The sequence below is a fragment of the Nonomuraea solani genome (genome assembly GCF_900108335.1).
Classification (GTDB): Bacteria; Actinomycetota; Actinomycetes; order Streptosporangiales; family Streptosporangiaceae; genus Nonomuraea; species Nonomuraea solani.
In genome coordinates this window covers 1-56,387 of sequence record NZ_FNVT01000013.1, presented here as the reverse complement: position 1 = coordinate 56,387, position 56,387 = coordinate 1, and the positions used below count along the sequence as shown (strand labels likewise).

Annotated in this window: 54 protein-coding genes (1 of these 54 running past the window's edge); 33 read left to right on the top strand and 21 right to left on the bottom strand. The window is 70.7% G+C overall.

Features of this window, described 5'->3' with window-relative positions:
- Positions 1-656: the 3' portion of a protein kinase domain-containing protein gene (locus C4V41_RS65505; RefSeq protein ID WP_103960667.1), read on the top strand. It extends 1,486 nt beyond the left edge of the window; only the last 656 of its 2,142 coding nucleotides appear in the window; its start codon lies off the left edge, out of view; its stop codon occupies positions 654-656.
- A gap of 39 nt (positions 657-695) precedes the next feature.
- On the opposite strand, the gene C4V41_RS37055 is transcribed toward C4V41_RS65505, so the two are convergent.
- Genes C4V41_RS37055 through eccCa form a run of 3 tightly spaced genes read right to left on the bottom strand, consistent with a single transcriptional unit; the run spans position 696 to position 6,110 of the window.
- The gene (locus tag C4V41_RS37055; protein WP_103960666.1) at positions 696-1,796 is read right to left on the bottom strand and encodes a transglycosylase SLT domain-containing protein; all 1,101 of its coding nucleotides are present in this window, start codon (positions 1,794-1,796) and stop codon (positions 696-698) included.
- Positions 1,793-2,125, bottom strand: coding sequence for a hypothetical protein (locus tag C4V41_RS37050; protein ID WP_103960665.1), 333 nt, complete (start codon positions 2,123-2,125; stop codon positions 1,793-1,795). Before C4V41_RS37050 ends, C4V41_RS37055 begins: the two co-directional genes overlap by 4 nt.
- A complete protein-coding gene (eccCa, locus tag C4V41_RS37045) occupies positions 2,112-6,110 on the bottom strand; it encodes a type VII secretion protein EccCa (protein WP_103960664.1) in 3,999 nt (1,332 codons plus the stop codon). Before eccCa ends, C4V41_RS37050 begins: the two co-directional genes overlap by 14 nt.
- A 101-nt stretch (positions 6,111-6,211) precedes the next feature.
- On the opposite strand from eccCa, the gene eccD reads away from it, so the two are divergent.
- Positions 6,212-7,672, top strand: a complete 1,461-nt coding sequence (eccD, locus tag C4V41_RS37040) for a type VII secretion integral membrane protein EccD (RefSeq protein WP_235030616.1) — start codon at positions 6,212-6,214, stop codon at positions 7,670-7,672.
- Positions 7,673-7,676: 4 nt separating this feature from the next.
- Here eccD and C4V41_RS37035 read toward each other — a convergent pair whose 3' ends face one another.
- The gene (locus tag C4V41_RS37035) at positions 7,677-8,111 is read right to left on the bottom strand and encodes a YbaB/EbfC family nucleoid-associated protein (RefSeq protein ID WP_146103930.1); all 435 of its coding nucleotides are present in this window, start codon (positions 8,109-8,111) and stop codon (positions 7,677-7,679) included.
- A 119-nt stretch (positions 8,112-8,230) separates the two neighbouring features.
- Between C4V41_RS37035 and C4V41_RS37030 the strand changes: the two genes are divergently transcribed.
- Genes C4V41_RS37030 through C4V41_RS37020 form a run of 3 tightly spaced genes read left to right on the top strand, consistent with a single transcriptional unit; the run spans position 8,231 to position 10,003 of the window.
- On the top strand, positions 8,231-8,563 hold the full coding sequence (locus C4V41_RS37030; protein ID WP_103960662.1) for a hypothetical protein: 333 nt from the start codon (positions 8,231-8,233) through the stop codon (positions 8,561-8,563).
- Positions 8,563-9,513 (top strand): hypothetical protein, encoded by a 951-nt coding sequence (locus C4V41_RS37025; protein ID WP_146103929.1) that lies wholly within the window; start codon positions 8,563-8,565, stop codon positions 9,511-9,513. The genes C4V41_RS37030 and C4V41_RS37025 overlap by 1 nt, the downstream gene beginning before the upstream one ends.
- A 49-nt stretch (positions 9,514-9,562) precedes the next feature.
- On the top strand, positions 9,563-10,003 hold the full coding sequence (locus C4V41_RS37020; protein WP_103960660.1) for a YbaB/EbfC family nucleoid-associated protein: 441 nt from the start codon (positions 9,563-9,565) through the stop codon (positions 10,001-10,003).
- A 36-nt stretch (positions 10,004-10,039) separates the two neighbouring features.
- Here C4V41_RS37020 and C4V41_RS37015 read toward each other — a convergent pair whose 3' ends face one another.
- From C4V41_RS37015 to C4V41_RS36990, 6 genes are read right to left on the bottom strand one after another with little or no spacing between them, the layout of a single operon-like run.
- On the bottom strand, positions 10,040-11,410 hold the full coding sequence (locus C4V41_RS37015; RefSeq protein ID WP_103960659.1) for a hypothetical protein: 1,371 nt from the start codon (positions 11,408-11,410) through the stop codon (positions 10,040-10,042).
- A 22-nt stretch (positions 11,411-11,432) separates the two neighbouring features.
- On the bottom strand, positions 11,433-11,849 hold the full coding sequence (locus tag C4V41_RS37010; protein WP_103960658.1) for a hypothetical protein: 417 nt from the start codon (positions 11,847-11,849) through the stop codon (positions 11,433-11,435).
- Positions 11,846-13,315 (bottom strand): DUF6861 domain-containing protein, encoded by a 1,470-nt coding sequence (locus tag C4V41_RS37005; protein WP_103960657.1) that lies wholly within the window; start codon positions 13,313-13,315, stop codon positions 11,846-11,848. The genes C4V41_RS37010 and C4V41_RS37005 overlap by 4 nt, the downstream gene beginning before the upstream one ends.
- Positions 13,315-13,689: a hypothetical protein gene (locus C4V41_RS37000; protein ID WP_103960656.1), complete on the bottom strand. Its 375-nt coding sequence runs from the start codon at positions 13,687-13,689 to the stop codon at positions 13,315-13,317. The genes C4V41_RS37005 and C4V41_RS37000 overlap by 1 nt, the downstream gene beginning before the upstream one ends.
- 43 nt (positions 13,690-13,732) lie before the next feature.
- Positions 13,733-14,044, bottom strand: a complete 312-nt coding sequence (locus C4V41_RS36995; RefSeq protein ID WP_103960655.1) for a WXG100 family type VII secretion target — start codon at positions 14,042-14,044, stop codon at positions 13,733-13,735.
- Between the two features lie 31 nt (positions 14,045-14,075).
- Positions 14,076-14,411, bottom strand: coding sequence for a WXG100 family type VII secretion target (locus tag C4V41_RS36990; protein ID WP_160150517.1), 336 nt, complete (start codon positions 14,409-14,411; stop codon positions 14,076-14,078).
- Between the two features lie 258 nt (positions 14,412-14,669).
- Between C4V41_RS36990 and C4V41_RS36985 the strand changes: the two genes are divergently transcribed.
- Together C4V41_RS36985 and C4V41_RS36980 are read left to right on the top strand one after the other, a co-directional pair.
- Entirely contained in the window at positions 14,670-15,803 is a 1,134-nt protein-coding gene (locus C4V41_RS36985; protein ID WP_103960653.1) for a hypothetical protein, read from the top strand.
- 6 nt (positions 15,804-15,809) lie between these two features.
- Positions 15,810-16,622, top strand: coding sequence for a hypothetical protein (locus C4V41_RS36980; protein ID WP_103960652.1), 813 nt, complete (start codon positions 15,810-15,812; stop codon positions 16,620-16,622).
- An 11-nt stretch (positions 16,623-16,633) separates the two neighbouring features.
- On the opposite strand, the gene eccB is transcribed toward C4V41_RS36980, so the two are convergent.
- On the bottom strand, positions 16,634-18,049 hold the full coding sequence (gene eccB, locus C4V41_RS36975; protein ID WP_235030615.1) for a type VII secretion protein EccB: 1,416 nt from the start codon (positions 18,047-18,049) through the stop codon (positions 16,634-16,636).
- An 82-nt stretch (positions 18,050-18,131) separates the two neighbouring features.
- Entirely contained in the window at positions 18,132-19,538 is a 1,407-nt protein-coding gene (locus C4V41_RS36970) for an alpha/beta hydrolase (protein ID WP_103960650.1), read from the bottom strand.
- Between the two features lie 79 nt (positions 19,539-19,617).
- On the opposite strand from C4V41_RS36970, the gene C4V41_RS36965 reads away from it, so the two are divergent.
- Positions 19,618-20,181: an ArsR/SmtB family transcription factor gene (locus C4V41_RS36965; protein WP_103960649.1), complete on the top strand. Its 564-nt coding sequence runs from the start codon at positions 19,618-19,620 to the stop codon at positions 20,179-20,181.
- Between the two features lie 7 nt (positions 20,182-20,188).
- Here C4V41_RS36965 and C4V41_RS36960 read toward each other — a convergent pair whose 3' ends face one another.
- Complete coding sequence (locus C4V41_RS36960; protein ID WP_103960648.1) at positions 20,189-24,820, bottom strand: FtsK/SpoIIIE domain-containing protein; 4,632 nt, start codon at positions 24,818-24,820, stop codon at positions 20,189-20,191.
- 307 nt (positions 24,821-25,127) lie between these two features.
- Here C4V41_RS36960 and C4V41_RS36955 point away from each other — a divergent pair, with 307 nt between their 5' ends.
- The 12 genes from C4V41_RS36955 to C4V41_RS36900 all read left to right on the top strand — a co-directional run bounded on the left by C4V41_RS36955 (position 25,128) and on the right by C4V41_RS36900 (position 35,355).
- Positions 25,128-25,793 (top strand): hypothetical protein, encoded by a 666-nt coding sequence (locus C4V41_RS36955; protein WP_103960647.1) that lies wholly within the window; start codon positions 25,128-25,130, stop codon positions 25,791-25,793.
- A 1-nt stretch (position 25,794) separates the two neighbouring features.
- On the top strand, positions 25,795-26,511 hold the full coding sequence (locus C4V41_RS36950; RefSeq protein ID WP_103960646.1) for a hypothetical protein: 717 nt from the start codon (positions 25,795-25,797) through the stop codon (positions 26,509-26,511).
- Complete coding sequence (locus C4V41_RS36945; protein WP_103960645.1) at positions 26,508-27,803, top strand: CpaF family protein; 1,296 nt, start codon at positions 26,508-26,510, stop codon at positions 27,801-27,803. The genes C4V41_RS36950 and C4V41_RS36945 overlap by 4 nt, the downstream gene beginning before the upstream one ends.
- Positions 27,804-27,809: 6 nt before the next feature.
- Positions 27,810-28,658 (top strand): type II secretion system F family protein, encoded by an 849-nt coding sequence (locus C4V41_RS36940; protein ID WP_103960644.1) that lies wholly within the window; start codon positions 27,810-27,812, stop codon positions 28,656-28,658.
- Positions 28,642-29,574: a type II secretion system F family protein gene (locus C4V41_RS36935; RefSeq protein ID WP_235030614.1), complete on the top strand. Its 933-nt coding sequence runs from the start codon at positions 28,642-28,644 to the stop codon at positions 29,572-29,574. Before C4V41_RS36940 ends, C4V41_RS36935 begins: the two co-directional genes overlap by 17 nt.
- Positions 29,571-29,813 (top strand): hypothetical protein, encoded by a 243-nt coding sequence (locus C4V41_RS36930; RefSeq protein WP_103960643.1) that lies wholly within the window; start codon positions 29,571-29,573, stop codon positions 29,811-29,813. Before C4V41_RS36935 ends, C4V41_RS36930 begins: the two co-directional genes overlap by 4 nt.
- Entirely contained in the window at positions 29,810-30,241 is a 432-nt protein-coding gene (locus C4V41_RS36925; protein ID WP_235030613.1) for a TadE family protein, read from the top strand. The genes C4V41_RS36930 and C4V41_RS36925 overlap by 4 nt, the downstream gene beginning before the upstream one ends.
- The gene (locus C4V41_RS36920; RefSeq protein WP_103960642.1) at positions 30,238-30,630 is read left to right on the top strand and encodes a TadE/TadG family type IV pilus assembly protein; all 393 of its coding nucleotides are present in this window, start codon (positions 30,238-30,240) and stop codon (positions 30,628-30,630) included. The genes C4V41_RS36925 and C4V41_RS36920 overlap by 4 nt, the downstream gene beginning before the upstream one ends.
- Complete coding sequence (locus tag C4V41_RS36915) at positions 30,627-31,043, top strand: pilus assembly protein TadG-related protein (protein WP_235030612.1); 417 nt, start codon at positions 30,627-30,629, stop codon at positions 31,041-31,043. Before C4V41_RS36920 ends, C4V41_RS36915 begins: the two co-directional genes overlap by 4 nt.
- Before the next feature lie 114 nt (positions 31,044-31,157).
- On the top strand, positions 31,158-33,824 hold the full coding sequence (locus C4V41_RS36910) for a BTAD domain-containing putative transcriptional regulator (protein ID WP_235030611.1): 2,667 nt from the start codon (positions 31,158-31,160) through the stop codon (positions 33,822-33,824).
- Positions 33,821-34,420: a hypothetical protein gene (locus tag C4V41_RS36905; protein WP_146103928.1), complete on the top strand. Its 600-nt coding sequence runs from the start codon at positions 33,821-33,823 to the stop codon at positions 34,418-34,420. The genes C4V41_RS36910 and C4V41_RS36905 overlap by 4 nt, the downstream gene beginning before the upstream one ends.
- Positions 34,417-35,355: a hypothetical protein gene (locus C4V41_RS36900; protein ID WP_103960894.1), complete on the top strand. Its 939-nt coding sequence runs from the start codon at positions 34,417-34,419 to the stop codon at positions 35,353-35,355. The genes C4V41_RS36905 and C4V41_RS36900 overlap by 4 nt, the downstream gene beginning before the upstream one ends.
- A gap of 3 nt (positions 35,356-35,358) precedes the next feature.
- Here the strand turns inward: C4V41_RS36900 and C4V41_RS36895 are convergent, their stop codons facing one another.
- A complete protein-coding gene (locus tag C4V41_RS36895) occupies positions 35,359-35,790 on the bottom strand; it encodes a MarR family winged helix-turn-helix transcriptional regulator (protein WP_103960639.1) in 432 nt (143 codons plus the stop codon).
- 91 nt (positions 35,791-35,881) lie between these two features.
- On the opposite strand from C4V41_RS36895, the gene C4V41_RS36890 reads away from it, so the two are divergent.
- The gene (locus tag C4V41_RS36890) at positions 35,882-37,048 is read left to right on the top strand and encodes an MFS transporter (RefSeq protein WP_103960638.1); all 1,167 of its coding nucleotides are present in this window, start codon (positions 35,882-35,884) and stop codon (positions 37,046-37,048) included.
- On the opposite strand, the gene C4V41_RS36885 is transcribed toward C4V41_RS36890, so the two are convergent.
- The 5 genes from C4V41_RS36885 to C4V41_RS36865 form a co-directional block, all read right to left on the bottom strand.
- Positions 37,035-37,547 carry a methylated-DNA--[protein]-cysteine S-methyltransferase gene (locus C4V41_RS36885; protein WP_103960637.1) on the bottom strand — a complete coding sequence of 171 codons (513 nt, stop codon included), beginning with the start codon at positions 37,545-37,547 and terminating at the stop codon, positions 37,035-37,037. The two genes, C4V41_RS36890 and C4V41_RS36885, sit on opposite strands and share 14 nt — an antisense overlap.
- Positions 37,544-39,001 carry an AlkA N-terminal domain-containing protein gene (locus tag C4V41_RS36880; protein ID WP_103960636.1) on the bottom strand — a complete coding sequence of 486 codons (1,458 nt, stop codon included), beginning with the start codon at positions 38,999-39,001 and terminating at the stop codon, positions 37,544-37,546. The genes C4V41_RS36885 and C4V41_RS36880 overlap by 4 nt, the downstream gene beginning before the upstream one ends.
- Positions 39,002-39,123: 122 nt before the next feature.
- Positions 39,124-40,065 carry an NYN domain-containing protein gene (locus tag C4V41_RS36875; protein ID WP_103960635.1) on the bottom strand — a complete coding sequence of 314 codons (942 nt, stop codon included), beginning with the start codon at positions 40,063-40,065 and terminating at the stop codon, positions 39,124-39,126.
- A 107-nt stretch (positions 40,066-40,172) separates the two neighbouring features.
- Positions 40,173-40,373, bottom strand: coding sequence for an acyl-CoA carboxylase subunit epsilon (locus C4V41_RS36870; RefSeq protein ID WP_103960634.1), 201 nt, complete (start codon positions 40,371-40,373; stop codon positions 40,173-40,175).
- Positions 40,370-41,956, bottom strand: a complete 1,587-nt coding sequence (locus C4V41_RS36865) for an acyl-CoA carboxylase subunit beta (RefSeq protein ID WP_103960633.1) — start codon at positions 41,954-41,956, stop codon at positions 40,370-40,372. Before C4V41_RS36865 ends, C4V41_RS36870 begins: the two co-directional genes overlap by 4 nt.
- Positions 41,957-41,992: 36 nt before the next feature.
- On the opposite strand from C4V41_RS36865, the gene C4V41_RS36860 reads away from it, so the two are divergent.
- The 3 genes from C4V41_RS36860 (at position 41,993) to C4V41_RS36850 (ending at position 47,027) form a co-directional block, all read left to right on the top strand.
- Positions 41,993-42,775 carry an ABC transporter ATP-binding protein gene (locus C4V41_RS36860; protein WP_103960632.1) on the top strand — a complete coding sequence of 261 codons (783 nt, stop codon included), beginning with the start codon at positions 41,993-41,995 and terminating at the stop codon, positions 42,773-42,775.
- Positions 42,772-44,337 (top strand): hypothetical protein, encoded by a 1,566-nt coding sequence (locus C4V41_RS36855; RefSeq protein ID WP_103960631.1) that lies wholly within the window; start codon positions 42,772-42,774, stop codon positions 44,335-44,337. The genes C4V41_RS36860 and C4V41_RS36855 overlap by 4 nt, the downstream gene beginning before the upstream one ends.
- A gap of 68 nt (positions 44,338-44,405) precedes the next feature.
- Positions 44,406-47,027 carry a phosphoenolpyruvate carboxylase gene (locus C4V41_RS36850; protein ID WP_103960630.1) on the top strand — a complete coding sequence of 874 codons (2,622 nt, stop codon included), beginning with the start codon at positions 44,406-44,408 and terminating at the stop codon, positions 47,025-47,027.
- 65 nt (positions 47,028-47,092) lie between these two features.
- On the opposite strand, the gene C4V41_RS36845 is transcribed toward C4V41_RS36850, so the two are convergent.
- Together C4V41_RS36845 and fdhD are read right to left on the bottom strand one after the other, a co-directional pair.
- A complete protein-coding gene (locus C4V41_RS36845; protein WP_103960629.1) occupies positions 47,093-48,172 on the bottom strand; it encodes an epoxide hydrolase family protein in 1,080 nt (359 codons plus the stop codon).
- A gap of 65 nt (positions 48,173-48,237) precedes the next feature.
- Positions 48,238-49,068 (bottom strand): formate dehydrogenase accessory sulfurtransferase FdhD, encoded by an 831-nt coding sequence (fdhD, locus tag C4V41_RS36840; RefSeq protein ID WP_235030610.1) that lies wholly within the window; start codon positions 49,066-49,068, stop codon positions 48,238-48,240.
- Between the two features lie 82 nt (positions 49,069-49,150).
- Here fdhD and C4V41_RS36835 point away from each other — a divergent pair, with 82 nt between their 5' ends.
- From C4V41_RS36835 to pafA, 9 genes are all read left to right on the top strand, one after another.
- Positions 49,151-49,972, top strand: a complete 822-nt coding sequence (locus C4V41_RS36835) for a biotin--[acetyl-CoA-carboxylase] ligase (RefSeq protein WP_103960628.1) — start codon at positions 49,151-49,153, stop codon at positions 49,970-49,972.
- A gap of 25 nt (positions 49,973-49,997) precedes the next feature.
- On the top strand, positions 49,998-50,510 hold the full coding sequence (locus tag C4V41_RS36830) for a PH domain-containing protein (RefSeq protein ID WP_103960627.1): 513 nt from the start codon (positions 49,998-50,000) through the stop codon (positions 50,508-50,510).
- 14 nt (positions 50,511-50,524) lie between these two features.
- A complete protein-coding gene (locus C4V41_RS36825) occupies positions 50,525-51,490 on the top strand; it encodes an adenylate/guanylate cyclase domain-containing protein (RefSeq protein ID WP_103960626.1) in 966 nt (321 codons plus the stop codon).
- A gap of 15 nt (positions 51,491-51,505) precedes the next feature.
- A complete protein-coding gene (locus C4V41_RS36820; RefSeq protein WP_103960625.1) occupies positions 51,506-52,591 on the top strand; it encodes an S-(hydroxymethyl)mycothiol dehydrogenase in 1,086 nt (361 codons plus the stop codon).
- Positions 52,592-52,658: 67 nt separating this feature from the next.
- Positions 52,659-53,279: an MBL fold metallo-hydrolase gene (locus tag C4V41_RS36815; RefSeq protein WP_103960624.1), complete on the top strand. Its 621-nt coding sequence runs from the start codon at positions 52,659-52,661 to the stop codon at positions 53,277-53,279.
- A gap of 80 nt (positions 53,280-53,359) precedes the next feature.
- Positions 53,360-53,566 (top strand): (2Fe-2S)-binding protein, encoded by a 207-nt coding sequence (locus C4V41_RS36810; protein ID WP_235030609.1) that lies wholly within the window; start codon positions 53,360-53,362, stop codon positions 53,564-53,566.
- Positions 53,567-53,591: 25 nt separating this feature from the next.
- A complete protein-coding gene (bfr, locus tag C4V41_RS36805) occupies positions 53,592-54,077 on the top strand; it encodes a bacterioferritin (protein WP_103960623.1) in 486 nt (161 codons plus the stop codon).
- A gap of 245 nt (positions 54,078-54,322) precedes the next feature.
- The gene (locus C4V41_RS36800; RefSeq protein ID WP_103960622.1) at positions 54,323-55,111 is read left to right on the top strand and encodes a hypothetical protein; all 789 of its coding nucleotides are present in this window, start codon (positions 54,323-54,325) and stop codon (positions 55,109-55,111) included.
- 71 nt (positions 55,112-55,182) lie between these two features.
- The coding region (pafA, locus tag C4V41_RS36795; RefSeq protein WP_103960621.1) for a Pup--protein ligase at positions 55,183-56,387 on the top strand (1,205 nt) is incomplete at its 3' end.

The window sequence follows — 56,387 nt, the reverse complement described above, 5'->3', positions numbered from 1 at the left end:
CGCAGCCGGCGGCGCAGACGACCACCGCGCGGCCCACGCCGACCGAGAAGCAGGAGAGCAAGCCCACGGCGACCGTCACCAAGACGGTGGAGCCGACCAAGACGCCGACGAAGGAGCCGGACCCCACCCCGACTCCGACGCCGACCGAGGAGCAGAAGCCGTCGGAGGAGCCGAAGCCGACTCCCACCGAGACGGAGGCCAAGCCCACGCCGACCAAGACGTCGGCGAAGCCCACGCCGAAGCCGACGCCGAAACCCACGCCCACGAAGACGACGGCCAGGCCGACGCCCAAGCCGACTCCGACTCCGACGCCGACCAAGCCGACTCCGACCACGAACCCGCACACGCCCACGGAAGTGTGCGGCCCGGGCTTCGCGGTGCAGCGTCAGAGCGCGTTCTCCGGCGGCGTGACGTACCAGCTCTGGAACAACGGCACCGGCCAGAACTGCGCGGTCACGATGAAGACCACGGACATCGGCAAGCGCACCCCGGTCAGCGTCACGCTGGAAGTGCGCGGCGGCGCCAGCCCGTCGGACAGCGGCAGCTACGAGTACTACGCCGGCCCGGTCAAGGCGCCCGCGAAGGGCAAGTGCGTCCGCGTCTCCGGCAGCGCCGGTGGGCAGAGCACCAGCGTCGACTGGGCGAACTGCGGCTGAACTGAGGTAAAAGCCCAGCAGGGCCTGCGCTAGGTCGGATCAATAACCGACGTAGCCCAGGCCCTGCTTGCTGTTCACCACACCCGGCACGTTGGACACCGAGCCGTAACGCTCGATCGCGTACCGGACACCGGCGATGATGTTGTCCACCGGGTTGTAGATGTCCCCGTGCCCCGCCAGCTTGTGCGCGTTGAACGTCGGGTCGATGGTCTGCATCAACCCCTTCGACGGCGTGCCCTTGGCGGCGTTGGAGTCCCAGTTGTTGATCGCGTTGGGGTTCCCGCCGGACTCGTGCTTGATGATCATCCAGATGTCGCTGGCGTTCATCTTCGAGGCCGGCACCCCGTTCTTGGTCAGGATCGCGATGGCCTGCTCGATCCAGTCCTTGACCTGCCCGGTCGGCGCGGGCCCGCCACCGGCCGGCGGCGGCCCGCTGGGGCCGTAACCGCCGAAGCCACCAGAACCACCGGTGTTGCCCTGCAGGTTGGTGCCGCCGCCCTTACCGCCGCCCTGCTGCTGGTAACCGGGCTCGGGCTTCCAGTCGATCTTCCGGCCGTTCTCCGGGACGAACTCCTGGGTGGTCACGTCGGGGATCGAGCGGAAGGTCACGCCGCGCTCGCTGCCCAGATAGCGGTTGATCTCGCCCTTGGCCTTGGTCACGGCCGCGTCCGCCGAGTTCACCCAGGGCTGGGCGTCCGTCTTGGCCTGGGCGACCAGCTTCTTCAGCCCTTCGTCGGCCCCGTCGTTCGGGGCGTCGGGGTTCTTGTTGAAGAACTGCTTCTTGTACGTGGCGGCGTTGGTGTTCAGGTCCCGGAGGATGGCGCTGATCTCGCTGTGCGACGTACGCAGCGCGCCGGCGGCGTTGTTCAGCGACGCCGCGGACTTCGTCAGGGCCGACTTCAGGTCCCCGGCGGCGGTGCCGTACTTGCGCATGTAGGTGTCGAACTGATCGGCCGAGCGGCCCTGCCAGGCGTTCGCCACGTTCTGGACCGCCCCGGACAGCGCGCCGGCGAAGTCGTCCATGTCGCCGGACAGGCTGACCCATTCCTTCGCGATCGACTCGATCGTGCCCGGTTTGCCGGTCACCTTGCGCAGCATCGCGTCGAGCTCGGCGCCGCCCGGCAGGTGGGAGACGCTCATGAGGTGGCCTTGTGCGCCTTGCGGATGTTCTCCTCCACGTCGCTGAGTCCCCGTTCCGCCCCGGCGAGCTTGTTGCGGGCGTGGTCCATCTCGCTGACGACCGAGCTCCAGACGCCGGTGGCCTCCGCGGCCAGCCCGGCGGAGTCCTTCAGCTCGCCGAACAGCTCACCGCCGATGGGCACCCGGTTGTTGCGCAGGTCGCCGTTGTCGTCGTACAGGAGCTTGCCGGGGTTGCTCTCCTTGAGCGTGTCGTCGTACTGGCCGCCGGCCTTCCTGATGGCCGTGCGGCACTTGTCGAGCGCCGAGAGGTGAATGTCAAGGTCTGCCATGTTCTCCTGTTCCTCTTTCGGCGTCCAGGAACGCGGTCTGCATCAGGCGCGCGCCGTAGCGGCGGTCCACGAGGTGGCCGCGGCCGGGCGGGAGCGGTGACGGACGCACGTTGCCGAACAGGTATCCCTCGTCCTTGCTGCCCGACATGAGCAGCGCGGGCGTCGCCATGTCTTTCATGCGCTGGATGACCGGGTCGAACATGGCCCGCCCCGCGCCGCCCATCTGGCGGGCGATCACCAGGTGCAGCCCGATGTCGCGGGCCTGCGGCAGCAGGTCCACCAGCGCGTGCAGCGGGTTGGACGACGTGGCCACCAGGTCGTAGTCGTCGACGAAGATGTACAGGTCGGAGCCCTGCCACCAGCTTCGGTCGCGCAACTGCTGCGGCGTCAGGTCCGCCGGGGGCAGGCGGCTCAGCAGCGCGCTCTTCGCGTCGTTGATCAGGTCGGCCGCGGCCGCGCTGGAGGCGGCGTAGCCGATCCGGTGCGGGGTCGCCGCCGAGTCGAGCAGCGCCCGCCGGTAGTCGATGACGATCATCATCGCCTCGCTGGGCTGCTTCCTCGCCACCACGCCCTCGCCGATGAGCCGCAGCAGGTTGGACTTGCCGCTCTCGTTCTCGCCGAACACGATGAAGTGCGGGTCGGCGTCGAAGTCGAGCGCGACCGGGGCCAGCGACGCCTCGTCGATGCCGATCGGGATCCGCTGCGGGTCGTCGGGCAGCGCCGACAGGGGCAGGATGGCGGGCAGCAGCCTGACCGGCGGCGCCGGCGGGCCCTGCCAGGACTCCCGTACGGCCTGCACCAGCGCGCGGCCGCCCGTCGCCAGGTCCGAGGAGTTCTGCACCCCGTCGATCCTGGGCAGCGCGGACAGGAAGTGGAACCCGTCCTTGGTCAGCCCGCGGCCCGGCGTCCCCTCGGGCACGGCCAGCGCCTGCTTCCTGCTGACCTCCGACTCGTAGGCGTCGCCGAGCTTGAGCTCGACCTTGGTGCCGAGCAGGTCGCGGATGCTGGGCCGGAACTCCGACCACTTGTTGGTCGCGCCCACGAGGTGGATGCCGTAGCCGAGCCCGCGCGCCGCGATGTCGGTGATGATCGGCTCCAGCGTGTCGAACTCCTGCCGGAGCGTCAGCCAGCCGTCCACCACCAGGAACACGTCGCCCCAGCCGTCACCCTGGATCGCGCCCTCCTCGCACAGCCGGCGGTAGGAGGCCATCGACTCGACGCCGTGCTCGCCGAAGTCCCGCTCGCGCTGCTCCAGGATCCCGCCGACCTCGGCCACCGTACGGCGGACGCGGTCACCGTCGAGACGCGTGGCCACGCCGCCGACGTGCGGCAGGCCCTCCAGCGAGGCGAGCGCGCCACCACCGAAGTCGAGGCAGTAGAACTGCACCTCGCGCGGGGTGTGCATGAGCGCCATGCTGGCCACCAGCGTCCGGATCGTGGTGCTCTTGCCGCTCTGCGTGCCGCCCACCACGCCGACGTGGCCCGCGGCGCCCGACACGTCCAGCCAGAACGGGTCGCGGCGCTGCTCGAAGGGCTTGTCGACGATGCCGATGACCGCGTGCAGCCGGCCCCTGCCCTGCCAGCCGGCCGTGGTCAGGCCGTGCTCGGGCGTGACCGACAGCGGCGGCAGCAGGTGCGCCAGGGTGGGCGGCTCGGACAGCGGCGGCAGCCAGATGCGGTGGGCCGCGGGGCCGTTGTTCGCCAGGCGGCCGACGACGACGTCGAGCAGGCTGCGCTGGCCGCTGGAGGCCGGCTCGTCGTCGGGTTCCAGCGGCAGCTTGACCGGGCTGGTGATCTCGGGCAGCGGCATGTAGGCGGGGCCGTACTCGACGACCTCGCGGATCGGCGCCTGCCCGTCGGCGGCGACGGCCTGGGAGGGGTCGCCCTGGTAGGCGCCCGACACGTACGCGGCCTTGAACCTGGTCATGCCGGTCGTGTCGAACTTCAGGTAGCCGTTGCCCGGCGCCGACGGCAGCTCGTACGCGTCCGCCACGCCCAGCACGACCCGGCTCTCCATGGCGGAGAAGGTCCGCAGGCCGATCCGGTACGACAGGTGCGTGTCCAGGCCGCGCAGCCGCCCCTCCTCCAGCCGCTGGGAGGCCAGCAGCAGGTGCACCCCGAGCGACCGGCCCAGGCGGCCGATCATCACGAACAGGTCGATGAACTCCGGCTTGGCCGCCAGCAGCTCGCTGAACTCGTCCAGGACGATGAACAGCGTCGGCATCGGCCGCAGGTCCACGCCCTGCTCACGAGCCCGCTCGTAGTCGCGCAGCGAGGCGTAGTTGCCGGCCGAGCGCAGCAGCTCCTGGCGGCGTACCATCTCGCCGTGCAGCGCGTCGTGCATACGGTCGACCAGCGGCAGCTCGTCCTCAAGGTTGGTGATGACGGCCGAGACGTGCGTCAGCGTCTCCAGGCCGAGGAAGGTCGCGCCACCCTTGAAGTCGACGAGCACGAAGTTGAGGATCTCGGACGAGTGCGTGATCGCCAGGCCCAGCACGAGCGTGCGCAGCAGCTCCGACTTGCCGGAACCGGTCGCGCCGATCACCAGGCCGTGCGGCCCCATGCCGCCCTGCGCGGACTCCTTGATGTCCAGCTCGACCACGCGGCCGTCGGCGCCCATGCCGATGGGCACCCGCATCCGGTTACGTCCAGCCCTGGGCTGCCAGGTGACCGCGGCCTGGAGCAGCGCGGGGTCGCCGACGCCGAGCAGGTCGGTCAGCGTCATGTTGGTGCTCAGGACGTCCTGCGCGTCGTTCCCTGAGCCCGCGGAGGCCCGCAGCGGCGCCAGTTGCCTGGCCAGCCCCTCGGCCCGCGCGTAGTCGAGCTGGTCGGGGTCGCCCAGCCGGGTCGTGGACTGCTTGCCGGCGTGGTCGATCTTGACCATGTGGAACCCGTCGGCCCGGATCTCCAGCCGCAGCGTGCTGGCCTCCTCGACCGCCCCGGTCGCGTCCGACAGGTCGATCACCGTGACGCCCTGGATGGCGTCGGTGCCGAGCTGCGAGTCGTGCGGCACGTGCCCGCCGTCCACGATCACCACGTGGTACGGCAGCGCGTCCGCCGCCGGCCCGGCCCGGAACCTGGCGCGCTCCTTGAGCTCCTCGCCCACGAGCTGGTCGAGCTGGATCATGCTCTCGCCCATGAGGCGCACCTGCCCGGCCGCGTCCATCTCGTCGGGATGCAGCGCGTGCGGCAGCCACTTGACCCAGTCCCAGTGCGGCATCGACTCCTTGCCCGCGCACACCAGGATCCGCATGTCGTCGGGGGAGTGGAAGGTCGCGAGCTGCGAGACCATCGCCCTGACCAGGCTCCGCACCGCGCGCGGGTCGCCGGTCATCCGGATGCGGGCGAAGGAGTTGAGCGCGACCGCCACGGGCAGCCCGGCCACCGTGGAGTGCGCCCTGACGAACCGGCGCAGCGCGCCCGCGGTCAGCGCGTCGAGGTCCTCGACCGGCTTGGTGTCGGGCGGGATGAGCTGCACGGCCAGCTTCTGCACGCCCGTGCCCAGCCGTACGGTGCCGAAGTCGTCGTCACGCGGCCTGCGCTCCCACAGGCGCGGCCCCATGGCCACCCACCACAGCGTGTCGGGGGCCGGGCCGCTCCACTCCAGGGCCTCGCGCTGCTGCACGGCGGCCTTGCGGACCCGCTTGCGGATCTGCGACAGGTAGCGGAAGTAGTCACGGCGCAGGCCGTTCAGCCGGTTCTTGCGCTCGCCGGCGTTCCGGCCGAACTGGCCGACCGTCATGCCGAGCATCGAGACGGCGAACAGGCCGCTGGCGACGTACATGATGGGATTGGAGTTTCCGCCCGCGGTGAACATCAGCCCCATGGCGGCGGCTCCTGCCAGCATGGGCACGTACATGAGGACGCCCATCATCCCCGCCGGCTGCAGTTCGGGGATCTCCGGCGGAGATTCCAGCAGGATCTCCCCACGCGGTGGCTGGGGGCTGGGACGGCGTTCCGGACGCCGTACGACGACGATGCTCACTGACGGGACAACCCTCCTGTCACCTGGAACACTTTCTTACCAGACCCGCCGTCCCTATATGTTCGCCATGTCGGATTTAGCCAGTCAGACCTGGAGTGGCCGTGACCTCGCTCGCCCACCAGCCGATGCAGCCGATGCAGCCGATCCCGCCCATGCACCAGGGTGGACAGCCGCAGATGCGCGCGCCGCTGGCGCCACTGTGCCACGTCACGATCGTGGCCCCGCGCCGCAGGGTGGACCTCGCGCTGCCCGCTGACGTGCCGCTCCCGCACGTCCTGCCGGGGCTGCTGCGCGCCGTCGGCGAGGCCGGCGGCGACGCCGCGGGCGCCCCCGGATGGGTGCTGCAGCGGCTGGGCGGCTCGCCGTTCGACCTCGGCCAGACGTTGTCGCAGCTCGGTGTGCTCGACGGGGAGATTCTTTACCTGCGGCCGCGTGAGTTCACGCTGCCGCCCGCGCTCTACGACGACGTGGCCGACGTGGTCGCCACCGGCGTCAAGGACAGCACGGGCAAGTGGGAGGGCCGCCACACCAAGGCTCTCGGCTCGGGCGCGGCGGCCGTGCTGCTCGCGCTCGGCGCGCCCGCGCTGGTCCTGTCCGGCAGTGAGCCGCTCGGCGTGACCGTGGTCGCGGGCCTGCTCGCGCTGCTGCTGATCGGCGTCAGCGCCGCCCTGTCCAGGGCGGTCGGCGACTCCTCCGCGGGCGCGATGGTCGGCTACGCGGCGCTGCCCTACGCCTTCCTGGCCGGTCTCTACGGCCTGGCCAGCGGCGCCACCCTGACCGGGTTCGGCCCGCCGCACATCCTGGCCGCCCTGACCTGTACGGCGCTCGTGGCCACCATCGGCGGCACGGTGGTGGCCGACGGGGTGCCGGGCTTCCTCGGCACCGCCATCGCGACGGTGGCGGGGGCGATCGCCGCCGCCGTGGTGATGGTGTTCGGGGTGCCCGCCGCCGGCACCGCGGCCATGACCGTGACGGTGCTGATCGCGCTCAGCCCGCTGATCCCCTCGCTGTCGTTCCGGATCGCCAGGGTGCCGCTGCCCTCCCTGCCCACCAACGCCGAAGAGCTGCGGGCCGACAACCAGCGGCTCGAAAGCGAGGGCATCCTCGCCCGCACCGCCCAGGCCAGCCGCTACGCCACCGGCATGGTCACCGGCATCGCGCTCACCGCGATCGGCGCCCTGGCCTTCCTCATCGCCACGCCCGGCTGGATGGCGCTCTCGATGGCCATCGTGCTCTCCCTGGTGCTGCTCCTGCGCGCCCGCGTCTTCCACGGGCTCGGCCAGCGGCTCTGGCTGCTCTGCTCGGGCCTCGGCGGGCTGGCCGCCCTGGCGATCGCGCTGAGCGCGGGCGCGGGCACCGTGACCGCGTCGGCGGTCGTGATGGCGCTGCTCTGGGTGGCCATGCTGGTCGTCGGGCTCGGCGTGTGGCTGCCCAACGGGCGGCCGTCGCCGTTCTGGGGCCGGGCGGGCGAGATCGTGGACGTCATCCTGCTGATCGCGCTCTTCCCGCTGGCCCTCGGCGTGCTCGACGTCTACACCTGGATCCGCGGCCTGTCCGGCTGAGCCCTCAGTCGTCGTAGGGGTCGCGGTCGCCGAGCCGGCGTATCCGCTCGTTCCTGTCGCCGGTCTCCGTCCTGAAGGCCTGGTGGAACTCCTCGAACTGGCGCTGGATCTCCTCCAGCCCGACCAACTGCGAGTCCGGTACGGCCAGCAGTTCGCGGGCCTGCCGGTCCTGGTCCTCCTGGGCCTTGCGCACCGCCTCGACGACCTCCTCGGCCAGCGTCGTGACGTCGAGACGGAGCACCCTGGGCGCGAGGACCATGCTCTGGAGCCGGCCGTCGGCGTCCACGACGGCCTTGGCCAGTCCGCTGCGGCTCTCGCCCGTGCCGGTGATCTGCCGCAGGTCTCCCGCCGCCCCGGCGAGGCGGAGCAGCTCGCGCTCGTTCTCCTTCAGCAGCTCTTCGACATCGTGCTCGTTGTAGTCCATGAGACGCCACGTCACCGGCGGCCGGTTAACCGGAGGCGAGCTCGGGCCGACGGATTGCTGAACCGGCCGTGAAGATCGCGGAAGCCGCCTCTCGCACCGGCGGAAATGGACAACAATCACGTTTTGTGTCGAATATGCAGCAGGCTCCCAGCAAGCCACCGGTCTCAGGTCAGGAGATCTACGTCACGTCGTCCACCATCGCGCACACGCGCAAGCGTGTCGATGAGGAGCTGGGGCCGGCGATCCAGTTCGTTCACGCGATCCAGCCGATGACGGCCGTGGACGGGCTCGGCTTCGGGGCGATCGGCGGCATGGTGATCGGGGGCGCGTACGAGGAGTTCCGCCGCTGGCTCGACACCACGCTGACCGACGCGGAGAAGGCGGTCCAGGACTGCTCGGGGGCCCTCGACCGCGCCAAGCGCAACTGGCGGGCGGCCGAGGAGGCCAGCATCGTGAGGTACCGCTGATGTCCGACCCGTGGTCGCACACCCGGCCTGTCCCGAACCAGCCGCTTCCTGGCAACCCGTACGCGACGCCGCCGGGCACGCCGACCACGCCGCCCACGAGCGGGGGGTTCGGGCCGCCGCGGGCGCCGGGGCCGCAGGGGTTCGGGGCTCCCACGGCGGGGCCGTACAACACTCCGGCGCCTCAGACGGTGGCCGCGCGGAATCCGTACATGCCGTCGATGGGCGACAAGGCGCTCAAGGTGCTGAAGCGGGCCGGCAAGCTCAGCCTGGGCCTGTCTCCCGCGATCGCCATCGCGGGCGGGATGCTGGCCAACGAGCCCGGCATGGCGTCGGCGGTCAGCGCCATGGACAGCGGCATGTCCTCCCGGCTCGACGACGGCATCAAGCAACTGCTCCCGCAGCTTCTCAACGCGTCCAGGGACGGCTGGATCGCCATGGACCGGGACGAGTTCGAGAAGTGGATCTGGACCTTCCACCGGGAGATCGGCGCGCTGCGCAACGTCATCTCCAAGGGCAGCGGGATGCTCGACGAGGTCGCGGCGTCGTACCGGAGCTTCTGGACGTGGATCATCCGCATGTCGTTCGCGGCGATCGGCCTGCTCGTCATCGCCAAGGGGCTGCAGCGGGTGCCCACGACCTCCGTGTGGGGGCTGCTGCTGGAGCGGTACATCACCGCCGAGGTCAACGTCGGCACGCTCTTCCTGGCCACCTCCGTGGCCAGCACGCTGAAGGAGGGCGGTGACGTGCTCTCGACGATGGTGAAGAAGGACCACCAGTTCGGCTACGTCGTCCCGGGTGGCGACGCGGCGATCGACTTCAAGTCGATCACGATCGACGCCAAGGAGTATCCCTCGTTCGCCGAGCCCGCCAAGAACAGCGGCCTGCCGCCGCGCTACCAGGACTTCGACTGGATCGAGCCGAAGAGGTCGAAGCCCACCCCGGCCTCCTGAGGATACAGTTGGGGCCGCAAACGGCTTTTGTGGCGAATGAGGGGTTGGCATGCTCGACCGGGAACTCGGGGCCCTGGACCTCGACAAGATCCTCAAGAACGCCGACCAGCACATGCGGCGGGCCGTCGAGTTCCAGGAGACGCTGCACAAGCTGAAGGGCCGCGCGGAGGACGAGGACGGGCTGGTCGCGGCCGAATACGGCAGCGGCGGGCTCCAGGAGCTCACCCTGCACCCCAAGGCCATGCGCCTGACGTCGGGCGAGCTGGCCGAGCGCGTCAAGGAGGTCATCGCGGAGGCCGCCTCGGACCTGCAGCGGCAGGTGTCCGACGCCATGGCGGAGGCCTTCGGCGAGGAGAACAACCCGATGCGCTTCGGCCGCGGGCCCGAGGGCACCATGGAGGCGGTCCGGCAGGCCGAGTCCGCCTACAACCGCTCCCATGAGGACATCATGGGCGAGCTGGACAAGATCCGTCAGCGCATGGAGGGCTGAGCCCGGCCCACCTCTCGGTGGACCGGGGGCCCTACGTCAGCCGATGCGGTCGGGGCTCGTCGGGCGCGGGCAGGACCAGACGTCCCCTTCGGGGTCGTAGATCTCGCGGTCGCGCTCGTTGGCCTGCTCGCTCGCCCCGCCGCCCATCCCCATGCCCGGGTACATCATGCCCGGTCCCATGGTCGACGGCGTGCCACGGAGCACCGAGGGAGCCGCGGCCGACGACCCGCCGTTGGTGCCGAACCAGCTTCCCGGCCCGTTCTGTCCGGGAACCGTGTTGAACGGGGTGTTGTTCGCCGGGTTCTGGAACACCGGGGGCTGAGTGACCACGTGGGGCTGTGACTGGCCCGGGTAGTTCGTGGTCGGCGTGGTGGTCGTGGTCGGCGGCGTGGTGGCGGTCGGCGGGCCCGCGTCGGCGAGCTCCGACGTCCTCGGGGTGTCCGCGCCGATCACCGGAGGCACGCTCTGGTCGTCCGGGTCCTTGCCCTGGCCCTGCCCGGTGTCCTGGCCCGGGTTCTGCCCCGGATCCTGGGGGTTGTCCGGGTTCTGCGGGTCGTTCGGGTCATCGGGGTTGTTCGGATCCTGGCCGGGGTCCTTGCCCGGGTCCTTACCGGGATCCTGGCCGGGGTCCTGATCGTCCTTGCCACCGCCGCCCGGGCCGCCTGGGCCGTCCGTGTCGCCCTTGCCGTCCGAGCCGTTGGAGCCCGTCGAACCGTTCGAGCCCGTCGTGCCCGTCGTGCCGTCGCCGCCCGAGTCGCCGCCGGTCCAGTACTGCGTCTGGCCCGTCGGCGTCTTCGTGCCGCTGCCGGGGTCGAGCTTCGGCGCGTTCTCGGTGTCGACCACGAGCGGGGTGATCTCGGGCACCTTGAACGCCATGCCGGCGGCCATCTGCGCGTTCAGCTCGGTGATCTTGACGTTCAGCTTCTCCAGGTGGGTCCTGGCCGCCTGGTCCACCATGAACCCGAGCTGGTTGGACGCCGGGAGGAGGGTGTCCGGCTCTTTGTCGACGTCGCTCGTCGCGCCGGCGAACGTGGCCGAGGGCATCGTCGTCTTGTACGTCCGGAGCTGCCGGCCGTACTCGGCGATCGGCTTGCCGGTCTTCTCCATGGCGTCGCCGAGCGCGGCGGCGCTGGCGTGCAGCAGCCGCAGCGCCTTGAGAGCCTCGGTGGCCCCGTCGCCGCGCCAGACCTCGGCCAGCTCCTCGGCGGCCTTGAGCAGCGTGCCTTCGAGCCCGGACTTGCCGGCGATCACCTTGGCGGCCTGAACGAAACTGTCCCCGGCCCGCTCGACGCGGTCGGGGTCGGTGTTCTTCAGGTAGGAGACGACCTGCGCCCTGGTGACGAAGATGCCGGGCTTGGTGTCGCCGAGGTATTCATAGATCTTGATCGGCTTCCACTCGTCGCCCATCTACGCCACCTCTGCAGTCATGTTACGCACTGCTGTCCTTGTGCCCTTTTTCGTAATTGGTGATGGCCGTTTCGACCGCTCCGGCCCACTTCTCGACGTACTCGACGAGCTCGCTGTAGCTGTCGATGAACGCCTTGTACGCCTGCTCGACGTTGCCGCCGAAGTTGTTGGCCACCTCCCACTTGCCGGTGGACTCGGGCCCGACGTTGCCCAGCCCGGCCGTCTGGGCGACCGTGCCGGGGCCGCTCCACGTGGCGCTCATGTTCGGCTGCGGGCTCCCGTACACGGGGTCCAGGTTCTTGCGCAGCCGGGAGATGGCGTCCCTGACGGCCGTGTGGTCGACGGTCGGGCCGCCACCGCCCGGGCCGAGGCCGGGGAAGTCCTTGGCGAGCTCCAGCCCAGGGGGCGGCGGGCCGCCCCCTTCGTCCGCGCGACTCATGCCTTGCCTTTCCGCTCACCGTTGATCAAGTGAATGGTCGTCGACACGTCACTCATGAAGTAGTCCTCGTCCTCCAGAAGGTACGTGGTCCGCTCCTTCTCGTCCCGGTCCCCGCCGCCGGCACCCCGGCCGGCGCCGGCCAGCGACGTCATGGGGAGCATGCCGGCCCCGTTGCCCATGCCGCCGCGCAGGCCGGCCGCGTTCACGCCGGCGCCCGGGCCACCGGTGCCGAAGCCGCCGTTGCCCGCGCCGGAGCCGCCGTACGGGTTGCCGATGCCGGTGCCGTTCGGCAGCCCGGTGGACGGATTGGACGAAGGATGGGACAGCGTGGAGGGGTCGGGGAGCCCGGCCAGCGACGTGGTCGGGGTGTTGAGGCCGTCCGGGGTCTTGAGCCCGTTCGGGCCGCCGTTCACGCCGTTGGGGTCGTTCAGCCCGGGGATGTTGAGGTTCTGGCCGTTCGGCCCGTTCACCCCGTTACCGCCGGTGCCGTCCGGGCCCGTCCCGATGCCCGCGCCGACGTCCCCGTCGCCGATACCGTCGCCGATCCCGTCCAGGTCACCGGGGAGGTTGCTGGTCGGGTCGTCGATGTTCATGCCGGGGATCTGGTGCTCATTGGGGTCCCGCAGGCCGTCCTGGTTCAGGCCGTCGAGCCCCACACCCTTCGTGGGGTCGAACGGCTGGTTCAGGCCGTCCGGCAGGTTGGCGTTGACCCCCTTGCCCCCGTTGAACGGGGTGGTGGGCAGATTCGGGGACAGCGCGGTGAACTGCGGGATGTCGGTCCTGAGCTCGACCGGGTACACCTCGTTGTTCAGCTTGGTGTCCTGGCTCAGCAGCTTGATGGCCTCGGCGGCCTTCTTCCTGTCCTGCTCCTCTTTCGAGTCGCCGATCAGGTTCAGGAACGGGACGTCGCTGAAGATGCGGGTGATGCCGCCGGCGACGAGGCCCACGGCGGCGCCGATGGCCGCGCCGGGCACCGCTCCCACACCGCCGAAGAAGGAGCCGATGGCGGCCCCGGCGATGCCGAACTGCAGGGCGCTCTCGCCGTACGAGATATCGCTGCCGGGATCGTCGGGCACGTCGCCCCTGGCCGCCGACAACGTCTTGGCGTGGAAGATGAGCGCGGGGGCGACACCGTGCGGGTTCTTCGGCGGGTTGCTCGCGTCGACCGGCTGGTCACTGATGGTGGTCGAGATGTCCGAGGCCGCCTTGCGCAGCTTGCGCAGCTGATCCTTGACGGTCTTGGCGTCGTCGCCCGCGGTCCAGTGACTGTCCAGCTCCCGCAGGTGCTTGTCGATCACGCCGACGAGGTTGTCGAGGCGGGCCTTGGCCTCCAGGAACTCGGCGGCGGCCTGGCCGATCAGCTGGGGCTTGTTCTTCTCCAGCGTCTGCCTGAGCAGTTCGAGCGTCGCACCGTCGAACTCGGTGTCGTCGATCTGCGTTCTGATGGTCCCCTGATACTCGGCCATCAGACCTGCACCTGCTTGGCTCTGCCCTCGCCGTCGACTTCCATGTCGTCGTAGTTCTGCATCGCCTGCTTGAGCAGGCCGATGACGTTCGCCACCTGGCCGGTGATGTTGGCGTAGGAGCCGGTGACGGTGGTGATGGCGTTGGTGGTGCTCTGCCGGAAGCCCATGGCCGCAGGCCAGAACCCGCCCATGGCGTCATAGTCGCTGCCCAGCTGGGTGGCCGGGCCCGATTCCGTGAAGATGGCCTTCACGGCACCGCCGCCCTGCTTGGCGCCTTCGGCGTTGGGGTCGAGCATTCCCAGCGCCTCTTCCAGGTCGATCCTGGCCGCCTTGATCGCTTTCCTGCTGAGCTCTACTCCACGATCGTCGCCCATGTTCCCCCTACGCCGTCAGGCCCCCAGCGGTGCCGCCCGTGTGCTACTTGCCGTCGAAGATCGAGGCGTTGACCCGCTCGACCTGCTGCATGTTCATGTTCGTGATGTTGATGTTCTTCTTCATCAGATCGACGAACTGCGACATGTCACGGGCCTCGCGCTCCCAGAGCTGGCGGACCTCGTCGAAGACGGTCTTGGTCTGGCCCTGCCAGATCGCGCTCTTGGCGAGCAGGTCCTGCTCAAGCTGCTCGAGCGTGGTCACCATGTCGTTGAAGGCCCGGGCGAAGGCGTCCTCGCCCACGCCGAGACCGGCGTAGTTGACCTTTGTGATGTCGAAAATGTCCTCAGCGGGCATCGCGTCCTCCGGTGGTGCTAGTTGGTGCGGCTCAGCGGCTCATCGGTGCGGCGTTGATCAGGTTGGCGATCTGGTTGATCGCCTCCGTGCGCTCCTGGTTGAACGCGGCGAAGTTGGTGTTGCTGGTCCCGATGTTCTCCGCCAGGCGGCGCAGGCTGCCCAGGATCACGTCCATGCGCTCGTGCCACTTCTTGTGCACGGCGTCGAACGCGGCCTCCGACTGGCCCACCCAGCTCGTCTTGAGCTCGAGGCCCGCCGTGTCCAGCGTCTGCTGGATACCGCGCAGGCGGATCGCCGCGTCTTCGATGAGCTGGATGGCGGCCTTGAGATCGGCTTCACTTACTTGAGTCTGCGGCTCGGCGCCCACAGGGTCTCCCTCCCTTGCTGGTCGGCTGACTTCAGCCGACAGACTGCTGTTGGCGTGTTCGTCACATTAGTGAACTTCAGCCTCTAGCGTCGCATGTGGTCGCCTTAATTTTCCATATCTTCGAGGCGGATCGCGGGTGTATTGCCGGATTGCGGTCTTTTGGGATGGGGCTCCAGGTTGCCCGATCTGTCCGTATCTACCTGTACGACGCTCCTGAGGCTGGCGTAATGTTTGCGACGAACGTGACAAGGGGGACACGTGACCGACCCTTCCTCGCCCAGTGACAGCCCCTTCCCGGATGTCAGCGGTCTCGGCGGCCTTGGCGGCGCCGTCGATCCGAAGTCCGTGGACCCGACCTTCTCGATGAAGCACTCCAGCGTCTCCACGCTGGGCAAGAACGTGGGCAGCTACGGGCAAGACCTGACCACGATGAGCCGCAAGACCAGCGACATCGACATGCACGAGCTGACCTTCGGCGCCATCGGCGGCGGGCTCAACGTGGCGCACCGCTCGGTCCGCGACAGTGCCGCCGAGGCGCTGAAGCAGGCCAAGCAGGTGCTCGACTCGTGGGACCAGGCCCTCGCGGACGCCGCCTCCAACACCAAGGCGGCCGAGGACGCGAGCAAGGCCAAGGACAAGAACGGCGACCCCGGCGGCCTGCCCAAGGTCAAGACCCCCGGCGGGCTCGGTGGGCTCGGCGGCGCGGGCGGCCTGCCCAAGACGCCCGGTATGGGCGATCTCGGCAAGGGCGGCGTCGGCCCCGGCGACCTCGGGCTCGACAAGCCGGGCGGCCTGGACGACCCGAAGCTGCCCGACCAGCCGAAGCTGCCTGACCAGCCCAAGCTGCCCGACCAGCCGGACCTGGAAAAGCCGGACGTGCCGAAGGTGCCGGACCTCGACCAGCCGAAGGTGCCCGACCAGCCGGACCTGAACAACCCCGGCCTCCAGCAGCCGAACGTGCCGGGTCTCGACCAGCCGGACCTGAAGAACCCGGACCTGAGCGGCCTCGACCAGCCGCCCAGGAGCTCCCTGGAGGGCGTCAACCCGAACCTGCCGAACGGCGGCAACCCTTCGATTCGCACTCCCGACCTCTCCCAGCTCGACCCGCGCGCCACGATGCCGCGCACGTCGATCGGCTATCCGGAGGGCGGCGGCGGTAGCGGCTTCGGCGGCGGCTCGGGCGGCGGCGCGACGGGTGTGGGCGCGCCGGGCAGCATCGCCCGCGCGCTGAACAGCGGGATGCCGCCGATGATGCCCATGGGTCCCGGCATGGGTGGCGGGGCCGGCCAGGAGAAGGAGGACCGCGAGCGGGGTCCGAACCTGGGTGAGGACGAGGCCGTCTGGGGCGCCGACGAGGACATCACGCCGGCGGTGCTCGGCAGGGAGGAGTAGGCGACAGTGGCCTACGAAGGGGATTACGTACTCTTCCGGGAGGCTTGGGCGGCCACGGCCGCGGCGTGCGTCGTCATGCCGTACGCGCTGCCCATCCTCGCGCTCATGAGCCTGATGATCGCCGACCCGGCCGAGCAGCACCGGGCGGCGGAGAAGTGGCTCGACGAGTCGCCGGTCGACATGGGCGCGCAGGGCGGCGACTCCAAGACGCCGGCCACGGCGTCGGGTGGCGGCGGCAGTGACCTCGCCTTCCTGCGCGGCGAGCTCAAGCGGCTGTCCAAGGAGATCGGCGAAAAGGACGAGTGGGAGGGCCGGAGCTACACCTCGTTCCTGGAGAAGGTCAACGACCTCGACGGGCAACTGGAGAAGCTCGACCACACCCGGGCCGCCACCGGGGACACGCTCAAGTGCTCGGCCACGCTGTTCCACGTGCTGGCGGTGCTCTGCGCCATCGTCGGGAACCTGCTGGCGATCATGGCGGGCATGCTCCTCGCGGCCCGTTTCACGCCGGCGGCCCCGGCGTGGGAGGCGATGATCATCCGTCAGGTGATCAGCATGCACAAGGTGCTGAAGACGATCTTCAGTAAGCACTGGAAGATGATCATGAAGGTCACCGCCATGATCGGCATCGCGGGGGTCGCCTTCAACCAGTTCACCCAGGACATGCCGTTCATCAAGGCCATGCCGGGCAAGGTCAAGCCCAACCTGATCGAGGCCGGCGCCATCTACGACTCCACCAAGGTGGACATCGTGGACTCTCCGGCCAGCCAGATGAACCTCGGCGACATGGATTCCCCGATCCCCGAGTTCGGTTTCTGACGAGGCTGGGTCTACCGGCCGCCTACGGCCAGTGGCGCCATGGCGGCCTGGGGGTCGAGGGCCGGGCCCTGCGGGATCGCGTGCATGATGCTCGCGGGCACCGGTGTGATGTCCCCGGCCTCGTAGCCGAGCTTGCCGAGCACGTCACCGGAGGGCACCTGGTAGCGCACGCCCTGGTCGGTGATCAGGGACAGCGAGCTGGCCACCGCGCCGAGCTGGCCCTCGCCGGGCAGCAGGCCCGCCACCACCGCGCTGCCCGGCGGCAGCAGGACCTGGTCGTAGCGGCCCTCGACGCCCGAGCTCGACGGCTTGGGGATGGCGATCTTGCTGCCGACCGTGACCTTCGCCGCGACCGAGCCCGTCTGCGTGCCGCCGTACACCGTGCAGAGCGGTGCCGAGCCGGGCACGTTGATCACCTTGGGCATGGTCGCGGGCAGGGTGGGGTCGATGGGCTTCTGGCGCGACGGGGAGGCGTTGGCGGAGGCGGCGTCGATGGGGATGGGCCTGGCCACCTTGTTGCCGTACGCCTTCTTGATGTTCGGGTTCTCCAGCAGCAGCCTGCCCTGGAGCGGGGTGATCGGGGCCAGGCCGTCGGTGAGCAGGACGTACCAGCGCTCCGGGGTGCCCTGTAGCGCCGGGACCGTGAACACCTGGCCGACCACCGCGGTGACCTTGCCGTTGGTGCGTACCTTCCGGCCCAGGCCGGGGACGGGCGGGCCGGCGAAGTCGTGTCCGACCGGCAGCGCGTTCAGCCAGGCCGACGGCACCTTCCTGGGCTGCGCGTTGAGCGCGCGCACGCCGTGCTCGTTGACCCGCATGCGGCGATCGCCCCAGATCACCCAGGTCTGCTGCCCGCCGGAGACCACCATCGCGTCCGAGCCGACCGGCCTGCCGCCGACCTCCTGCCCCCCGACCAGCGACGTGTACGACTTGCTCTCGCCGAGGTTGTCGGTCCCCTCCACCACGCACACCGACCAGGGCGCCTTGACCAGCTTCTCCCGTACGGGCAGCGAGTCGGGCGCCCCGGAGATCCCGATGAGCGGGCCCCGGGCGAAGTCCGCCAGGGAGGCCGCCGTCACGCTGCGCGTGATGACGTCCTGGGAGTTCAGCACGAGCCGCGCCGACACGTAGTTGGCCACCGGCAGCAGGCGCCGCTGCTGCTCGCTGTAGACGTACGAGGCCCCGCTCTCCTCCTCGATCAGGAGTTGCCCGGGATCGGTCAGCTTGGTGGCGTTGCCGGGGCGGACCAGCCCCCAGATCCCGAACACGGCCATCACCAGCACCCCGATGAGGATCCCGCCGAACGTGGCGATGTTCTGCCGCCGCATGGGGGATTCGGGCACGTCGGGCTCGGCCTGCAGCAGCGCCATGCCGAGTCGCTGCTGTTGCAGCCGGTGGGCCTGATAGAGGTCCTTCTTGGTCTGCACAGCCCCTCCCCGTGACAAAACCCGCGCATCAGCATAAACGCCCCGCAGCCCCAGCCGCCCCGCCAACCTCAGCATTCGTCCTTCAGGGGACCAGCAGCCCCCAGTACAGCGCCCATGGCACGAACGCCACACCGCCCGCGAGCAGGAGCCCGAGCCGGACCCTCTCCCCGCGCGGAGCCGGGCGCCGCCATCGCAGGCCGGCCAGGACGGTCGCCACGACGGTCGCGACCGCGAGCGCCTGCAGCACGAGCCAGACGAGCGGCCGATCCGCCACCAGCGGCCCCGGCGCGGACAGCTTCCCGCCGGTCATGACCACGTAGAACAGGTAACCGAACCCGCCCAGCACCGACGCGAGCCCGCCCGCGCTCACCAGCCGCGCCGCCCGCGACGACGGTGCGAGCGAGCGCCCCCTGATCCGCCGTGCCAGGGCCACCACCGGATATCCGCAGAACGCCACCAGGAACAGCACCAGCGCCGCGAGCTGCACCCCCGCCGACTCCCACCACGCGGTGGGCGGCACTCCCACGGAGTCGTCCGCCTGCTCGGGCGCGGGTCCCGAGATCCGCGCCTCGGGCGCCCGGCCCGTCGTCGCCTGGCCCACCCAGCTCCCGACGAGCTCCGCGTATCCGGGGGCCAGCTCGGGCAGCCGGGTGACACCGCCGTCGGGCGTGAGATGCGCGGCGTGGTCGGCGCCGGCGAAGAAGCGGAACGTGTACCGCCGGTTGCCGCCCCTTTCGAGCGCCGCGGCGAACAGCGGCGGGGTCTCCCTGGGCGGGGTCAACAGGTCGTGTACGCCCCAGAGCCCCAGCACGGGCTGCCGCACCCGCGCGAGCACCGCCTCGGAGTCGTAATAGGGCTCGGGGAACATGCCCCCGTCCGCGATCACCCGGTACAGGTTGGGCTCGGCCCGGTCCACCAACGACCCGCCCACGCCAGCCTTGCGCAGCCCGGCGGCCACCGCCCACGCCTGCTGCCTCAGCGGTCGCAGGGCGTTGGCGCCGACCACGATCACGAAGGAGACGTCCTTGGACCGGGAGGCCGCCAGCGGCGCCACCCAGCCGCCCTCGCTGAGCCCCCAGAGGCCCACCTTGCCGGGATCGACCCCCGGTTGCTTCCGCAGCGTCTCGACGGCGCCCAGCGCGTCGTCGGCGAGCAGCGCGTACGACCTGTAGAACAGCGAATAGTCGGTGGAGCGCTTGTCGAAGACCAGCACGGACAGCCCCTGCCGGGCGAAGGCCACGGCCTCGGGCATCAGCTTCTCCCGGGGCGTCCCCGTCCCGGCGCCGTGCACCAGCACGACGCCCGCCCGCGGGCTCTTCGCCGGGGCCGCCGGGCTGATCACGCTGCCGTGCAGCGTCAGGTTCCGGCCGCCCTGGAAGCTCACCTCGCTCACGGTCAGGTCATCCGGTACGCCGGGCGGGGCGGCCGCCGCCGGGAGCGCGGTGAGCAGCACTAAAGCGGCCACCAGGACCGCGAAGATCCGTTTCATACCGCAGAGACTAGTCTGCAGAGAGTTCTCGGCAAAGGAATGTCTGCAGATATCGTTCTGGAGTACTAGCCTGCTCGTCATGAAGGATGAGGAGCCGTTCCTGCTCACCGACCCCGACCGGCTCAAGGCCCTGGCCCACCCCATGCGCCGGCGCATGCTGACCCACCTCAGCGTGCACGGCCCCGCCACCTCGACCACGCTCGGCGAACTGCTCGGCGCCAAGACCGGCACGACCAGCTACCACCTGCGCCAACTGGAGAAGTACGGCTTCATCGAGGAGATCCCCGAACGCTCCTCGGGCCGCGAACGCTGGTGGCGCCGCAGCCCCGACGCCCCCAGGGACATGCGCCTGCCCACTCCCGACCAGCTCGCGCCGGAGAACCGGGCGGTGCTGGAGGAGTTCCACCGGATCGGCTACGAGGAGGACCGCGTCCTGTTCGACCGTTTCCCCGACGCCTACCGGGCCGACCCGGCGTGGGCGCGGGGCTCGCGCGCGCTGGCCCGGATGACCAAGGAGGAGCTGGAGCGGTTCTACGAGGACTACATCGCGCTGCTGAACAGGTACAGCCCGTCGGCCGACGACGCGTCGCCGGAGGCCCGGCCCGTCTACATCCGCCTGTTCACCCTGCCGGCCGACGACTGACCGGCCGTCAGGCGTCGTCCGGCAGAGCGGTCTGGACCGGGGTGACGGTGCCGGTCGTCACGAGGAAGCCGCGCCCCGGGGGGCCGCCGACCGTGCCACGGGGCAGGCGGATGGAGAACAGGTCGCCGTCGGCCTGGCTCTGGACCGACAGGAGCAGTCCCGTACGGGCCTTGCGCGCCTCCGCCACGAACCCCCGGTAGGCCACGGCCAGGTCTCCGGTCGTGCCGGCGATCAGGAGGGCGTGGTCGCCGTCCCGGCCGGACCGCAGGACCTCCTCCAGCGCCGTCCCCAGCGGGGCGTCCGGGTTGATCAGCTCGGCGTCGTCCACGAGCACGACGTAGTGGCGCTGGTCCGCGACCAGTTCGGGCAGGTTCGTGGCGTTGCCGTCGAGCACGGCCAGCGTTCCCTCCAGCTCCCGCAGCGGGCTGCGCCTGGGGGCGACGGCGATGACCGGCGTACCCCGGGCGAGCAGCGACCTTGCGGCCGTGAGCAGCACCGACGAACGGCCCGAGCGGGCCGGCCCGGCGATCACGGCGGCGGGGCCGTGGGCCAGCAGGTCGAGCCCGAGCGGCGCGAGCGCGTCACCCCCCGCGCCGACCAGCGCCCAGAGCGGCGACGGCGGACTGAACGCCGGGTCCAGCGCGAGCGCCTGAGCGGCGGTGACCCGCATCGGCAGAGCATCCACCCGCAACGGCGACGCGGCACCGTTGCGGGTGGCGGCCGCTTTGCGGGCCAGGGACTGGAGGGCCGCCACCTGGGCCGGGCCCGCCGGGTCGGGGTCGAGCAGCGCTATGTGGTGTTCCACGATGCCGTGTTCGCCCATCGACAGCGCCCGCCCCGCCGGCATGACCGCGGGCAGCCCCTTGAGCGGGAAGCCCGCCAGCCCGTAGTCGGCGATGTCCGAGAGCCGCAGCAGCAGGCGGTCGTCGAAGACCGTCGAAACCTGGCCGAGCAGCCCGGACCGGTCGCCCGTGACCACCGCCCTGAACCCCACCGCCGGCCCCTCGCGCAGCAACTGCAGCAGCGCCTCGATCAGGCGGCCGTAGTCGTAGCTCTCGAAGGCGGCGACGAAGCCCTCCCAGCGGTCGAGCATGAACACCAGCCAGGGCAGACGGTGCCCCGCCTGCCGGTATTCGGCCAGCGACGCGTGCCCCGCCTCGGCCAGCAACTGCTGCCGGCGCCCGACCTCGACCCGCAGGCGGGTCAGCAGCCGCTCCACCCGGTCGATCTGGTCGCGGGTCACCACGGCGCCGCAGTGCGGCATGGCCACCAGCGGCAGGAGCGCGCCAGAGCCGCAGTCGACCGCGTGCAGGTGCACGTCCTCGGGGGAGGTGTGGGCCGCGATCGAGCCCGCGATCGTCCGCAGCGCCGTCGATCGGCCGCTGCGCGGGGCCCCGGCGATGAGCAGGTGACCGCCGTGCGCCACGTCGAGCACCAGCGGATGCCGATCCTGCGCCCACGGCCGGTCGGTGACCCCGAACGGCAACGGCGCCACCTCCGCGCCGTTCCGGCCGGAAGCCGACGCGCTCGGATCGGAAGCCGGCCCGTTCCGGCCGGGAGCCGGCACGTCCCGGTCAGGAGCCGGCACGTCTCCGTCGAGGCCCGGTACGTCCAGGACGAGACGGGTGGGGAGCGGGTCCAGCCAGGGGCTCGGCTGGGCCGGGACCCCGGCCAGGTCGGCGGCCTCGATGAGCGCGTCGGCCACCAGTGTGAGGTCCGTGACCGCCGCGTCCTCCTCGTCCGGCTCCCGCGCCGGCGGAAGCGGCCGCCCCAGGGCGGCCCAGTTCAGGTCGAGCACCCGCAGGGCGGCCCCGGTCACCCGCGCCGCCGGCCCGCGCCCGCCCACCCGAGCCGTCTGTACGGACGTCGCCGCCCCCACCCCCGACCTGACGTAACACCGCCCAGGCGTGGACTTGGAGATGTGGGCGGCGTCGGGCAGATCGATCACGTCGGCCGACTCGGCGGGCTCCGTCACCCGCAGGGCGATCCGCAGCGAGGTGTTGGCCTGGATGTCGGCCGTCACCACGCCCGCCGGCCGCTGCGTGGCCAGGATCAGGTGAATGCCCAGCGAACGGCCCCTGCGGGCGATGTCCACCAGACCCGTGACGAAGTCGGGCAACTCCGCCACCAGCGCGGCGAACTCGTCGATGATCAGCACGAGCCGTGGCAGGGCAGGCCCCGTGTAGTCGTCGATGTCCTTGGCCCCGGCCGCCAGCAGCAGGCGCTCCCTGCGGCGGATCTCGGCCGCCAGCGAGTCGAGCGCGCGCTGGGTCAGGTGGCCGTCGAGGTCGCTGACCATGCCGACCGTGTGCGGCAGGCGTACACACTCCTTGAAGGCGGCGCCGCCCTTGTAGTCGATCAGCACGAACGTGAGCTGGTCGGGCCGGTTGGCCACGGCCAGCGAGCAGATCAGCGTCTGCAGCAGCTCGGACTTGCCCGCGCCCGTGGTGCCCGCGATCAGGCCGTGCGGGCCGTCGAGCCGCAGGTCCACCGTGAACGGGCCGTCAGGCCCGGAACCGATCAGGGCCTCGGTCGAGCCCTGGTCCCGCCACCGGGCGGCCAGGTGTTCGCCCGAGGGCTCGGGCAGGCCCATGAGGTCGAGGAGGCGTACCGCGTCGGGCAGGTTGCCGCCGGAGTCGTCCCTGCTCACGTCGCGGATCGGCGCCAGCGCCCTGGCCAGCCGGTCGCACCAGGGGGCCGAGACGAGGTCGCCGAGGACCGGGCCGATGACGTCGAGGCCGCCGCCGCGCAGGCGGACGAGGCCGTCGTCGCCGCACGCGGCCACCGTCTGGCACTCCTCGGGCAGCAGCCGCTGGTCGTCGTCGATGGCCAGCGTGAACACGCCGGAGCGCGGGCCCTGGCGCAGCACCTGCGGCATGCCGGGCAGGCCGCGCAGCACCTGGGCGCCGTCGAGGATCACCAGCACGTCGTACGGGCGTACGTCGTAGGAGGAGAACGTGGGCTTCTCGGGCCCGCCGAGGTCGTCCCAGCCGGACGGGATCTTGCCCAGCTCCGGGATGGAGGTGTTCTGGCGCTGGTCGATGAGCGCCGCCAGCTCCGCGACCCGGCGGGCGGCCGACTCGGGATCGGTGCCCACCAGGGCCACGCAGTCTTCGCCGGCCTGCGGCGAGCAGTGCGGCAGCCAGCGCATCCAGCCCCAGCGCCGCTCGGCGTCGGCGTGCGCCGACACGATCACGATGGCCAGGTCGCGGGGGCTGTGCAGGGTCGCCGCCTGCGCGACCAGCCAGCTCGCCAGGCCGGCCGCGGTGGTGCGGGGGCCCGTCACCCCCGCCACGCCCAGCCTGCGCATGGCCAGCGCCACCGGCACCGAGCGGCAGATCGGCGGATCGATGGGCCCGCCCTGCTCCTCCGACAGCGCCAGGTCGGCGGGCAGGTCGGCGAGCCCGACCCGCAGCCGCAGCACGTCGGAGTCGTGGATCCGGCGCTCCCACAGCCGCCTGCGCGGCCCCGTGGCCGTGAGCAGCACCTGGGCCGGGTCGGGCGCGTCGGACCTGCGCGCCGCCTCGTCCGCGACCCTGGCCCGCTCGACCGCCTCGTCGTACTCCTGGAGCCGTTCGCGGTATTCCCGCATCGCCTTCTTGTGCTGCTTCTTGCCGTGGCGGCGGTCGCTCCACCACTGGCCGATCATGATGACCGGAGTCATGAGGGCGACGAGCAGGTAGTAGGGCTGCCGCAGCGCGAAGGCCAGCGTCACGCCGAGCACCGCGGGCAGCATCGCGGCCAGCAGTTGCAGGCGCAGCCCCTCGTTCCTGCCGGGTTCCTTCGGCTTGACGAGCGTGCGTTCCGGCTCGGGGCGGCGCAGCCGGGGCGGCCGGTTGTACGACACGCCGCCCTCGCTCCTCGGCGCCAGGTGCGCGTCTCTGGGCTCGATCGAGGTCAGCACGAACACCGACGCGCCGCAGGTCAGCACCGCCTGGTCGGGCCACGGCACCGGTTCGGTGAGCGGCCGGCCGTCGAGCTCGGGCACCTCCTCGTAGCCGGCGGCCAGCTCGGCCGCCTCGCGCTCCGCGACCCGCGCCGTGAGCTCGGCGACCTCGTCGGCCCACCGGCCCTTGAGCTTGAGCTTGGGCGCCGCTCCCGGCTGCCGCCAGGCCCGTTCGACGGTGATCGCGTCGGGCGTCACGCGTACGGTCACCGCCTCAGGAGCCAGCGCCGGATCGTCGGCCGCCATCGCGCACATCGGGTCGGAGCCGATGACGTGCACGCCCAGCCCCAGCCGGTGCACCGCCCCGGCGGCGGGCCCGCCCACCACCCGGACCTCCGCGACGCCGCCGGGCTCCTCGACGACGGTGTCGCGGGCCAGCGTGGCTTCGAGGGTGACCTTGTCGCCGTCGCGCAGCACGGCTGTGGCCCTGGCCCGCGGGTCGAGCGGCCGGCCGTCGCGCCACAGGGTGGTGCCGCTGCGCTGGCCGGCCCGCTCGGGGGTGCGCGGCCTGGGGATGTGCGCCGCCGCGGCCAGGCCGTAGGGGGCCCGTGACCTGGGCAGCCGGACGATCTTCGCGAGGGGCCCCTGATCGCTGAGCGCCTCACTCACCTTCGCCACCGTGGCGCCGTCGTCACCGTCGATCATGACGTCACGGTCGCCCTGCCCGCCGAGCACGGTGAGCATGATCCGCATGGTGCCGTCTCCTCGGTCGACTCGGCGGCCCAACGTAGCGCCCCGAGCCCGGTCTGGCGGGCGGGTTGCCGCCAATGGCATGGCATGTGGAACGCAAGCGCAAGGTGTGAAAATTGGTATTCAAGTGGCGACTAGCCGTAAATATCGAGCGGCGTCAACTTGATAGAAACAATAGGCATTGATTATTTCCGGTTGACATCATGTCACCTGCGAAACGAGCATGGGTCCCCGAATTCCACCCCCGCCGCCGTACCAAGCCCGACATAATGGCGTGAATTCCGTAATTCACTTCGGGAGCCCCCCACCCATGAGGACCAGTGAAAAGCCTGCCGCGAACGCGGCGGGGTTGTCCGGCCCGGCCTCGCGCAAGCTCCCCGTGCCCCCCAGAGAGCGCAAGCCGGCCCTCGCCGCGCTGGCCGTCCTGCTCATTCTCGGCGGCGCGCTGGCCACGACCCTGCTCGTGCTCGGCAGCGGCGAGCGTGTCTCCGCCATCCGCGTCACCCAGCAGATCGGCGCAGGTCAGAAGTTCAGCCAGCAGGCGATCGAGGAAGTGAAGATCGCCGCGGAGGGCATCGACTACGTGAGCTGGTCGCAGCGCGCCCAGGTGCTGGACAGCTTCGCGGCCGTCACGATCCTGCCGGGCACCCTGCTGACCAGCGAGATGGGCGTGCGCGCCAGCAGCGAGCTGGGCCCGGGAAAGGCCACCGTCGGGCTGGCCCTCAAACCCGGTCAAATGCCGGCCGGAGTGCAACAAGGTGACCGCGTACAGGTGATATTCGTACCGAGCCGGACGAGTCAGGGAGAAAGTCGCGTGCTCGCCGCCGGCGCGCTCGTCTTCGCCGTGGGCGACCGGTCCAGAACCGGAAATTCCGGCCAGCTCACCGTGGTCGTCGATTCCGGGGCGGCGCGCGAAATAGTGATGTACGCCTCCAGCGGCGAGATCGCCGTGGCCGAGCTCACAGGGACCCGCTGACGTGGCGCTGATCGTGCTGGCCGCCGACAAGGGGGCGCCCGGCGTGACCACCGCGGCGACGGCCCTCGCGGCGGTCTGGCCGCGTCCCGTCCTGCTGGCCGAATGCGACCCGGCGGGCGGCGACCTGGCCTACCGGCTGCCCGCCGCCGACGGCGGCATGCTCAACCCCGGCAAGGGCCTGCTCACGCTGGGAGCCACCGCGCGGCGCGGCCTCGAAGCGGCCCAGATCCACCCGCACACCCAGAAGATCATCGGTGGCCTCGACGTGCTGGCCGGGCTCACGCACGGCGAGCAGGCGGCCGGGCTCACCTGGCTGTGGGGCCCGCTGGGCCGGTCGCTGGCCGCCATCCCCAACGCCGACGTGATCGCCGACTGCGGCCGGCTCGGCGCCCACCCGCAGCTCGGCGACCTGTTCGCCGAGGCCGAGCAGGTCGTCCTGCTCACCAGGGCCACCCTCGACAACGTGGCCCACCTGCGCGAGCGCCTGCAGATCACCAAGGCCCACGGCGTCGTCGTGATCGCCGACCCGCGCAACTACCGCGCCTCGATCGAGGACGTCCGCAGGATCGTCGGCCCGAGTGTGCGGTTCGTCCACGGCCTGGCCTACGACATCAAGGGGGCCGAGCTGCTGCGCGGCCAGTGGGGCGGCCGGCTGGACCGCTCGCTCCTCATCCGTACGGCCCGCGACCTGGCGGCGAGGCTGGTGAGCCACCGATGATCGACCACTCCCTCGTCAAACGCTTCCGCCAGGAGGTCGGCGACCGGCTGGCCCACCAGCGCCGGCTCGACCAGGCCAACGGCCTGCCTCCGATGAGCGGGGAGGACGAGCGCCAGTTCGCCAGGGCGCTGATCAGCCAGGTGCTGGAGGAGCACGCGCGTAGCGAGATCGGCCTGGGCCGCACCCCGCCCACGGTCGAGGAGGAAGAGGCGCTCGCGGCCGGCATCCACGCGGCGCTGTTCGGCGTGGGCCGCCTGCAGCCGCTGCTCGACGACGCCCAGGTCGAGAACATCGACATCAACGGCTGCGACAAGGTGTTCGTGAGCTACGCCGACGGCCAGGAGCTGGCGCACGACCCGGTGGCCGACTCCGACGACGAGCTGATCGAGCTGATCCAGATCCTGGCCGCCTATTCGGGGTTGTCGAGCCGGCCGTTCGACACCGCCAACCCCCAGCTCGACCTGCGCCTGCCCGACGGCTCCCGGCTGAGCGCCGTCATGGACGTCACCGTGCGGCCGGCGGTGTCCATCCGCCGCGCCCGCCTCGGCAAGGTCTTCCTGTCCGACCTGACCGGCAACGGCACGATCAGCAGAGACATCGCCAGATTCCTGACGGCGGCCGTGAACGCCCGCAAGAACCTCATGATCGCCGGATCCACGAACGCCGGAAAGACCACCCTGCTGCGCGCCCTGGCCAACGAGATCCCGCCCGGCGAGCGCCTCATCACCGTCGAACGAGCCCTGGAGCTCGGCCTCGACCAGTTCCCCGAGCTGCACCCCAACGTGGTCGCCTTCGAGCAGCGCCTGCCCAACTCCGAGGGCCAGGGCGAGATCACCATGGCCGAGCTGGTCAGGCGCTCGCTGCGAATGAACCCCAGCCGCGTCATCGTCGGCGAGGTGCTCGGCGACGAGATCGTCACCATGCTCAACGCGATGACCCAGGGCAACGACGGCTCCCTGTCGACCATCCACGCCAACTCCAGCATGGAGGTCTTCAACCGCATCTCGACCTACGCCCTGCAGGCCAGCGAGCGCCTGCCGATCGACGCCACCCACATGCTCATCGCGGGCGCCATCGACTTCGTGGTCTTCGTCGAGAAGCGCAACGACTATCACGTCGGCGGCACCCTGCGCCGCTACGTCTCCAGCATCCGCGAGGTCAACGGCTGTGACGGCCGCGTCCTGTCCAGTGAGGTGTTCACCCCGGGCCCGGAGGGCGGCGCCGTCCCGCACGCCCCGCTCTCCTGCCTGGAAGAACTCGCCGCCCACGGCTACACCCCCGGGGGCTGGTGACCGACGATGCCGATCTCCATGGACCCGTTCGCCCTGCTGTCCGGCGCGGTGGCGGGCGGCGGCCTGTTCCTGTTCTTCCTCTCCCTGTACGGCCTGCGCCCCCGCCCGCCCAAGCCGAAACGCCACCTGGCCAAGACGCTCACCACGCGCGGCGCGGTGGCCACCGTGGCCGCCGCCCTCGTCCTGATCATCACCGAATGGCCGGTCATGGCGGTGGGCACCGTGCTGCTCGTGTTCGCCTGGCGCGGCCTGACCGGGGGCGCCGCCGAGGAGCGCGACGCCATGTACCGGCTCGAAGGGCTGGCCGCCTGGACGGAGTCGCTGCGCGACACGATCGCCGGCGCGGCCGGGCTCGAACAGGCCATCCCGTCCTCCATCAGGGCCGCCGCGCCCACGCTCCGGCCGCACCTGCGGGCCATGGTCGACCGGCTGCACACCAGGATGGCGCTGCCGGACGCGCTCGCCCGCTTCGCCGACGAGCTCGACGACCCGTCGGCCGACCTGGTGATCGCCGCGCTCATCCTCAACTCCCGGCTGCGCGGCCCTGGGCTGCGCGACGTGCTGGGCGCGCTGGCCGTCTCGGCCCGCGAGGAGCTGGACATGCGCCGCCGGGTCGAGGCCGAGCGCCGGGCCACCCGGCGCAGCGTGCAGATCGTGGTGATCACCGCGCTGGCGTTCGCCGGGCTGCTCGTGGTCTTCAACCCGGACTACGTGGCCGAATACCAGGGCTACCTCGGGCAGGCCGTGCTCGTGGTGGTGGCGGGGCTGTTCGGCGCGGGGTTCGCGTGGATGCGGCGGCTGGCCAGGTTCGACAAGCCCACGCGACTGCTCATGGGAGGTGGCGAACGTGGTTGAGGGCGCGCTGGCCGGTGCGGCACTCGGGCTGGGGCTGTTCGTCCTGCTCCGGGCGATCTTCCCGGCTCGTCCCGGGCTGGTGGCGCGGCTGCTCGCGCTCGACGCCGTACGCGAGGACGCCGGCGCCCCCCGCATCCGGCTCGTGCTGCCCGACGAGGAGGTCAGCGCGTTCCGGCGCGGTCTCGGCGTGCGGCTGGCCCGCCTCTACGGCGCGCGCGGCTGGGAGGCCCGGTCGGCGAAGGCGGACCTGGCCCTGGTCGGGCGCTCGTTCGAGGCGTTCCTGGCCACCAAGGTGCTGCTCGCGGCCAGCGGGCTGCTGGCCTTCCCGCTGCTGCTCGGCTGGCTCGTGCTCATGGAGTGGGGCACCTCCCTGGCCATCCCGTTCTGGTCCGCCCTGCTCGTGGCGGTCGTCTTCTTCTTCCTGCCCGACCTGCAGGTCAAGAAGGACGCGGCGGCCAAGCGGCGCGACTTCCGCCACGTCGTCGGCGCCTTTCTCGACCTGGTGTCCATGAACCTGGCCGGCGGCCGTGGCGTCCCCGAGGCGCTCATGATGGCCGTCTCGGTCAGCGGCGAGCAGCCCAACTGGGCGATGGGCCGCATCCGCGACGCCCTGAGCGGCGCCCGGATCGTCGGCATCACCCCGTGGCAGGCGCTCGGCCAGCTCGGCGAGGAGATCAACGTCGACGAGCTGCGCGACCTGTCCGCCGCGCTCGGCCTGGTGGCCGACGACGGTGCCAAGGTAAGGGCCTCGCTCACGGCCAGAGCCGCCACGCTGCGGCGCCGTGAGCTGGCCGAGATCGAGGGCCGTGCGGGCGAGCGCTCCCAGTCGATGCTGGTGGCCCAGCTCCTGCTCTGCGCCGGTTTTGTCATCTTTCTCAGTTATCCCGCAGCCATGAAGATGTTGGGGGTCTCATGAACCATCCCTGGGTCATCTATGTCACCTCGCTCCTGGGCGAACGCCTCCACCGCGCCCGCACCGCACCCACGCGCGGCGCCTCCGCCGTCGAGTGGGTGATCATCACCGCCATCATCGCGGGCGTCGCGCTCGGCCTGGCCACCTTGATCAAGACGCTGGTCGAGAACCAGCAGTCGTCACTCCAGGGGACCTTCGGCGGCGGCGGTGGCGATGGCGGTGGCGGTGGTGGCACTCCGTGAGAGCCCGGCCGCGCCGGGGCGAGCGCGGCGTGTCGGTGGTCGAGCTGGCCCTGCTCATGCCGGTCATCCTCGCGACCGCGCTGCTCATCGTGCAGGTCGCGTTCTGGTTCCACGCCCGCCAGGTCGCCGAGGCGGCGGCCAGGGAGGGTGCCCGCGTGGCCAGGTCGGCGCCGTTCGACTCGGGCGCGTGGCAGGGCGCGGCCACCGGGAAGGCCACCGAGATCGTCCGTACGATCGGGCCCCGGCTGCTCGCGAACGCCGCCGCCACGACGTCCGAGAAGGAGCCCGACGAGCGCTTCGTCACGGTGACGGGCAGCGCCGTCCAGGTCATCCCGCTGCTGCCGGCCCTGTCGTTCACGGTCACCGCCACGGCGGGCGGCCCCGTCGAGTGCTTCCGCCCCGACAACGGCGGCGAGGACTGCGAATGAGGGCGCGTGAGCGCGGCTCGATGGCCGTGGAGACGGTGATGCTGGCCCCGGTGTTCCTGCTGTTCCTCATGTTCCTGGCGGGAGCCGGAGTGCTGGTGGAGTCGCAGGGGCGGGTCAACGGCGCCGCCCGTGACGCCGCCCGCGCCGCGTCGGTGCAGCGCACGCTGGACGACGCCGAGGGCGCCGCCGAGGCCATCGCCACGAGCGTGCTCCAGCCGCACTGCCAATCCTCGGCGGTCTCGCTCGACGGGTCCGCGTGGGAGCAGGGCGGCGAGGTACGCGCCGAGGTGCGCTGCGAGCTCGACCTCGCCTTCCTCGGGTTCGGCGGCACCAAGGAGCTGCGGGGCACGGCCGTGGTGCCGCTGGAGCAGTTCAGGAGGATCGAGTGAGGCCCGGCGAGCGGGGGTCCATGTCGGTGTTCACCGTGCTGTTCTCCGTGGTCGTGTTCCTGCTGGCCGGTCTGCTGGTGGACGGGGGCCAGGCGATCAACGCCCGGTTGCGCGCCGCCGACGTGGCCGAGCAGGCCGCCCGCGCCGCCGCCGACCAGCTCGACGTCGACCATCTGCGCGCCACGGGACAGACCCGGCTGCTGGGCGAGGACCGGGTGTGCGCCAGGGCCGACGAGATCGTCGCGGCGCAGGGCGGTGACGACGTGACCGCCGGCCAGTGCTCCGTCGGCCAGGGGCAGGCCCAGGTGACGGTCACCGTGGCGGTGCGGTGGAAGGCGTTCTTCCTGAGCGCCATCGGTTTCCCCGGCACCGAGATGGCCGGGGAGGCCACCGCCGCGCCGGAAGCGAGATAGACCGAATCCCGCCACTCGATGGATGCGGGACACATGAGGCACGACGCTGAACCGGAGAGGGGAGGGGCGATGCCGACGAGAGAGCCCGCGCGTTCTCACGGACGTCACGTACCCATGCGTGTCCCGGCCAGGCGCCGCGCCGGCGACGTGGTCGCCGGCATCGGGGCGCTGATCCTGCTGGTGGCGCTGATAGGCGGCGTGCCTTACGCGCTGCTGACCTACGCCGGGCCGCTGGTCGACCCCGACCTGTTCGACATCGACGCGCTCACCGGCAGCGTCGGCCCGAGCACCATGATCGCGGTGCTCGTGCTGCTGGTGTGGCTGGCCTGGTTCCAGCTCTTCGTGTGCGTGCTCGTCGAGGTGTACGCCGGGGTCCGCCGGGTCGGCATGCCCGCCCGCGTGCCACTGTCCGGCGGCACCCAGTTCCTGGCCAACAAACTCGTGTCGGCGGTGTTGCTGCTGTTCACGGCCGGGGCGATGGCGGCACCACTGGTACGGCTGGCGCCCACGCCGGCGGCTCCGCCGGTGACGGCGGTGGCGTATTCGGCGCCGATCGTGGAGCAGACGCTCGAAACGGCCAAGACCAAGAAGGTGTACGTGGTGCAGCCACCGCACGGGCGGCACCACGAGAGTCTGTGGGAGATCGCCGAGAAGTGCCTGGGTGACGGCCGCCGTTATCCCGAAATTTACCGACTAAATCAGGCAAAAGCGCAGCCCGACGGCACCCGCCTCAAAATGGCCGACCTCATCAGACCCGGCTGGGTGCTCGACATGCCGGACGACGCCAGAAACGTCCACATCGTCCCCGCCGACCAGCCCCGCCACCAGACGCTGCGCGAACACCCCGGCCGCGCGCACGCCGATTCTCATGCCGGCCGGCACGCCGACCGGGACGCCAAGCCAGACCAGCAGGAGCAGAAGAAGCGCGCCGGGACCGAACACCGCCGCCCACCCCAGCACGGCAGCGTGAAGGCCGAACAGCGCCCGGTCATCCAGGAGAGCCAGGCCGACTTCACCGACTACCTCGCCGCCGCCTCGCTGGCCGCCGCCGGGCTCCTGCTCGTCCTGGCCCGGCGCCGCCGCGAACAACTCTGGCGGCGCGTGTTCGGCCGCCGCATCGTCCGCCCGCAGGCCGACGCCGCCCAGGCCGAGGTCGCGCTCCGGCTGGGCGGCGACGCCCCCGGTGCCCGCATCCTGGACATCGGGCTGCGGCTGCTCGGCGCCGAACTGGCCGCCCGGCGCCGCACCCCGCCCACCGTGTACGGGGCGCACCTGTCGGCCCGAACGCTGGACCTGTGGATCCATCCGCCGGACGGCGACGCGCCGCTGCCGTGGACGGCCCAGGACGGCGGCCAGGTCTGGCGGCTGCCCGCGCACGAGGGCCGCCTGCTGGAGGAACAGGCGGGCGGGGCACCCTACCCCGGGCTGGTCTCGATCGGCACGGACGCGAGCGGGCGGGTGCTGATCGACCTGGAGGCCGCGCAGGGCCTGATCAACGTCCGTGGCCCGCAGACCACGGCCGCGCTGGCCGCCCTCGCCGTCGAGCTGGCCACGAACCGCTGGTCCGACCGCATGCGTGTGACGCTCGTCGGCTTCGGCGAGGAGCTGACCGCGATCGCGCCCGACCGGATCAGGGCCGTCGGCAGCCTGGCCGAGGTGCTGCCCGAGCTGGAGGCGAGCGCCGCGCCGCGCCGGGAGGTGCTGACCGGGCGCATCACCGGCAGCCCGCGCGGCGCCCACTACCTGCTGTCCGCGGTCGCGCCCACCCACGACGAGGCCCGGCGCCTGGCGCTGCTGGCCCGCCGCGACACCGCCGGCTACGTGCTGGCGGGCGAGGTGCCGCACGCCACCTGGACCCTGGAGATCGGCGACGACGGCAAGGCCAAGATCGCGGAGCTGGGCTTCGAGGTGGACGCCCAGCTCCTGCCGCGCCGCCACTACCGGGCCCTCATCGACCTCTTCCGCACGGCCGGCCGCCTCGACGGGGAGCCCATCCCGCAGGCCGAGCCGCTGGAGGCGACACAGCCGCCCGCCGTCGAGATCAGGATCCTCGGCCCCATCGAGGTGGCCGGCCTCGGCCCGCTGGAGGAGGGCCGGATGGCGCTGGCCACCGAGCTGCTGGTCTACCTGTCCACGCACACGGGCGGCGTGCATCCCGTGGTGCTCGGCGGGGTGCTGTGGCCGCGCGGTGTCCAGGACATGGTCAGGGACGCCACGATCGCCAGGGTCGCCGATTGGCTGGGGCCCGAGCACCTGCTCACCGACGAGGCGGGCCGGCTCAGGCTGGGGCCCGAGGTCCGTACGGACTGGGCGCTGTTCCGTGAGCTCGTCCGCCGCTCGGGCGGCGACCCGACCGCCAGGGCCGTCCTGCTGGAGAAGGCGCTCGGCCTGGTCAGGGGCCCGCTGCTGACCGGCAGGCCGCCCGGCAGGTACGCCTGGCTGGCGGCCGACGACCTGGAGTACGACACGGCCGCCGCCGTGGCGGACGCGGCGCACCAGCTCTGCGAGATCCGGCTCGGGCAGGGCCAGCCGGACGCGGCCGTGGCCGCCGTGCGCGCGGCGCTGCTGCTGGCGGCCGACGACGAGGGCCTCTGGCGCGACCTGCTGCGGGCCACGCACGCGACGGAGGACAACCTGCGCCTGCGCGCCGTCGTCGAGGGCCTGACCCGCCGGGCCGCCTCGCACCCGTACGGGGGCGGGATGGCGCCCGAGACCGAGGCGCTGATCGAGGAACTGCTGCCCACGTGGCGCATTCATGTGGTGAGGGAGTCGTCGGCATGAGACCCGTGGTGATGGCGCTGAGCCTGCTGCTCCTGGCGGGCTGCGGCGCGGCCGAGCGGCCGTACGTGCCTCAGGAGACCCGCGCCGCGCCGCCCCCTCGATCCGCCACCGCCGCCCCCGAGCAGGAGGTGGCGGAAGGCCCCGAGACGGTCGACCTCGGCGGCGGCCTGCGGGCCAGGATCGAGTGGCCCGCCGACCCGGATCCGCTGCTGCAGGTCATGGTCGACCAGTACGTCGGCACCAGGAAGGCCGTGGCCAGGGGGCAGCGCATCTACAAGCGGGGCCTCGAACTCGACGCGGCCGTCCAGGCGAGCGACTGGGTGGAGTCCTTCGCCAAGGTGCGGTGGACGATGCGCGGGGTCGGGCGGCTCTACAACCTGCGGGTCATCGCGCGAATGGGCAAGGGGGCCCAGATCAACGCATGCGTGGACGAGTCGGGGATTCGGCTGGTCTCCTCCCGTACCGGGAAGGCCGTCAGTCCCCAGCCCGAATGGCTGCGCACCCCGTACGGCCAGAGCGTGGCCGCCCACCGTGGCGACGACGGGGTGTGGCGCATCAGGACCTACGTCACCTCCAGAGAGAGATGCACCCGATGAAATCTTGGCTGGCGGCCCTGCTCATGGCACCGCTGCTCCTCGACCCCGATCCCCCCGACCCGGGCCCTGGCGACAACACGACCCAGACAAGACAGCAGTCCGGCAACACGAGGGCGTGGCTGGCGAAGTACAGCGGCATCATCATGCGCGGCGACATCAACGACAAGAGCGACGTCTACCGCATCCCGAGCCCCTGCTGGTACGAGCCCGGCCCCACCCCGGAGGAGATGCTCCGCCAGCGCAACGAGGGCCGTGACGCGGCCAACCGGGCGCGGGTCGACGAGGACAGCCATCAGGCGTTCGTCCAGCAGTTCAAGGACAAGCTCGGACAGGACGGGCGCTGGTGGCTGCCCGCGCTGAACGAGGCCGATCCCAAGGGCGTGGCCTGCTGGACCGGTCTCGAACAGTTCGTCTTCGTCCCCAACGGGACCACGCCGCCCTCCGGCATCACGCTCGAAATGCTCGCGCAGATGGCCAGGGCCGCGATCACCGTGCCGGAGCCCGCCATCAAGCTGAACCCCGACGCCAAGAGCTACGTCAACCTGCCCACCTGGGTCTGGCTGGAGGGCATCGGCCGCACGCGCCGCAGCGTCACGGCGGAGCTGCCCGGCGTCATGAGCGTGACCCTGGTCGCGACCCTCCAGGACATCACGATCGATCCCGGTACGACGCCCGCCCGGGCCGAGGTGACCGAGAACGACTGCGGGACGACCGGCAAGGCGTACACCAAGGGCGGCACGTTCTCCTGCGGCGTGCGTTACCTGCGCTCGTCGATCGACCAGCCGCGCGAGAAGTACACGCTGAGCGTCACCACCGTGTGGCAGGTCGACATCCAGGGGCAGGGCCAGGCGGTGCCGTTCCAGTTCGACCCCATCCAGTTGGAGACGACCCGCGACGTGGCGGTGGGCGAAATCCAGAGCAACGTCCGCCCGTAGCGGTCAGGTGATCACGGCGGCGAGCGGGGCCAGCTCCGGCTGCTCCGCCGCCTCCGCCAGCACCTCCTTCAGCACGGCGTCGTGGGTGGGGCCTGCCAGCTCCAGCAGCTCCCGCCCGGCCGGCGTGACCTCGGAGTAGATGCCGCGCCTGTCGTCTTCGCACAGGTAGCGCCGCAGCAGCTCCCGCTTCTCCAGCCGGGTCACCAGCCGGGTGGTCGCGCTCTGGCTGAGCACCACGGCCCTGGCGAGCTGCTGCATGCGCATGTGCCAGCCGTCCTGCCTGGCCAGCACGTCGAGCACGGTGTATTCGCTCACGCTCAGCTCGTGCCCCTTCTGCAGCGCCTTCTCCAGGCGGTCCTCGATTTTGGCGTGCAGTGCCGCGAGGGTGCGCCAGCCCTGGGCGCGCGCCTCGACGGCGTCATCGGCAAGGGGCATGTGACAACCTCCTCGGACCTAGTTGTATGGTCAGTTAGTCGGCGTGTGCAAATAATGTCCACGCTCACTAACGTCGTCTGAGGAGAAGTCTATGCCTCTCGCCCTGTTCGCCCTCGCGATCAGCGCCTTCGGCATCGGAACCACGGAGTTCATCATCAACGGCCTGCTCCCCGAGCTGGCCAGGGACTTCGGCGTGACCATCCCGGCCGCGGGCCTGCTGGTGTCCGGCTACGCGCTGGGCGTGGCCGTGGGAGGACCGCCGCTGACCATGCTCGGTGGCCGGTTGTCGCGCAAGACCATGCTGGTGTGGCTGATGGTGCTGTTCATCGCCGGGAATCTGCTGTCGGCGCTGGCGCCCTCGTACGGCGTCCTCATGACGGGCCGCTTCCTGGCCGCCTTCGCGCACGGGGCGTACTTCGGCGTCGGCTCGGTCGTGGCCGCCGACCTGGTGGCTCCGCGGAAGCGGGCCAGCGCGATCGCCCTGATGTTCACGGGCCTGACCCTGGCGAACGTGCTCGGTGTGCCCCTGGGCACCTGGATCGGCCAGGCGTCCGGCTGGCGCTCCACGTTCTGGGTGGTCGTGGTCATCGGCGTGGTCGGCCTGGCGGGCGTCCTGGCCCTCGTCCCCCGTCAGCCGCGACCCGCCGGGGGCGGGGTGCTGCGCGAGCTGGCGACGTTCCGCAAGCCCGAAGTCTGGCTGGCCCTGGTGATGACCGTTTTCGGCTTCGCCCCGGTCTTCGCCATCATCACCTTCATCGCCCCCATCATGACGGGCGTCGGCGGCTTCTCCCCGGGCGCGGTCCCGGTGGTGATGGCCCTCTTCGGCGTCGGCCTGGTGGCCGGCAACCTGATCGGCGGCAAACTCGCCGACCGCGCCCTCATGCCCAGCATCTACGGCTCAGTAGCCCTGCTCACGGTATTGGCGGTCGGGGTGGCCCTCTTCGCCGCCGACCAGGTGGCCTTCATCATCACCATCACCCTGTTCGGCATGGCCGCCTTCGCCACGGTCCCACCCCTGCAGACCCGCGTCCTCGACACCGCCACCGGCGCCCCCACCCTCGCCTCGGCCGCCAACATCGGCGCCTTCAACCTCGGCAACGCCATCGGCTCCTTCGCCGCGGGCCTGACCATCGACGCCGGCCTGGGCTACACGGCTCCGGCCTGGACGGCCGCTTTGCTGGGCCTGACGGGACTGGGGGCGGCAGGTCTGGCAGGTCTCCAGGCCCGCCGCCTTGCGCCTCTTCTTACCGTGAAATGACCATTGCTCCGGATTCGTGGGCAATGAGCCATTCTTTTACCGGTACGCCGTAGTAATACCCGCCGTAACCACCCGAGCTGGGCAGCACCCGATGGCACGGTATGAAGGGTGCGATCAGGTTCTGGGCGCAGGCCGAGCCGGCCGCTCGGGCCGCCGTCTTCGGGAGGCCCGCTCGTTCGGCCAGTTCCGCGTACGACACCGTCGTCCCCGCCTTGACCTCGCGCAACGCCTGGTGCAGCCGCTTGCGCGTAGGGGTGCCGGGCTGGGAGACCGGGATGGCGTCCAGGGCGTAGAGGTCGCCGGACAGGTACGCGCGGACGGCCTCCGTGGCGGGGCCGAGGTCGTCCACCACTTCCAGGCCCTGTGCCTGGAGGTCCGCCGTGAGGCGGACGAACATCTCCGCCGGGTCGGCGGTGAAGCCGGCCGCGACCAGTACCCCGTCCTGGGCCAGCAGGGCCAGCGGGCCCACCGGCGTCGGTACGAGCTGAGCTGCGATCATGAGGAGCTCCAAAGGTGCAGGGCGGCGTACGCCCGCCACGGGCGCCACCGCTCGATGTGGTCTTCGGGAATGCCCAGGGCGGCCATGCGCTTGACGAGCACGAGGTCGCCCGTGGGCCAGGCGTCGGGGTCGCGCAGCGCGCGCAGCGCGACATAGCCGGCCGTCCACGGCCCGATGCCGCGGACCTCCAGCAGCCCCGCCACCGCCTCCGCCGGGTCCTGGCCGCCGTCCAGGTCGATCCGACCCTCGGCCAGGCGGGCGGCCAGGTCCTTGAGGGTGTCGATCCGGCGGTTGGTCAGGCCGAGCCCGGTCAGGTCGGTCTCCAGGAGGTGGGCGGGGGTCGGGAAGAGTGGTGCGGCGGCCCTGGCGACGATGCGGCCGAGCAGCGTACGCGCGCCCGCCACCGAGATCTGCTGGCCCACGACCGCGCGTACGGCCAGCTCGAACCCGTCGAACGCCCCCGGCACCCGCAACCCGGGCCGCGCCGCGACGAGGGGGGCGAGCGAGGTCCGGCCGAGGATCTCCGAGATGGCCTCGGGGTCCGCGTCCAGGTCGAGCAGGCGGCGGCAGCGGGCCACGACGCGCGCGAGCTGCCGGGTGTCGTCCACCGCGACGTCCAGGGCGATGTGATCCCGCTGCGGTGTGAGCGTGATCGTCCCGCCCGGTACGGCTCTGGCGTACGACGTCCCGTCCGCCACCTCCAGGCCGGGAATCGCCCGGGAGGCGAGGAACGCGAAAGCCGCCTCCGCGTCGTACGGCTCCCGCCGGTGCAGCCGCAACCGCAACGTCGCAGGCCGGGTCGCCCCAGCCCCGGTCGCCCCAGCTCCGGTCGCGCCAGCCGGCCCGTTCGGGCCGGTCGCGGCTTCAGGCGGCGGCACGTGGCGGCCCGCCGTCGCACGCAGTTCGCTCGGCGTGAACCCGTACGTCTCCCGCATCGTCGCGTTGAACTGCCGCACACTGCCGAACCCCGCCGCGAACGCCACCTCCGTCACCGCCAGCCCCGTCTCCGTCAGGAGCTGTTTGGCCAGCAGCAGCCGCTTCGTCCGCGCCACCGCCAGCGGCCCGACGCCCAGCTCGGCCACGAACAGCCGGTGCAGATGGCGCTCGGTGATGTGCAGCCGCCTGGCCAGCCCGCCGACGCCCTGTTCGTCGGCCGCCCCGTCGTCGATGAGCCGCAGCGCCCGGCCGATGAGGTCGCCACGCAGGTCCCAGCCGGGATCGCCGGGGGACAGCTCGGGACGGCAGCGCTTGCACGGCCGGAACCCGGCGGCCTCGGCCGACGCCGCGTGCCGGTAGAAGCGCACGTTGCGGGACGACGGCGTACGGGCCGGGCAGATCGGACGGCAGTAGATACGCGTCGTCGTCACCGCCGTGTAGAAACGACCGTCGAACCGGGAGTCCCTGGCGGAGACCGCCCGGTAACAGGAGTCGAAGTCGAGCTCTAGTGGTGACATGCCTCTGACGGTATGCGCTGTCCACGGGCGCTGACTGGCGGAAATCGGACGCCACCGTCAAAGCGCAGGTCAGCAGGTGGGAGCGGGCGGATAGCGGGAATCGGACACCGCCCGCTCACCACTTACTTGGACGAGACGCCGACCCCCAGGTCGAACTCCCGGTAGACCCGAGCCCAGAACCCGTCACGCAGCCACACCCGCGCCTCCGGGTAGGGCCGCAGCGAGTGCCCGAGCTCCTTCTCCGCCTCGATCAGCAGCTCGGTGTCGATGACGGTCGGCAGGATGGGGCCGGGCAGCAGGTCGCGGATGTTGTCGCGGCCGCGGGTGAGGATCCACTTCTGCGCCACGTGCTCGCCGACGTCCTCCACGCGCGGGCGGCTCGGCCCGAGCTTGGCGACCTGGCCGGGTTTCGCGTGCGGTTTGACCGGTGCGCGCCCGGCGAAGACCTGGGCGGGCGACGGGGCGGCGGCTGGTGGCGGGACCGCGACGGGCTGCGGAGCACGGCTGAAAAAGGGCCTCAGGAAATCAGCGGAGATCACTTCGACGGTGTCGGACTCCCACACGAGGCGCTCGGCCTGGTTGGTGCCGTAAGGAGGTTCGACGCCCCACAGATGGATGCGCACGCCGTACGCCTGCGCCGCCTCGACCGCCGGGACCATGTCCTCATCGCCCGCCAGCAGGATCGTGTCAGTGACCGCGTGATGCCGGGCCAGGGCCTCCAGATCGCTGCGGATCTGCGCGTCCACACCCTTCTGCTGGCCACGGGCGTTCAGGTTGCCAAGCCGCACCTTGACCCACGGGAGCTGGGCGATGACCCGCTGGTCAACCGTGGGCACGCGGTCACGGGCCGCGTCATACCAATAGATCCGCAGAAGTTCGCCGGAAATACGTTCCTCTGCATGTTTCTGTAGACTCTGGATGAGCTCATCGGCGGCCACCCGATATTCCTTGCGCTCCTTCGCGCCGAGCAGCACTTCGCCTGCCGCAGCGTACAGATAACCGACATCCACTAGGACGGCGTACTTGGCTGCCACAGGATGCGGCATGAGGTCTGGGATGGCCATGTCGTCCTCCAGGCCGCGGTGTTAGTTGATCGGCCGACTATATACGCCCACTTTCTCTAGATAGTCCCAACTCCCAGGGAACTTGACACCCGATTCCCAGGATCTATCTAGGGTAGAGCGCTCATCCGCCATGCCGACTTCCCTGGAGGGACAGGCTTACGCATACCTCGGGATGGGTTTCGCCACGTTTGTCGGCGGGGTACGGGAGACGTCTCCGGTTCGGCTCGCCGGGTGCCGAGGACGGCCACCAACGCGGCGATCTCTTCGGGCGTGGCGTCGCCTCGGACAATCCGCAGGTCAGTGGTCATAGCGGGATGTTCCCATGCTTCTTGGGCGGGAGTGTGGCCCGCTTGTTCCGCAGCGCGCGCAGCGCCCTGACGACCTGCGGCCGCGTCTCGGACGGGCGGATCACCGCGTCCACGTAGCCACGCTCCGCCGCGATGTACGGGTTGGCCAGCGTGTCCTCGTACTCGGTGACCAGCCGGGCCCGCTCGGCCTCGGGATCGTCGGAGGCGGCCAGTTCGCGCCGGTAGAGGATGTTGACCGCGCCCTGGGCGCCCATGACCGCGATCTGCGCGGTGGGCCAGGCCAGGTTCACGTCGGCGCCGAGGTGCTTGGAGCCCATGACGTCGTACGCGCCGCCGTACGCCTTGCGGGTGATGACCGTGATGAGCGGGACGGTGGCCTCGGCGTAGGCGTACAGGAGCTTGGCGCCCCGGCGGATGATTCCGTTCCATTCCTGATCGGTCCCAGGAAGGAATCCCGGTACATCAACAAATGTCAGGATTGGAATATTAAACGCATCACATGTTCGAATAAATCGCGCGGCCTTCTCTGATGCGTTGATATCCAGACATCCGGCGAAATGCATGGGCTGGTTGGCCACGATCCCGACCGGCTGACCGTCCACCCGGCCGTACCCCACCACGATGTTCGGCGCGAACAGCGCGTGGACCTCCAGGAACTCCCCGTCGTCCAGCACGTGCTCGATCACCCGGTGCATGTCGTACGGCTGGTTGGCCGAGTCGGGGATCAGCTCGTCGAGGTCGGGGTCGGGCTCCAGGTCGGTGGCGGCCTCGAAGAGCGGCGCCTCGTCGAGGTTGTTGGACGGCAGGTACGACAGCAGCGTTTTGACGTATTCGAGCGCGTCGTTCTCATCGCTGGCCTGGTAGTGGGCCACGCCCGACTTCGTGTTGTGCGTGTGGGCCCCGCCGAGCTCCTCGAACGTGACCTCCTCGCCCGTCACCGTCTTGATCACGTCGGGCCCCGTGATGAACATCTGCGACGTCTGGTCCACCATCACCACGAAGTCGGTCAGAGCGGGGGAATAGACGTGCCCGCCGGCCGCCGCCCCCATGATGAGCGAGATCTGCGGGATGACGCCGGAGGCGTGCACGTTGCGCTTGAAGATCTCCGCGTACAGGCCGAGCGCGACCACGCCCTCCTGGATGCGCGCGCCGCCGCCCTCGTTGATGCCGATGATCGGGCAGCCGGTCTTGACGGCCAGGTCGAGCACCTTGACGATCTTCTCGCCGTACACCTCGCCGAGCGAGCCGCCGAACACGGTCACGTCCTGCGAGAACACGCACACCTGCCGGCCGTCGATCGTGCCGTGCCCGGTGATGACGCCGTCGCCGTAAGGCCGCCGCTTTTCCAGCCCGAACATCGAGGACCGGTGCCTGGCGAACTCGTCGAACTCCACGAACGAGCCCTCGTCCAGCAGCGCCAGCACCCGCTCCCTGGCCGTCATCTTGCCGCGCGCGTGCTGCTTGTCCACCGCCGCCGCCGAGCCCGCGTGCACGGCCTCGTCCAGCCGCCGCTCCAGATCGGCGATCTTCCCCGCGGTGGTGTGAATATCCGGCTTTTCCGGTACGGCCTCGGCAGCGCTCATGCGCGCAAGGCTAGTCCCTCCTCCTAAGGTGGATCCATGACGGATGCGGTTCGCACGCATGGGCTGTTCAAGCGTTATGGGCGGCAAATCGCGGTCGCCGGGGTCGATCTCGTCGTTCCCGCCGGTAGTTTCGCCGGACTGGTCGGCCCCAACGGCGCGGGCAAGACCACCACCCTCAGCATGATCACCGCGCTGCTACGCCCCGACGGCGGCTCCGCCGAGGTCGACGGCTTCCACGTCTGGCGCGACCCTGTCGAGGTCAAGGCCCGCATCGGCGTGCTGCCCGAGGGGCTGCGGCTGTTCGAGCGGCTGTCGGGCCGCGAGCTGCTCCTCTACAACGGCCGGCTGCGCGGCATCCCCAAGGCCGACGTCGAGCAGCGCGCGGAGGAGCTGCTGACGGTGATGGACCTGTCAGACGCGGCCGACAAGCTCGTCGTCGACTACTCCACCGGCATGCGCAAGAAGATCGGCCTGGCCGCCGCGCTGCTGCACAACCCGTCGGTGCTCTTCCTCGACGAGCCGTTCGAGGGCGTCGACCCGGTCAGTGCCAACACGCTCACCGAGGTGCTGCGCCGCTACACCGCGTCCGGCTCGACCGTGATCTTCTCCAGCCACGTGATGGACCTGGTCGAGCGGCTGTGTGACTGGGTGTCGGTGATGAGCGCGGGCCACATCGTGGCGCAGGGGCCGCTGGAGCGCGTACGCGACGGGCGTACCCTCAACCAGGCGTTCCTCGAACTCGTCGGCCGCGCGCCGAACGGCGGCGAGGAGGCCGGCCTGACCTGGCTCGGCGCCAAGCGGGCCGAGGACCAGCAGTGAGCACGGTCGCGCTCTTCGCTCAGCTCAAGCTGCGGCTGCTGGCCGGCAACCTGCGCGGTGACCTGCAGCGCAAGCTCGGGTTCATCTTCACCCTGGTCAGCGCCGCCGGGCTGGCCGCGCTCGGCTTCTTCCTGATGAGCCTGCTCCGGCTGGCGCCGCCAGACATCGCCGCGTCACTCGTGATCATGGCGTTCACGTTCTTCCTCGTCTCCTGGATGATCGTGCCGCTGCTCGCGTTCGGCCTCGACGACACGCTCGACCCGGCGAAGCTGTCGCTGTTCCCGCTGCGTACCGGCACGCTGGCGATCGGCCTGTTCACCGCCTCGGTGACCGGCGTCTGGCCGGCGGCGATGCTGATTGTCACGTTCGGCGCCCTGGTCGGGCTGGCCTCGAACCTCGGCGGCTGGTTGCTCGGGGTGCCGGCCGTGCTCGTGCAGTTCGCGCTCTGCGTGGTGACGTCCCGGGTGATCACCACGTCGCTGTCCAGCGCGCTGCGCACCCGGCGCGGGCGCGACGTGCTGGCCGTGGCCGCGCTGCTCGTGGTGGTGCTCGCGCAACTGCCCAACCTGCTGATGAACTCCGGCTTCGACAACCCGACGGCCATGCTGCACCAACTGGCCGGCGTGCTGCGCTGGACCCCGCCCGGCATGCTGGCGCACGCCATCGACGACGGGGGCCTGGCCGGGCTGGGCGAGGTGGTGTTCGTGGCGCTGCTCGTGGCCGGGCTCGCCTGGCTGTGGATCAAGGCGCTGGGCCGCGCCCTGGTCACGCCGGACGTCTCCACCCAGGCCGCGTCCGTACGCAGGGAGAGCGGCCTGATCGACCGGTTCGTGCCCGACGGGCCGCTGGCGGCGGTGGTGACCAAGGAACTGAAGTACATCAGGCGCGAGCCCCGGTTCCGGGTGGGCTGGTTCAGCACCATCATCGTCACCGTCATCCTGTCGATCTCGCTGAGCAACACCTCCGAGGGCGGGCCCGGCGGCGGGGTGCCGATCCTGCTCACGTGCGTCGGCGCGCTGATGATCGCGCTGCAGTCGGGCAACGCGTTCGGCATCGACGGCCGCTCGTTGTGGATGAACGCCGTGGCGTTCGGCTCAGAGCGCGGCCTGGCGACCGATCTGGCCGGGCGCCACCTGGCCAACGCGCTGGTCGCGGTGCCGCTGCTGGCCGTGATCGCCGTGGCCACCGGCCTGTTCACCGGGCATCCCGCGATGATCCTGCCGGCCGTACTGACCGGGTGGGGCGCGCTCGGCCTCGGGCTCGGCGTCGGGTCGGTGACCAGCGTGGTGCTGCCGTACACGGTGCCCGAGCGGATGAACGCCTTCAGCGGCGCCGCCCCCGGCCAGGGCGGTCAGGCGTTCGCCTCCGCCATGGGCGCGACGGCCGGCATCGCGCTGCTCACGCTGCCGTTCGTCGTGCCCCTGCTGTTCGGGCTCCTCTGGGTGAGCGTGGCCGCGCCGTTCTACGGCCTGCTGGCCGAAGTCCTCGGCAGACGACTGGCCGCGAAAATCGGCTTCGCCCGGATGCCGGAGCTCCTGGCGGCCGTCTCAAAGCCCACTTGACCAGTGGTCTAGTCCAATTACTGAGACCGGTCTTCGGTCGTTCCAGACGACTCGATACCCTTCGAAACATGATTGACCAGGGGCTCGAGCGTCGCAGCACCGCCGTAACCGAGATGCCGGACGAGCTACGCCACGATGTGCGCCTACTCGGCAAACTGCTCGGCCAAGTGCTGGCCGAGCAGGGTGGCGAGGATCTGCTGGCCGACGTCGAACGGTTGCGCAAGGCCGTCATCGCCGCACGCCGGGGCGAGGTCTCGGCCGATGTGATCACTGACATGGTCTCCGCATGGGAGATCGAGCGAGCGGTCGAGGTCGCCCGCGCGTTCACCTGCTACTTCCACCTGGCCAACCTGGCCGAGGAGCACTACCGCATCCGCACCCTGCGGGAGCGGGACACCGAGGGCCGGGTGCAGCGCGAGTCGCTGGCGCAGGCCGTACACGAGCTGGGCCATGAGCGCGTCACCGAGCTGGTGGCGGGCCTGGAGCTGCACCCGGTGCTCACCGCGCACCCCACGGAGGCGCGCAGGCGCGCCGTCGTGACCGCCATCCAGCGGGTCAGCGGCCGGCTCACCGAGTACAACGCGCCGGGTCGCGGGGCCTCCGAGCGCGCCGACAGCAAGCGGCGCCTGCTGGAGGAGATCGACCTCCTCTGGCGCACCGCCCAGCTCCGCTCCAGCAAGCTGGACCCGCTCGACGAGGTCCGCACCGCCATGGCCGCCTTCGACGAGACACTGTTCCGTACGGTGCCCCAGGTCTACCGCGCCCTCGACGCGGCCCTCGACGAGGGCACCGGCACCCGCCCGCCGCTGGCCAGACCCTTCATCCGGTACGGAAGCTGGATCGGCGGCGACCGCGACGGCAACCCCAACGTCACCTCCAAGGTCACCCGCGAGACCATCCAGATCCAGTCCGAGCACGTGCTGACCGCCCTGGAGACGGCCTGCACCCGCATCGGCCGCACGCTCACCGCCTCCGCCCAGTTCGCGCCCTGCTCGGCCGAGCTGAAGTCGGCGCTGGCGGCGGCCGTGGACGCCCATCCCGACGTGGTGTCCGAGCTGGCCACCCGCTCGCCGCGCGAACCGCACCGGCAGTGGCTGCTGTTCGTCGCCGCGCGCATCGCCGCCACCCACCGCCGCGACCTCGACCTGGCCTACCGCTCGCCCGCCGAACTGCTGGCCGACCTCCGGCTGGCGCAGGAGTCGCTGGCCGCGACCGCGCCGCGGCAGGCGTACGGGGAGCTGCAGCACCTCATCTGGCAGGTGGAGACGTTCGGCTTCCACCTGGCCGAGCTGGAGGTGCGCCAGCACTCCCAGGTGCACGCCGCGGCCCTCGAAGAGCTGCGGGCCGGCGGCGAGCCGTCGGAGCGCACCGAAGAGGTCCTGGCCACGATCCGGGTGATCGGCTGGATCCAGGAGCGCTTCGGCGTCACGGCCTGCTCCCGCTACGTCGTCTCCTTCACCCGCTCGGCCGAAGACATCGCCGCCGTCCACGAGCTGGCCCGGCACGCCCTCGGCGACCGCGCGCCCGTGCTCGACGTGGTGCCGCTGTTCGAGTCTGGCCAAGACCTGGCCAACTCCCCGGGCGTGCTGACCGGCATGCTCGACATCCCGCAGGTCCAGCGGCGGCTGGCGGGCAACGGTCGGCGCATGGAGATCATGCTCGGCTACTCCGACTCGGCCAAGGAGCTCGGCCCCGCGGCCGCCACGCTCCGGCTGTACGAGGCGCAGGAGGAGCTGACCGCCTGGGCCGCCGAGCACGACGTACGGCTGCGCATGTTCCACGGCCGCGGCGGCGCGCTCGGCCGTGGTGGCGGCCCGGCCAACCGCGCGGTGCTGGCCCAGGCCCCCGGCTCGGTCGCGGGCCGCTTCAAGGTCACCGAGCAGGGCGAGGTCATCTTCGCCCGCTACGGCCACGTCGCGATCGCCCGCCGCCACCTGGAGCAGGTGGCCAACGCCGTCCTGATGGCCTCCTCACCCACGGTCGGCGCCCGCACCGCGACCGCGGCCGAGCGCTTCCGCGGCCTGGCCGAGCGGGTGGCGACGGCGTCGGAGCAGGCGTACCGCGGCCTGACCGAGGCGCCCGGCTTCCCCGAGTGGTTCGGCCTGGTCAGCCCGCTGGAGGAGATCGGCACCCTCCGTCTCGGCTCCCGCCCCGCGCGCCGCGGCCTCGGCGCCCCCCGCTCCCTCGACGACCTGCGGGCCATCCCGTGGGTGTTCGCCTGGGCCCAGACCCGGGTCAACCTGCCCGGCTGGTACGGCCTCGGCACCGGCCTGGCCTCGGTCGGCTCCCTGGACGAGCTGCGGGCGGCGTACGCGGAGTGGCCGCTGTTCAACGCGATGCTGGACAACGCGGAGATGTCCCTGGCCAAGACCGACCGCTCGATCGCCGAACGCTACCTGGCGCTCGGCGGCCGGGAGGACTTCGCCCGGCAGGTGCTGGAGGAGTACGACCGGACGCGGGAGCTGGTGCTGCGCGTCACGGGGCACACGCGGCTGCTGGAGAACCGCAAGGTCCTCTCGCGCGCCGTCCAGCTCCGGGACCCGTACGTGGACGCCCTGTCCCACCTCCAGCTCAGGGCCCTGCAGGCGCTGCGCACCGGAAACCCGTCGGAGCAGGAGCGGGACCGGCTGTCCACACTCCTGCTCCTGTCGGTCAACGGGGTCGCCGCCGGCCTGCAGAACACCGGCTGACGACCTCAGCACAGGCCGTCTCAGCGCAGGCCGTCTCAGCGCAGGCCGTCTCAGCGCAGGCCGTCTCAGCGCAGGCCGTCGAAGAAGGTGGTGATGTCGGAGGTGAGGGCCTCCGTGGCGGTGTGCGCGGTGTAGTGGCCGTGGGCCGGGGCCGGCAGCGTCTTCCAGGAGACGATGTTGGCGTGGTCGCGGTCCGCGAAGCGGCGGATCGAGGCGAAGTCGCCCTCGGCCATGGCCAGCGCGAGCGGCACGGTCGTCGGCTCCTTCGGCTGCTCGGCGCGGGCGTTCTCCCAGTAGAGGCGCAGCGCCGAGCCCGCCGTTCCGGTGAACCAGTGGATGGCGGCGTTGGTCAGCACGAAGTCGTCGTCCAGGTCCTCGTCGAAGAGCTGGGCCAGCCAGCCCACGAGCCCGGCGGGGGAGTCGGCGATGGCGTGCGCGAGCGTCTGCGGCTGCTGCGACTGCAGCACGTTGAACGCGCCCTTCTCCTTCCAGAACCAGTCGAGGACGCCCAGGGCCGCCTGCTCCTCCTCGGTCAGCCCGGCGAACTCGGCAGGGTCGCCCGACGGGAACGAGAACACCTGCGTGACGTGCACGCCCACCACGTGCTCCGGGTCGATCCTGCCGAGCTCCGGCGAGATCATCGAGCCCCCGTCGTTGCCGGCCGCGCCGTAGCGCTCGTAGCCGAGCCTGGCCATCAGCTCGGCCCACGCCCGGGCGATGCGCAGGTTGTTCCAGCCCAGCTCGCGGGTCGGCCCCGAGAAGCCGTAGCCGGGCAGCGACGGGATGACGAGGTGGAAGTGGCGCGAAAGGGGCTCGATGGCGTTGAGGTATTCGGCGATCGAGCCCGGCCAGCCGTGGGTGAGGATCAGGGGGAGCGCGTCGGGGTTGCTGGAGCGTACGTGGACGAAGTGGATGTTCTGGCCGTCGATCTCCGTGGTGAACTGCGGGTACGCGTTCAGCCGCGCCTCCTGCGCCCGCCAGTCGAACCCGTCGCGCCAGTGGCCGACCAGGCGCTTGACCCGCTCGACGGCGACGCCCTGGTCGGAGCCGGGGATCTCGTCGGTGAAGCGGGTCAGCGCGAGGCGGGCCTGGAGGTCGTCGAGGTCGGCCTGGGGGATCTCGACACGGAAGGGGGTGATGGTCATGACCAGTCCTTTCGCGGAACGGCTTGTTCTGTTCCAACTCTAACAGAACGGAATGCTTTATTCCACTACAAAATCCGCTCAGATCCGGCGTACACGTTGCAGCGCTCGCCCCGCAGGAACCCCACCAGCGTCAGGCCGAACTCCCTGGCCAGCTCAACCGCCAGCGACGACGGCGCCGACACCGCGCACACCACCGGAATCCCCGCCGCCAGCGCCTTCTGCATGATCTCGTAGCTGGCCCGCCCGCTGACCATCAGCACGTGCTCGGCCAGCGGCAACCCGCCGGTCAGCGCCGCCCAGCCGACCAGCTTGTCCACCGCGTTGTGCCGGCCCACGTCTTCTCGCACCGCCACCAGGCGCCCGTCGGCCGCGAACAGGCCGGCGGCGTGCAGCCCGCCCGTCTTGCCGAACACGCCCTGCGCCGCGCGCAGCGCGTCCGGCAGCGCGTACAGGAACTCGGGGGTCAGATCGAGCCGCCCGCGAGGGACGGCGGCGCAGCGGGAGCGCAGGACCTCCAGGCTGGCCGAGCCGCAGACGCCGCACGCGCTGGAGGTGAGGAAGTGCCGGTCGAGCGCGGGCAGGTCGGGGATGGGGCCGCGCAGGCGTACGGTCACCGTGTTGTGGCGGGCCTCGGGCGGGAGGTCTTCGTCGGTGCAGTACGCGATCGCCGCGATGTCCCCCGCACCCACCAGCCCCTCACCGTGCAGGAACCCGGCGGCCAGCTCGAAGTCGTGCCCCGGCGTGCGCATCGTGATCGCCACGGTCCTGCGCGAGCCGTCGGCGGCGGTCAGCCGGATCTCCAGCGGCTCCTCGGTGGCCAGGTCGTCGCGGTGCTCCGTGCTCGTGGAGCCGGTGATCTCCCTGATCCGGACGCGGGTGGTCGGCCCTTTGCGCACGATGTTCTCCTCACGGTGGCCCCCTTCATCTTCTCCTCTCCTGTGTGGATGCTTCGGGTTCGCCATCAGCCAGGATGGGAAGATGCCCAACTCGCGCTACTCCGACCTCGACCGCCCTCCCCTGTCAGAGGCGGCCCTCAACCGCGCCCTCGTCCGCCCCGGCTCGTTGTGGACCGGCGTCACCGTCGTGGAGAGCACCGGCTCCACCAACGCCGACCTGGCCGAAGCCGCTCGCGGCGGCGCTCCCGAGGGGACGGTGATGGTGGCGGAGGCGCAGCGGGCGGGCCGCGGCCGGCTGGGCCGCACCTGGTCGGCGCCGCCCCGCTCCGGCCTGACGTTCTCGATCCTGCTCAGGCCGAAGGTGCCGGTCGTCGCGCAGGGCTGGCTCTCACTCCTGTACGGCGTCGCCGCCGCCTCGGCCGTACGCCGCCTGGCCGAGGTCGACGTACGCCTCAAATGGCCCAACGACCTGCTGATCGGCGAGCGCAAACTGGCGGGCGTGCTGGCCGAGCGGGCCGACGACGCCATCGTCATCGGCATGGGGCTCAACGTGTCGCTCCGGCGGGAGGAGCTCCCGGTCGAGACGGCCACCTCGCTGGGCATCGAGGAGGCGGCCTGCGTGGACCGGGATCCGCTGCTGCGGGCCGTGCTCCGGGAGATCGAGGGCCACTACGCCGAGTGGACGGCCGCGAAGGGCGACGCGGAGGCGTCCGGGCTGCGCTCGGCCTACCTGGCGGCCTGCGCCACGGTCGGGCGCCAGGTCAGGATCGAGCTGCCGGCCGAGCAGTCGCTGACCGGGCGGGCGACGGGCATCGACGGCTTCGGGCACCTCCAGGTGGAGGCGGCGGGGGAGCGCCACACGCTGAGCGCCGGCGACGTCGTACACGTTCGGGCTGTGCACTAGGTGGCGTTGGTGGGAGCATTTGCCCATGACCCTTCCCGACCATCATCTGACGCAGGGTGAGCGGCGCGTCCGATCCTTCCACCCGCACTGGAAGCGGCTCGTCGTCCCCTTCATCGCGTTGGTCCTCATCGCCGCGGCCTCGGGCGCGGCGCTGTACTTCATTCCGGCCGACTTCGAGTACGCCTTCTACGCCAGGATCGCCGCCGTCGTCATCGGCCTCATCCTGCTGACGATCTGGTCGTTCGTGCCCTATCTGCGGTGGAAGAACACCGGTTACGTGCTCACCACCCACCGCTTCACGATCAGCACCGGCGTGCTCAACAAGTCGACCGACGAGATCCCGATCACCAAGGTCAACACGGTGAGCTCCGACCAGACGCTGGCCGAACGCATGCTCGGCTGCGGCACGCTGACCGTCGAGTCCGCCGGCGACCGTGGCGAGATCGTGCTGAAGGACATCCCGAAGATCCAGGACGTCCGCACCGACCTGTTCAGGCTCGTCGAGGACGCCTCCGACGGCGAGGTCGACGGCCGCTGAAGTAGCCTCCTCGCGTGAGCGAACCCCAGCCCGGCCGCCCGACCGCCGAGGAGATCGAGCGGCTGCTGATCGGCCTGCCGCCCCGCTTCACCCGGGCGCAGGTCGCCGACGAGGCCGGCGTGCCACGGGAGCTCGCCGAGCGGATCTGGCGCGCGCTCGGCTTCGCGCAGCGGGCCGACGACCACGTGGCGTTCACCGAGGCCGACGTCGACGCCCTGCGCCGCGTGCGCAGGATGCTCGACACCGGCCTGCTCGACGAGCAGACGGTCATCCGGATGGCCCGCGCGCTCGGCCAGACCACGGCCCGGCTCGCCCAGTGGCAGGCCGAGATCATGATCGGCACGATGCCGCCCCAGGAGCTCGCCGAGGCCGACGTGAGCGCGGTGCTGGACACGGCGCGGCAGCTCATGCCCGACTTCGAGCAGGTGCTGGGTCACGTCTGGCGGTCCCAGCTCGCCGCCGCCGGCACCCGCCTGCTGGCCATCGCCGACGTCAACGACGAGCTGGTGCCGACCCGCGTGCCGATGGCGGTGGGGTTCGCCGACCTCGTGTCGTTCACCCGGCGCGCCCGCGAGCTCGACGAGAAGGAGCTGGCCCGGCTGGTCGAGGGGTTCGAGTCGCGGGCCTCCGACGTGGTGGCCACCCATGGCGCGCGGCTGGTCAAGACGCTGGGCGACGAGGTGCTGTTCACCGCGCCGACCCCCGCGCAGGCGGCCGACATCGCGCTCGACCTGGTCGAGGCCGGTGAGCTGCGCATCGGGCTGGCGTACGGGCCGGTGGTGCCGCTGATGGGCGACGTCTTCGGCACGACCGTCAACACCGCCGCGCGGCTGACCGCGATCGCCAAGCCGGGCACGATCCTGGTCGACGCGGAGCTGGCCGAGGGCCTGGACGGCTATACGTTGCACAAGCTCAGGCGGCGTCCCGCGAGAGGGCTCGGCGTGGTCCAGCCGTATGTCTTGCGGAGATCATCCCTCTGACACAAGATGGCTGGCATGCCGTACGAAGTGCAGGGCGTCATCGCCCGAGGCAAGGGTCAGGAAGTGTCGCTGGAGACCGTCGTCGTCCCGGATCCGGGGCCCGGCGAGGCGGTGGTGAACGTACAGGCGTGCGGGGTCTGCCATACCGACCTGCACTATCGGGAAGGCGGGATCAACGACGAGTTCCCGTTCCTGCTCGGGCACGAGGCGGCGGGCGTCGTCGAGGCGGTGGGCGAGGGCGTCACGAACGTGTCGCCCGGCGACTTCGTCATCCTCAACTGGCGCGCCGTGTGCGGCCAGTGCCGCGCCTGCCTGCGCGGCCGCCCCTGGTACTGCTTCAACACCCACAACGCGGCGCAGAAGATGACGCTCAAGGACGGCACCGAGCTGTCGCCCGCGCTCGGCATCGGCGCGTTCCTGGAGAAGACGCTCGTCCACTCCGGCCAGTGCACGAAGGTGCCGGCCGAGGCGTCGCCGCAGGTGGCGGGCCTGCTCGGGTGCGGTGTCATGGCGGGCATCGGCGCCGCCATCAACACCGGCGGGGTGACGCGCGGCGACAGCGTGGCCGTCATCGGCTGCGGCGGCGTCGGCGACGCGGCGATCCTGGGCGCCGCGGTGGCCGGAGCGTCGAAGATCATCGCGGTGGACGTGGACGACCGCAAGCTGGGCTGGGCCCGCGACTTCGGCGCCACGCACACGGTCAACTCCCGGTCCGCGGACCCCGTCCAGGCGATCCGCGACCTTACCGATGGAAACGGCGCTGACGTGGTCATCGAGGCGGTGGGGCGGCCTGAGACGTACCAGCAGGCGTTCTACGCCCGTGATCTGGCCGGCACGGTGGTCCTGGTCGGGGTTCCGACGCCGGAGATGCGGCTGGAGCTCCCGCTGCTCGATGTCTTCGGGCGCGGTGGCTCGCTGAAGTCGTCCTGGTACGGCGACTGCCTGCCGTCGCGTGACTTCCCCATGCTGATCGACCTCTATCTTCAGGGCCGGCTGCCGCTGGACAAGTTCGTCACCGAGACGATCGCGCTCGACCAGGTCGAGGAGGCGTTCGCGAAGATGCACCGCGGCGAGGTGCTGCGTTCGGTGGTGGTGTTGTGATGGATCCGCAGCGCAGCGAGGACATCCATCACAACAAGCACCGGGCGGAGCCCGGCGAGGAGACACCGTGATCGACCGGGTCATCACGTCGGGGACGTTCTCGCTGGACGGCGGCACCTGGGACGTCGACAACAACATCTGGCTGGTCGGCGACGCCAGGGAGGTCGTGATCATCGACGCGGCCCACGACGCCGCCGCCATCGCCGAACGGGTGGGCGGCCGCACGGTCAAGGCCATCGTCTGTACGCACGCGCACAACGACCACATCAACGCCGCCCGCGACCTGGCCGAGCTGACCGGGGCGCCGATTCGGCTGCACCCCGCCGACCAGGTGCTTTGGGAGCAGCAGTACGGGGACGCGGTGGCGTACGAGCCGCTGGCCGACGGCGAGAAGCTCGCGGTCGGGGGCGTCACGCTGCAGATTCTGCACACGCCGGGGCACGCGCCCGGGGCGGTCTGCGTGTGGGCGCCGGACCTGTGCGCCCTGTTCAGCGGTGACACCCTCTTCAAGGGCGGCCCGGGTGCGACCGGCCGCTCCTACAGCTCGTTCGACACCATCATCGACTCGATCAGGACCAAGCTCCTGCCGCTGCCCGCGGAGACGGTCGTACACACCGGGCACGGCGACTCCACGTCGGTCGGCGGGGAGTCTCCGCACGTGGAGGAGTGGATCGCGCGCGGGCACTGACAACGAGGGATAGGCCATTGTGACCCACCCAACGTAGGCAAGCCTTACCAAAGTGGGTTACCTTAGGTGTGCCTAACCTAATGGTCCCTTCGTTGAGAGGCTTGTCCCTGGTGTACGTATGCGTTTGTCGTGCTGTGACCGAAAATGAGGTCCACGACTGCATCGCCTCCGGAGCGACGAGCGCGAAGCAGATCCGCGACACCACCGGTGCTGGTGGGGACTGTGCCCGTTGTGTACGGAAGATCTGTGCCATCCTGAAACGGTCTGAAGAACTGACGACCGCATAGCCGGATAGCGACGAGGGGCCCGTTCATGCAGGGCGACAAGCAGATCATCGAGTTGCTGAACGAACAGCTGACCGCGGAGCTCACCGCGATCAACCAGTATTTCCTGCACGCCAAGATGCAGGAGAACTGGGGTTACACCAAGCTGGCCAAGCACACCCGCGAAGAGTCGATCGACGAGATGCGCCACGCCGAGCGCCTGACCGATCGCATCCTCTTCCTGGAGGGCCTGCCCAACTACCAGCGCCTGGGCACATTGCACATCGGCCAGACCGTCGAGGAACAGCTGAGGGCCGACATGGAGGTGGAGCTGTCCGTCGTACAGCGCCTGCGGCCGGCGATCCAGCTGATGCGCGAAAAGGGAGACGTCACCTCGGCCCGGATCTTCGAGGAGATCCTGGAGGACGAGGAGCTCCACATCGACTACCTGGAGACGGAGCTGGGGTTGATCCGCAGCCTGGGCGAACAGCTCTACCTGGCCCGCTACGCCGAACCACCGTCATCGGACGACTGACGAGCGCAGGGGGTGGGTGAGCTTACGGCTCACCCACCTTGAGCTCCGGGTGGATCGGCCCGCCGGCGGTCGAAGCTCGGCCATCTCCGCCTGGATGAAGCCGCACCCGTTCTCCACCCTCGGCTCGCACCGCAGGACGTCCCGGCAATCTGCACATTATCCGCACGCCACCTTCGCCTATCGCCCCACATGGCGTTACTAAGGTGGCTGCCATGCGGCCACGTCGAGGCACTATCGCCCTCCATGTGATTCTGCTCACCGGGACAGCGGCGCTCCTCGTCCTCGTTATGCTGTATCCGTATCTGCCGGGAGAATATGACCCGCTGGCGGTGCCGCTTTCGACAATGGCGCAACTGGTCGGCTTGATCGGTCTGCTTCTCGTTCCCGTCGGAATCGTCTGGCTGATATCGGGCCGGGCCGGCATCGCGTCCGTGATCGTCATGACGCTCGTCGTCCTGGTCGCCACCCTGTTCGCCTGGCTGACGTCTGGGCTCCTCCTCGGAGCCCTCACGCTCGCCGCGTGGGCCGTGGCGCTCTCTCGCTGGGTGCCACGGCTGAAGGAGCGGCGCTTCGCTCCTGTGGTGCCGCTGTGTCTTGTCGTCCTGCCGCCCATCGCACTGCTGGTCCAACTGCTGATGAGGGCTCCCATGACGGAGTTCAGCAGGAACAGCGTGATTGCGAACAGTGGAGAGATCGTGGGCGACATCGAGCGGCATCGTGCTCAATACGGCCGCTACCCCGACTCTCTTACGGCCGTCAACAAGGATTATCAACCGTACGCGGCGGGCATCGAGCAATATCACTATGTCCAGCGAGGTAATTCGTACAGTGTGTTCTTCGCGCAGCCCAGATTCCTCTTGGACGACTTCGGGGCGCGCGAATATGTGATGTACGACCCGCGGGACGAGCATATGATGCCCAGCCATGCCGTGTGGGTCCTGCTTTGGTCGCAAGATCGGATCAGGGCCCAGCAGGGATGGTACGCAATGGGTGACGCGGGATCTCCGCACTGGAAGTACTTCTTGTTCGACTGAGCCTCGCCCAACCGGCCGAGACCGAAGACGCAAGATCTTTCCCGCCGTGGGCGTGGGAGTACTGTGAGGTAATGGATCGTCGCATCTTCGGCCTGGAGAACGAGTACGGCGTCACGTGCACGTTCCGGGGGCAGCGCAGGCTGTCACCGGACGAGGTGGCCCGATACCTGTTCCGTCGGGTCGTGTCCTGGGGCCGGTCGAGCAACGTGTTCATGCGCAACGGCGCGCGTCTCTATCTCGACGTGGGCAGCCATCCCGAGTACGCCACACCCGAGTGCGACAACGTGATCGAGCTGGTCACCCACGACAAGGCGGGCGAGCGCATCCTGGAGGGCCTGCTGGTCGACGCCGAGAAGCGGCTGCGCGAAGAGGGCATCGCGGGTGACATCTATCTGTTCAAGAACAACACCGACTCGGCGGGCAACTCCTACGGCTGTCACGAGAACTACTGCGTGGGCCGGCACGGGGAGTTCGGGCGGCTGGCCGACGTGCTGATCCCGTTCCTGGTGACGCGGCAGATCATCTGCGGGGCCGGCAAGGTGCTGCAGACGCCGCGCGGGGCGGTCTACTGCGTGTCGCAGCGGGCCGAGCACATCTGGGAGGGCGTGTCGTCGGCGACCACCCGATCCCGGCCGATCATCAACACCCGGGACGAGCCGCACGGCGACGCCGAGCGGTTCCGGCGTCTGCACGTGATCGTGGGTGACTCGAACATGAGCGAGACCACGATGCTGCTGAAGGTCGGCGCGACCGACCTGGTGCTGCGCATGGTGGAGGCCGGGGTGGTGTTGCGCGATATGAGCCTGGAGAATCCGATCCGGGCGATCCGCGAGGTCTCGCATGACATGACGGGCAGGCGGCGGGTGCGGCTGGCCAACGGGCGCGAGGCGTCGAGCCTGGAGATCCAGCAGGAATACCTGTCCAAGGCGAAGGACTTCGTCGACCGCCGCGGTGGCGACGCCATCGCCCACCGGGTGCTGGAGTTGTGGGAGCGCACGCTGCACGCGGTCGACACCGGCAACCTCGACCTGGTGTCGCGCGAGATCGACTGGGTGATGAAATATCAGTTGATCGAGCGGTATCGGAAGAAGTACGACCTGCCGTTGTCGTCGCCGCGGGTGGCGCAGCTGGATCTGGCCTACCACGATGTGCACCGTAAGCGCGGGCTGTTCTACCTGTTGCAGCGGCGTGGGGCGGTGGAGCGGGTGACGTCCGACATCAAGATCTTCGAGGCGAAGTCGGTGCCGCCGCAGACGACCCGGGCGCGGCTGCGCGG

Bases quoted from the DNA above. Each gene is read 5' to 3' on its own strand.
- C4V41_RS37055 (WP_103960666.1), bottom strand. From the start codon at position 1,796: ATGAGCGTCTCCCACCTGCCGGGCGGCGCCGAGCTCGACGCGATGCTG.
- C4V41_RS37050 (WP_103960665.1), bottom strand. From the start codon at position 2,125: ATGGCAGACCTTGACATTCACCTCTCGGCGCTCGACAAGTGCCGCACG.
- C4V41_RS37030 (WP_103960662.1), top strand. From the start codon at position 8,231: ATGCAGCAGGCTCCCAGCAAGCCACCGGTCTCAGGTCAGGAGATCTAC.
- C4V41_RS37025 (WP_146103929.1), top strand. From the start codon at position 8,563: ATGTCCGACCCGTGGTCGCACACCCGGCCTGTCCCGAACCAGCCGCTT.
- C4V41_RS37020 (WP_103960660.1), top strand. From the start codon at position 9,563: ATGCTCGACCGGGAACTCGGGGCCCTGGACCTCGACAAGATCCTCAAG.
- C4V41_RS37015 (WP_103960659.1), bottom strand. From the start codon at position 11,410: ATGGGCGACGAGTGGAAGCCGATCAAGATCTATGAATACCTCGGCGAC.
- C4V41_RS37010 (WP_103960658.1), bottom strand. From the start codon at position 11,849: ATGAGTCGCGCGGACGAAGGGGGCGGCCCGCCGCCCCCTGGGCTGGAG.
- C4V41_RS37005 (WP_103960657.1), bottom strand. From the start codon at position 13,315: ATGGCCGAGTATCAGGGGACCATCAGAACGCAGATCGACGACACCGAG.
- C4V41_RS37000 (WP_103960656.1), bottom strand. From the start codon at position 13,689: ATGGGCGACGATCGTGGAGTAGAGCTCAGCAGGAAAGCGATCAAGGCG.
- C4V41_RS36995 (WP_103960655.1), bottom strand. From the start codon at position 14,044: ATGCCCGCTGAGGACATTTTCGACATCACAAAGGTCAACTACGCCGGT.
- C4V41_RS36970 (WP_103960650.1), bottom strand. From the start codon at position 19,538: ATGAAACGGATCTTCGCGGTCCTGGTGGCCGCTTTAGTGCTGCTCACC.
- C4V41_RS36965 (WP_103960649.1), top strand. From the start codon at position 19,618: ATGAAGGATGAGGAGCCGTTCCTGCTCACCGACCCCGACCGGCTCAAG.
- C4V41_RS36960 (WP_103960648.1), bottom strand. From the start codon at position 24,820: ATGCGGATCATGCTCACCGTGCTCGGCGGGCAGGGCGACCGTGACGTC.
- C4V41_RS36955 (WP_103960647.1), top strand. From the start codon at position 25,128: ATGAGGACCAGTGAAAAGCCTGCCGCGAACGCGGCGGGGTTGTCCGGC.
- C4V41_RS36945 (WP_103960645.1), top strand. From the start codon at position 26,508: ATGATCGACCACTCCCTCGTCAAACGCTTCCGCCAGGAGGTCGGCGAC.
- C4V41_RS36940 (WP_103960644.1), top strand. From the start codon at position 27,810: ATGCCGATCTCCATGGACCCGTTCGCCCTGCTGTCCGGCGCGGTGGCG.
- C4V41_RS36930 (WP_103960643.1), top strand. From the start codon at position 29,571: ATGAACCATCCCTGGGTCATCTATGTCACCTCGCTCCTGGGCGAACGC.
- C4V41_RS36920 (WP_103960642.1), top strand. From the start codon at position 30,238: ATGAGGGCGCGTGAGCGCGGCTCGATGGCCGTGGAGACGGTGATGCTG.
- C4V41_RS36910 (WP_235030611.1), top strand. From the start codon at position 31,158: ATGCGTGTCCCGGCCAGGCGCCGCGCCGGCGACGTGGTCGCCGGCATC.
- C4V41_RS36905 (WP_146103928.1), top strand. From the start codon at position 33,821: ATGAGACCCGTGGTGATGGCGCTGAGCCTGCTGCTCCTGGCGGGCTGC.
- C4V41_RS36900 (WP_103960894.1), top strand. From the start codon at position 34,417: ATGAAATCTTGGCTGGCGGCCCTGCTCATGGCACCGCTGCTCCTCGAC.
- C4V41_RS36895 (WP_103960639.1), bottom strand. From the start codon at position 35,790: ATGCCCCTTGCCGATGACGCCGTCGAGGCGCGCGCCCAGGGCTGGCGC.
- C4V41_RS36890 (WP_103960638.1), top strand. From the start codon at position 35,882: ATGCCTCTCGCCCTGTTCGCCCTCGCGATCAGCGCCTTCGGCATCGGA.
- C4V41_RS36885 (WP_103960637.1), bottom strand. From the start codon at position 37,547: ATGATCGCAGCTCAGCTCGTACCGACGCCGGTGGGCCCGCTGGCCCTG.
- C4V41_RS36880 (WP_103960636.1), bottom strand. From the start codon at position 39,001: ATGTCACCACTAGAGCTCGACTTCGACTCCTGTTACCGGGCGGTCTCC.
- C4V41_RS36875 (WP_103960635.1), bottom strand. From the start codon at position 40,065: ATGGCCATCCCAGACCTCATGCCGCATCCTGTGGCAGCCAAGTACGCC.
- C4V41_RS36870 (WP_103960634.1), bottom strand. From the start codon at position 40,373: ATGACCACTGACCTGCGGATTGTCCGAGGCGACGCCACGCCCGAAGAG.
- C4V41_RS36865 (WP_103960633.1), bottom strand. From the start codon at position 41,956: ATGAGCGCTGCCGAGGCCGTACCGGAAAAGCCGGATATTCACACCACC.
- C4V41_RS36860 (WP_103960632.1), top strand. From the start codon at position 41,993: ATGACGGATGCGGTTCGCACGCATGGGCTGTTCAAGCGTTATGGGCGG.
- C4V41_RS36850 (WP_103960630.1), top strand. From the start codon at position 44,406: ATGATTGACCAGGGGCTCGAGCGTCGCAGCACCGCCGTAACCGAGATG.
- C4V41_RS36845 (WP_103960629.1), bottom strand. From the start codon at position 48,172: ATGACCATCACCCCCTTCCGTGTCGAGATCCCCCAGGCCGACCTCGAC.
- C4V41_RS36835 (WP_103960628.1), top strand. From the start codon at position 49,151: ATGCCCAACTCGCGCTACTCCGACCTCGACCGCCCTCCCCTGTCAGAG.
- C4V41_RS36830 (WP_103960627.1), top strand. From the start codon at position 49,998: ATGACCCTTCCCGACCATCATCTGACGCAGGGTGAGCGGCGCGTCCGA.
- C4V41_RS36820 (WP_103960625.1), top strand. From the start codon at position 51,506: ATGCCGTACGAAGTGCAGGGCGTCATCGCCCGAGGCAAGGGTCAGGAA.
- C4V41_RS36810 (WP_235030609.1), top strand. From the start codon at position 53,360: ATGGTCCCTTCGTTGAGAGGCTTGTCCCTGGTGTACGTATGCGTTTGT.
- bfr (WP_103960623.1), top strand. From the start codon at position 53,592: ATGCAGGGCGACAAGCAGATCATCGAGTTGCTGAACGAACAGCTGACC.